This window comes from Lentzea sp. (genome assembly GCF_035525475.1).
In the GTDB taxonomy this organism is placed as follows: domain Bacteria; phylum Actinomycetota; class Actinomycetes; order Mycobacteriales; family Pseudonocardiaceae; genus Lentzea.
Map to the genome: position 1 here is coordinate 1 of NZ_DATLEC010000227.1, position 56,536 is coordinate 56,536.

General features: G+C 70.1%; 48 protein-coding genes, 3 pseudogenes and 1 riboswitch. Of the genes and pseudogenes, 20 read left to right on the forward strand and 31 right to left on the reverse strand.

All coding sequences use genetic code 11. The annotated features are described in order from the left end of the window. The 5 genes from VM306_RS34265 to VM306_RS34285 form a co-directional block, all read right to left on the reverse strand. A partial coding sequence (locus VM306_RS34265) for a glycoside hydrolase family 2 protein (protein ID WP_325522338.1) occupies positions 1-1,885 on the reverse strand: 1,885 nt, incomplete at its 3' end. A 7-nt stretch (positions 1,886-1,892) separates the two neighbouring features. Next, positions 1,893-2,858 (reverse strand): ABC transporter permease, encoded by a 966-nt coding sequence (locus tag VM306_RS34270; RefSeq protein ID WP_325522340.1) that lies wholly within the window; start codon positions 2,856-2,858, stop codon positions 1,893-1,895. Continuing rightward, positions 2,855-3,799 (reverse strand): ABC transporter permease, encoded by a 945-nt coding sequence (locus VM306_RS34275; protein WP_325522342.1) that lies wholly within the window; start codon positions 3,797-3,799, stop codon positions 2,855-2,857. The genes VM306_RS34270 and VM306_RS34275 overlap by 4 nt, the downstream gene beginning before the upstream one ends. Further along, complete coding sequence (locus VM306_RS34280) at positions 3,780-5,270, reverse strand: sugar ABC transporter ATP-binding protein (protein ID WP_325522343.1); 1,491 nt, start codon at positions 5,268-5,270, stop codon at positions 3,780-3,782. Before VM306_RS34280 ends, VM306_RS34275 begins: the two co-directional genes overlap by 20 nt. Beyond that, positions 5,260-6,300 carry an ABC transporter substrate-binding protein gene (locus VM306_RS34285; RefSeq protein ID WP_325522345.1) on the reverse strand — a complete coding sequence of 347 codons (1,041 nt, stop codon included), beginning with the start codon at positions 6,298-6,300 and terminating at the stop codon, positions 5,260-5,262. Before VM306_RS34285 ends, VM306_RS34280 begins: the two co-directional genes overlap by 11 nt. A 122-nt stretch (positions 6,301-6,422) precedes the next feature. Between VM306_RS34285 and VM306_RS34290 the strand changes: the two genes are divergently transcribed. Then, positions 6,423-7,415 carry a LacI family DNA-binding transcriptional regulator gene (locus tag VM306_RS34290; protein WP_325522427.1) on the forward strand — a complete coding sequence of 331 codons (993 nt, stop codon included), beginning with the start codon at positions 6,423-6,425 and terminating at the stop codon, positions 7,413-7,415. Here the strand turns inward: VM306_RS34290 and VM306_RS34295 are convergent, their stop codons facing one another. From VM306_RS34295 to add, 6 genes are all read right to left on the reverse strand, one after another. Beyond that, the gene (locus VM306_RS34295; protein ID WP_414672486.1) at positions 7,416-7,913 is read right to left on the reverse strand and encodes an O-acetyl-ADP-ribose deacetylase; all 498 of its coding nucleotides are present in this window, start codon (positions 7,911-7,913) and stop codon (positions 7,416-7,418) included. A 57-nt stretch (positions 7,914-7,970) separates the two neighbouring features. Beyond that, positions 7,971-9,236 (reverse strand): tannase/feruloyl esterase family alpha/beta hydrolase, encoded by a 1,266-nt coding sequence (locus VM306_RS34300; protein WP_325522347.1) that lies wholly within the window; start codon positions 9,234-9,236, stop codon positions 7,971-7,973. Between the two features lie 11 nt (positions 9,237-9,247). Further along, on the reverse strand, positions 9,248-9,616 hold the full coding sequence (locus VM306_RS34305; protein ID WP_325522349.1) for an STAS domain-containing protein: 369 nt from the start codon (positions 9,614-9,616) through the stop codon (positions 9,248-9,250). A gap of 98 nt (positions 9,617-9,714) precedes the next feature. Then, complete coding sequence (locus tag VM306_RS34310) at positions 9,715-10,434, reverse strand: helix-turn-helix transcriptional regulator (RefSeq protein ID WP_325522351.1); 720 nt, start codon at positions 10,432-10,434, stop codon at positions 9,715-9,717. A gap of 251 nt (positions 10,435-10,685) precedes the next feature. Further along, entirely contained in the window at positions 10,686-11,555 is an 870-nt protein-coding gene (locus VM306_RS34315; RefSeq protein WP_325522353.1) for an SGNH/GDSL hydrolase family protein, read from the reverse strand. Between the two features lie 142 nt (positions 11,556-11,697). After that, positions 11,698-12,699, reverse strand: coding sequence for an adenosine deaminase (gene add, locus VM306_RS34320; protein ID WP_325522355.1), 1,002 nt, complete (start codon positions 12,697-12,699; stop codon positions 11,698-11,700). 174 nt (positions 12,700-12,873) lie between these two features. Here add and VM306_RS34325 point away from each other — a divergent pair, with 174 nt between their 5' ends. Both VM306_RS34325 and VM306_RS34330 read left to right on the forward strand, forming a co-directional pair. Continuing rightward, a complete protein-coding gene (locus tag VM306_RS34325; protein WP_325522357.1) occupies positions 12,874-13,368 on the forward strand; it encodes a nucleotidyltransferase domain-containing protein in 495 nt (164 codons plus the stop codon). 10 nt (positions 13,369-13,378) lie between these two features. Next, positions 13,379-13,699, forward strand: coding sequence for a hypothetical protein (locus tag VM306_RS34330; protein WP_325522358.1), 321 nt, complete (start codon positions 13,379-13,381; stop codon positions 13,697-13,699). A 73-nt stretch (positions 13,700-13,772) separates the two neighbouring features. Here VM306_RS34330 and VM306_RS34335 read toward each other — a convergent pair whose 3' ends face one another. After that, positions 13,773-14,159 carry a nuclear transport factor 2 family protein gene (locus tag VM306_RS34335; RefSeq protein WP_325522360.1) on the reverse strand — a complete coding sequence of 129 codons (387 nt, stop codon included), beginning with the start codon at positions 14,157-14,159 and terminating at the stop codon, positions 13,773-13,775. A gap of 58 nt (positions 14,160-14,217) precedes the next feature. Here VM306_RS34335 and VM306_RS34340 point away from each other — a divergent pair, with 58 nt between their 5' ends. After that, positions 14,218-14,790 carry a PadR family transcriptional regulator gene (locus tag VM306_RS34340; RefSeq protein ID WP_325522362.1) on the forward strand — a complete coding sequence of 191 codons (573 nt, stop codon included), beginning with the start codon at positions 14,218-14,220 and terminating at the stop codon, positions 14,788-14,790. Positions 14,791-14,805: 15 nt separating this feature from the next. Continuing rightward, positions 14,806-15,114 carry a hypothetical protein gene (locus tag VM306_RS34345; protein WP_325522364.1) on the forward strand — a complete coding sequence of 103 codons (309 nt, stop codon included), beginning with the start codon at positions 14,806-14,808 and terminating at the stop codon, positions 15,112-15,114. Here the strand turns inward: VM306_RS34345 and VM306_RS34350 are convergent. Beyond that, positions 15,111-15,509 (reverse strand): GNAT family N-acetyltransferase, encoded by a 399-nt coding sequence (locus tag VM306_RS34350; protein ID WP_325522366.1) that lies wholly within the window; start codon positions 15,507-15,509, stop codon positions 15,111-15,113. The two genes, VM306_RS34345 and VM306_RS34350, sit on opposite strands and share 4 nt — an antisense overlap. Before the next feature lie 176 nt (positions 15,510-15,685). Between VM306_RS34350 and VM306_RS34355 the strand changes: the two genes are divergently transcribed. Both VM306_RS34355 and VM306_RS34360 read left to right on the forward strand, forming a co-directional pair. After that, positions 15,686-16,696 carry a YbaB/EbfC family nucleoid-associated protein gene (locus tag VM306_RS34355; protein ID WP_325522368.1) on the forward strand — a complete coding sequence of 337 codons (1,011 nt, stop codon included), beginning with the start codon at positions 15,686-15,688 and terminating at the stop codon, positions 16,694-16,696. 69 nt (positions 16,697-16,765) lie between these two features. Next, on the forward strand, positions 16,766-18,085 hold the full coding sequence (locus tag VM306_RS34360; protein ID WP_325522370.1) for a M28 family peptidase: 1,320 nt from the start codon (positions 16,766-16,768) through the stop codon (positions 18,083-18,085). Here VM306_RS34360 and VM306_RS34365 read toward each other — a convergent pair. Continuing rightward, on the reverse strand, positions 18,082-20,037 hold the full coding sequence (locus VM306_RS34365) for a bifunctional diguanylate cyclase/phosphodiesterase (RefSeq protein WP_325522372.1): 1,956 nt from the start codon (positions 20,035-20,037) through the stop codon (positions 18,082-18,084). The genes VM306_RS34360 and VM306_RS34365 overlap by 4 nt on opposite strands. 195 nt (positions 20,038-20,232) lie before the next feature. On the opposite strand from VM306_RS34365, the gene VM306_RS34370 reads away from it, so the two are divergent. After that, positions 20,233-21,234, forward strand: a complete 1,002-nt coding sequence (locus VM306_RS34370) for a sugar ABC transporter substrate-binding protein (RefSeq protein WP_325522374.1) — start codon at positions 20,233-20,235, stop codon at positions 21,232-21,234. An 89-nt stretch (positions 21,235-21,323) separates the two neighbouring features. Continuing rightward, the gene (locus tag VM306_RS34375; RefSeq protein ID WP_325522376.1) at positions 21,324-22,763 is read left to right on the forward strand and encodes an amidohydrolase family protein; all 1,440 of its coding nucleotides are present in this window, start codon (positions 21,324-21,326) and stop codon (positions 22,761-22,763) included. Here VM306_RS34375 and VM306_RS34380 read toward each other — a convergent pair. From VM306_RS34380 to VM306_RS34390, 3 genes are read right to left on the reverse strand one after another with little or no spacing between them, the layout of a single operon-like run. Continuing rightward, positions 22,760-23,740 (reverse strand): alpha/beta hydrolase, encoded by a 981-nt coding sequence (locus tag VM306_RS34380; RefSeq protein ID WP_325522378.1) that lies wholly within the window; start codon positions 23,738-23,740, stop codon positions 22,760-22,762. The two genes, VM306_RS34375 and VM306_RS34380, sit on opposite strands and share 4 nt — an antisense overlap. Positions 23,741-23,780: 40 nt before the next feature. After that, positions 23,781-26,300 (reverse strand): LuxR C-terminal-related transcriptional regulator, encoded by a 2,520-nt coding sequence (locus tag VM306_RS34385; protein WP_325522380.1) that lies wholly within the window; start codon positions 26,298-26,300, stop codon positions 23,781-23,783. Between the two features lie 14 nt (positions 26,301-26,314). Then, on the reverse strand, positions 26,315-27,199 hold the full coding sequence (locus tag VM306_RS34390) for a DUF5829 family protein (RefSeq protein ID WP_325522382.1): 885 nt from the start codon (positions 27,197-27,199) through the stop codon (positions 26,315-26,317). Positions 27,200-27,257: 58 nt separating this feature from the next. Here VM306_RS34390 and VM306_RS34395 point away from each other — a divergent pair, with 58 nt between their 5' ends. After that, complete coding sequence (locus tag VM306_RS34395; protein WP_325522384.1) at positions 27,258-28,316, forward strand: class I SAM-dependent methyltransferase; 1,059 nt, start codon at positions 27,258-27,260, stop codon at positions 28,314-28,316. Here VM306_RS34395 and VM306_RS34400 read toward each other — a convergent pair. From VM306_RS34400 to VM306_RS34410, 3 genes are all read right to left on the reverse strand, one after another. Further along, on the reverse strand, positions 28,310-29,002 hold the full coding sequence (locus tag VM306_RS34400) for a MerR family transcriptional regulator (RefSeq protein ID WP_325522386.1): 693 nt from the start codon (positions 29,000-29,002) through the stop codon (positions 28,310-28,312). The genes VM306_RS34395 and VM306_RS34400 overlap by 7 nt on opposite strands. 7 nt (positions 29,003-29,009) lie before the next feature. Next, positions 29,010-30,305 carry a serine hydrolase domain-containing protein gene (locus VM306_RS34405; protein WP_325522388.1) on the reverse strand — a complete coding sequence of 432 codons (1,296 nt, stop codon included), beginning with the start codon at positions 30,303-30,305 and terminating at the stop codon, positions 29,010-29,012. A gap of 108 nt (positions 30,306-30,413) precedes the next feature. After that, positions 30,414-31,247: a patatin-like phospholipase family protein gene (locus VM306_RS34410; protein WP_325522390.1), complete on the reverse strand. Its 834-nt coding sequence runs from the start codon at positions 31,245-31,247 to the stop codon at positions 30,414-30,416. A 63-nt stretch (positions 31,248-31,310) separates the two neighbouring features. Next, positions 31,311-31,390, forward strand: a riboswitch (S-adenosyl-L-homocysteine riboswitch). A gap of 13 nt (positions 31,391-31,403) precedes the next feature. Between VM306_RS34410 and metH the strand changes: the two genes are divergently transcribed. From metH to VM306_RS34425, 3 genes are all read left to right on the forward strand, one after another. Continuing rightward, positions 31,404-34,976, forward strand: a complete 3,573-nt coding sequence (metH, locus tag VM306_RS34415) for a methionine synthase (protein WP_325522392.1) — start codon at positions 31,404-31,406, stop codon at positions 34,974-34,976. Positions 34,977-35,097: 121 nt separating this feature from the next. Beyond that, the gene (locus tag VM306_RS34420) at positions 35,098-36,132 is read left to right on the forward strand and encodes a sugar ABC transporter substrate-binding protein (protein ID WP_325522394.1); all 1,035 of its coding nucleotides are present in this window, start codon (positions 35,098-35,100) and stop codon (positions 36,130-36,132) included. Then, entirely contained in the window at positions 36,129-38,051 is a 1,923-nt protein-coding gene (locus tag VM306_RS34425; protein WP_325522396.1) for a bifunctional diguanylate cyclase/phosphodiesterase, read from the forward strand. Before VM306_RS34420 ends, VM306_RS34425 begins: the two co-directional genes overlap by 4 nt. Here VM306_RS34425 and VM306_RS34430 read toward each other — a convergent pair. After that, positions 38,042-38,977: an aminoglycoside phosphotransferase family protein gene (locus VM306_RS34430; protein ID WP_325522398.1), complete on the reverse strand. Its 936-nt coding sequence runs from the start codon at positions 38,975-38,977 to the stop codon at positions 38,042-38,044. The genes VM306_RS34425 and VM306_RS34430 overlap by 10 nt on opposite strands. Positions 38,978-39,031: 54 nt before the next feature. Between VM306_RS34430 and VM306_RS34435 the strand changes: the two genes are divergently transcribed. Beyond that, on the forward strand, positions 39,032-39,475 hold the full coding sequence (locus VM306_RS34435) for an NUDIX domain-containing protein (protein ID WP_325522400.1): 444 nt from the start codon (positions 39,032-39,034) through the stop codon (positions 39,473-39,475). A gap of 24 nt (positions 39,476-39,499) precedes the next feature. Here VM306_RS34435 and VM306_RS34440 read toward each other — a convergent pair whose 3' ends face one another. From VM306_RS34440 to VM306_RS34450, 3 genes are all read right to left on the reverse strand, one after another. After that, positions 39,500-42,493, reverse strand: a complete 2,994-nt coding sequence (locus tag VM306_RS34440; protein ID WP_325522402.1) for an amidohydrolase family protein — start codon at positions 42,491-42,493, stop codon at positions 39,500-39,502. A 139-nt stretch (positions 42,494-42,632) separates the two neighbouring features. Further along, entirely contained in the window at positions 42,633-43,562 is a 930-nt protein-coding gene (locus VM306_RS34445; RefSeq protein ID WP_325522404.1) for an MBL fold metallo-hydrolase, read from the reverse strand. Then, on the reverse strand, positions 43,559-43,726 hold the full coding sequence (locus VM306_RS34450; protein ID WP_325522406.1) for a hypothetical protein: 168 nt from the start codon (positions 43,724-43,726) through the stop codon (positions 43,559-43,561). Before VM306_RS34450 ends, VM306_RS34445 begins: the two co-directional genes overlap by 4 nt. A 79-nt stretch (positions 43,727-43,805) precedes the next feature. Between VM306_RS34450 and VM306_RS34455 the strand changes: the two genes are divergently transcribed. After that, the gene (locus VM306_RS34455) at positions 43,806-44,663 is read left to right on the forward strand and encodes a LysR family transcriptional regulator (RefSeq protein WP_325522408.1); all 858 of its coding nucleotides are present in this window, start codon (positions 43,806-43,808) and stop codon (positions 44,661-44,663) included. A 44-nt stretch (positions 44,664-44,707) separates the two neighbouring features. On the opposite strand, the gene VM306_RS34460 is transcribed toward VM306_RS34455, so the two are convergent. Further along, entirely contained in the window at positions 44,708-45,097 is a 390-nt protein-coding gene (locus VM306_RS34460) for a hypothetical protein (protein WP_325522409.1), read from the reverse strand. A 159-nt stretch (positions 45,098-45,256) separates the two neighbouring features. On the opposite strand from VM306_RS34460, the gene VM306_RS34465 reads away from it, so the two are divergent. Beyond that, positions 45,257-46,408: a metallophosphoesterase gene (locus VM306_RS34465; RefSeq protein WP_325522411.1), complete on the forward strand. Its 1,152-nt coding sequence runs from the start codon at positions 45,257-45,259 to the stop codon at positions 46,406-46,408. On the opposite strand, the gene VM306_RS34470 is transcribed toward VM306_RS34465, so the two are convergent. Continuing rightward, complete coding sequence (locus VM306_RS34470; RefSeq protein WP_325522413.1) at positions 46,395-46,925, reverse strand: histidine phosphatase family protein; 531 nt, start codon at positions 46,923-46,925, stop codon at positions 46,395-46,397. The genes VM306_RS34465 and VM306_RS34470 overlap by 14 nt on opposite strands. Continuing rightward, positions 46,922-47,806, reverse strand: coding sequence for a hypothetical protein (locus VM306_RS34475; RefSeq protein ID WP_325522415.1), 885 nt, complete (start codon positions 47,804-47,806; stop codon positions 46,922-46,924). The genes VM306_RS34470 and VM306_RS34475 overlap by 4 nt, the downstream gene beginning before the upstream one ends. Positions 47,807-48,127: 321 nt before the next feature. Here VM306_RS34475 and VM306_RS34480 point away from each other — a divergent pair, with 321 nt between their 5' ends. Then, positions 48,128-49,297 carry a hypothetical protein gene (locus tag VM306_RS34480; RefSeq protein ID WP_325522417.1) on the forward strand — a complete coding sequence of 390 codons (1,170 nt, stop codon included), beginning with the start codon at positions 48,128-48,130 and terminating at the stop codon, positions 49,295-49,297. On the opposite strand, the gene VM306_RS34485 is transcribed toward VM306_RS34480, so the two are convergent. Both VM306_RS34485 and VM306_RS34490 read right to left on the reverse strand, forming a co-directional pair. Next, positions 49,275-50,459: a sugar efflux transporter gene (locus VM306_RS34485; protein ID WP_325522419.1), complete on the reverse strand. Its 1,185-nt coding sequence runs from the start codon at positions 50,457-50,459 to the stop codon at positions 49,275-49,277. The genes VM306_RS34480 and VM306_RS34485 overlap by 23 nt on opposite strands. 64 nt (positions 50,460-50,523) lie before the next feature. Further along, on the reverse strand, positions 50,524-51,876 hold the full coding sequence (locus VM306_RS34490; RefSeq protein WP_325522421.1) for a gamma-glutamyltransferase: 1,353 nt from the start codon (positions 51,874-51,876) through the stop codon (positions 50,524-50,526). A gap of 674 nt (positions 51,877-52,550) precedes the next feature. Here VM306_RS34490 and VM306_RS34495 point away from each other — a divergent pair. Further along, a pseudogene (locus VM306_RS34495) lies at positions 52,551-53,077 on the forward strand (IS30 family transposase); the annotation flags it as partial. A 64-nt stretch (positions 53,078-53,141) separates the two neighbouring features. Continuing rightward, positions 53,142-53,354, forward strand: a pseudogene (locus tag VM306_RS34500) (IS3 family transposase); the annotation flags it as partial. Between the two features lie 101 nt (positions 53,355-53,455). Here the strand turns inward: VM306_RS34500 and VM306_RS34505 are convergent. Then, on the reverse strand, positions 53,456-53,617 hold the full coding sequence (locus tag VM306_RS34505) for a hypothetical protein (protein ID WP_325522423.1): 162 nt from the start codon (positions 53,615-53,617) through the stop codon (positions 53,456-53,458). An 899-nt stretch (positions 53,618-54,516) separates the two neighbouring features. On the opposite strand from VM306_RS34505, the pseudogene VM306_RS34510 reads away from it, so the two are divergent. Then, a pseudogene (locus VM306_RS34510) lies at positions 54,517-54,801 on the forward strand (transposase); the annotation flags it as partial. Between the two features lie 21 nt (positions 54,802-54,822). On the opposite strand, the gene VM306_RS34515 reads toward VM306_RS34510, so the two are convergent. Further along, entirely contained in the window at positions 54,823-56,445 is a 1,623-nt protein-coding gene (locus tag VM306_RS34515) for an ISAzo13 family transposase (RefSeq protein WP_325522425.1), read from the reverse strand. Between the last annotated feature and the right edge of the window lie 91 nt (positions 56,446-56,536).

A 56,536-nucleotide genomic window follows, 5' to 3' on the forward strand; every position in this document is an offset into this window, starting at 1 on the left:
CGGTGCGCGCCAGGCCGTCCTGGTGGCGCAGGTAGCGGTCGGTGTACCCGGCCGTGGTGACCCGGAGCGACACCGGTTCGCCGCGCCCGACCTCGGTGCCCCGCGCGATGGCCAGCACCCGCAGGTTGACGTCGCGTACCCGCTGCTCGTTGACCTTGAGCACCTGCCGGTCGTAGGTGTAGAAGCCGTTGATCTCGTTCTCGACGTCGTACGGCTCGGTGTAGACCGACCCGGACAGCCCGCGCGAGTGCACGAACCGACCGACCTCCTTGGTGATCTCCACGTACCGGGTGGTCAGCGAGGTCTCGTCGGGGAACAGGTCCCCGTAGGCGAACCCGGCGCCCACCTGGTACTCGTGGCCGGTGATCCGGCGGCCCAGACCGCCGAACTCGCCCAGCACCGCGACCCGCGTGCTCGACGGCGTCCGGGTGCCGGTGGACATCTGGTAGGCGTGGTCGTCGATGACGTCGCCGTTGCCGGGGTCCGGGTCGGAGGCGCAGCAGTTCGAGCCGGAGTTGTGGTTGACCAGCCGGGAGCCGTCGAAGGACTTGACGAGGTCGGCGATCCGGCCCGCCTCGTACTCGCCCCAGCCCTCGTTGAACGGCACCCACTGCACGATCGACGTGATGCCCTTGAGCTGGTCGATCATCCGGCGCAGCTCGGACTCGTAGTTGGCGTGCGAGTTCGGCACCTCGTCGACCGCGTCGACCGCGGGCATGTCCTGCCACACCAGCAGACCGAGCCGGTCGGCGTGGTAGAACCAGCGCGCCGGTTCGACCTTGATGTGCTTGCGGACCATGTTGAAGCCCAGCGCCTTCTGGCGTTCGAGGTCGAACCGCAGGGCCTCGTCGGTCGGCGCCGTGTAGATGCCGTCCGGCCAGTAGCCCTGGTCGAGGGTGCCCTGCTGGAAGACGAACTTCCCGTTCAGCAACGGCCGCATGACGCCGCCGACCATCGCCTTGCCGAGCGAGCGCATGCCGAAGTAGCCGGTCACCGAGTCACCGCTGCCCAGCGTCACGCGCAGGTCGTAGAGGAACGGGTCGTCCGGCGACCACAACCTGGCGTTGGGCACGGGAACCCGCAGCGAGGTGCCGGTCGCGCCGGTCTGCCTGCCGACGACCTGCCCGCCGCTGAGCACCTCGGCCGTGACGCTCTGGCCCGCGGTGCCCTGCACGACCAGGTCGAGCGCGCCCGCGCCGACGTTCGGGGTGGTGTCGAGGCGCGTGATGTTCGCGGCGCGCACCGGTTCCAGCCACACCGTCTGCCAGATGCCGGACGAGGCGGTGTACCAGATGCCGCTCGGGTCGCGGCGCTGCTTGCCGATCGGGTAACGGCTGCCGTCGATCGGCGAGCTGACGCCGACGACGATCTCGTTCGTGCCCGCGACGAGCGCGGAGGTGATGTCGAACGAGAACGCGTCGAAGCCGCCGGTGTGCGTGCCGACCTGCCTGCCGTTGACCCAGACCCTCGTCTCCCAGGTCACCGCGCCGAAGTTGAGCTTGACGTTCCGCCCGCTCCAGCCCGATGGGACGGAGAACGTGCGGCGGTAGAACATGTTGTCCTCGTGCCGCTTGATGCCCGACAGAGCGGACTCGATCGGGTACGGCACGAGGACGCCTTCGGCCAACGGCCTGCCGATCGGCGGACTGTTCAGGTTGGGTGCGCCCGCGAACTCCCAGACACCGTTGAGGTTCTGCCATTCGGGACGCTGCAGCTGCGGACGGGGGTACTCGGGCAGGGCGTTCGTCGGCGACACCTGAGAGGTCCAGGGAGTCGTCAGCGGAGGGGTCTTGGGGACCCACTCCACCGCCTGCGCCGCTGTGGGGGTGAGAAACGTCAGTGTGATCAGGGTGGAGACCAATACGCCCAGGACGCGTCTGGTCATGATGCTCCTATCTGCGCAGTATTCGTTGCAGGACAACGACGATGAGCAGGAACACCCCGCTCACCACTGACTGGTAGTTGCTGTCGAGGGTGCCGATCTGGTTGATGACGTTCTGGATGACCTTGATCAGCCCGACGCCGATCACGGTGCCGAGCACCGTGCCCATGCCGCCGGTCAGCAGGGTGCCGCCGATGACGACGACGGCGATGGCGTCGAGCTCGAGGCCGACGCCGATGACCGTGACGCCCGACTGCAGGTAAGCGGCGGTCAGGGCGCCGGCGAGACCCGCCAGCGTGCCGCTCATCGTGTAGACGAGAACCTTGGTCCTGGCGATGGGAACGCCCATCAGGACGGCCGACTGCTCGGCGCCACCGGTCGCGAACACGTTCTGGCCGAAGCTGGTGCGGTTCAGGACCGCACCACCGACGACGCAGAGAACGGCCACGATGAAAATCGGGTAGCCGAAGCCGAACACCGTGCCGCGGCCCAGTTCCACGAACGCGCTGTCCGCCGGGATCTGGTACGTGGTGGCGCCCTCGTCGGTGATGACGAGCAGCAGACCTCGCGCGAACAGCAGGGACGCCAGGGTGACGATGAACGGCGCCATGTTCGTGCGGGCGATCAGCAGGCCGTTGACCAGGCCGATGAGACCGCAGACCACCAGTGGCAGCAGCAACGCCACCAGGAAGCCGTACTGCGAACCCCAGGCCGCCAGCACACCTCCGAGCGCGTAGACCGAGCCCACGGACAGGTCGATGCCGCCCGTGATGATCACGAACGTCATGCCGAGCGCGATCACCGCGAGGAACGCGCCCTGCAGCGCGAGGTCGCGGACGTTGTCGAGGCTGCCGAAGCGCGGGAAGACCAGCCACGACACCGCGACCATGAGCACCAGCGCGACGGCGGCGCCCTGGCGTTGCAGGACCTTGGTCCTCGTCGCCGTCGACCTCGTGACGGTCGGTTGGGTGATCATCGGCGCTCCCGGGCCACGTACACGGCGGCGATGATGATCGCGGCCTGGATCATCTGCGCGATCGAGTCCGGCAGGTTGTGCTTGATCAGCGTCGCCCTGACGAGCTGCATCAGGACCACGCCGAACACCGTGCCGAGCACCCGGACCCTGCCGCCGGTCAGCGGGGTGCCGCCGACGACCACCGCGGTGATCGCGGACAGCTCCATGAGCAGGCCCATGTCGGCGGGGTCGCTGGCGGCGAGCCGGGAGGTGGCGAGGACGCCGGCGACCGCCGCGAGCACACCGCTGATGGCGTAGACGCCGACCAGCACCCGGTTGACAGGGAGACCGGCGAGGGTGGCGGCCTTGCGGTTGCCGCCGACGGCGACGACCTGGCGGCCGAACGTCGTGCGGTTGGTCAGCCCGGCGACCACCAGCGCCAGCAGGCCCGCGATGAGCACGCTGATCGGAACACCGAACAGGTTCCCGGTGCCGAGTTCGAGGAACGCCTGGTCGTGCAGCTGCACGAGCTGGCCGTCCGCGATCACCAGCGCCAGTCCCCTGCCGCCCACCAGCAGGGCCAGTGTGGCGACGATCGGCTGGATGCCGACCTTGGCGACGAGGAAGCCGTTGAACGCTCCGGCCAGCACGCCGACCACGAGCGCCATCACGATCGCGACGAGCGGACCGGCGCCGAGGTAGAGCGGGATGACCGCCGCGGCCAGCGCCATGACGGCGCCGACGCTCAGGTCGACGCCCTCGGTGCCGATCACGAGCGCCATGCCGAGCGCGACGATCAGGACGGGCGCGGCCTGCACGAGCTGGGTGGTGAAGTTGCCCACCGTCAGGAAGTTGGCCGTGAACACGGCGTTGAACAGCAGCAGGACGCCGACGGCGACGTAGACGCCGTTCTCCTGCAGCCAGCGCGTCCTGGCGGCCGTCCTAGTGGCTGCCGACGTCATCCTTCACCTCCGCCGCGATCGCCGCGAGCACGTGCTCACGGGTCAGCCGGTCGCCTTCCAGCTCGCCCGCCACCGCTCCGTCGCGCAGGACGACGAGCCGGTCCGCGCCGTCGAGCAGCTCGTCCAGTTCGGAGCTGATCAGCAGCACCGCCAGGCCTTCCCGCGCGAGCTCGTCGATCAGCGCCTGCACCTCGGCCTTGGCGCCGACGTCGATGCCGCGCGTCGGTTCGTCGAGGAGCAAAATCTTCGGCTCGGTGCACAGCCACCTGGCCAGCAGCACCTTCTGCTGGTTGCCGCCGGACAGCTCCGAGACCTTCTGCTCGGGGCTGGACACCTTGATGCGCAGTCGTTTCACGAACGTGTCGACGATCCGGTCCTGTGTGGACCGGCTGGTGATACCGAACTTGCTCAACCTCGGCAACGCCGCCAGCACGATGTTCTCGCGCACGGAGAGGTTCGGGATGATCCCCTCCGTCTTGCGGTCCTCGGAGAGCATGCTGATGCCCGCCCTGGTGGACCCCTTCACGTTGTGCGGCACCGGTTCGCCCGCGACGAGCACGGTGCCGCTGTCGAGCGGCAGGGCGCCGATGATCGCCTTCGCGGTCTCCGTGCGGCCGGAGCCGAGCAGCCCGGCGAGGCCCACCACCTCACCGGGCCGGATCGAGACGCTGACGCCGTTGATGCGCGGCTTGCTGGTCAGTCCGGTCGCCTCGAGCACGGGCTGGGTGTCGGCCTGGTGACCCTCGCCGAACGCCGTGGTGCCGTGCTTCTGGATCTCGTTGACCGACCTGCCCAGCATCAGCGACACCAGCTCGATGCGCGGCAGGTCCCGCAACGGCCCGCTGTGGACGTTCCTGCCGTCCCTCAGCACCGTGACCCTGTCGCAGATCCGGTACAGCTCGTCCATGCGGTGGCTCACGTAGATGATCGCGATCCCCGCCTCGTGGAGCCGGTCGACGACGCCGAGCAGCGTCTCCACCTCGCGCGGTTCGAGCGACGACGTGGGCTCGTCCATGATCACGACGTCCGCGTCCACGGCGACGGCCCTGGCGAGGGCCACCATCTGCTGCTCTCCGACCGCGAGCGTCCCGAGTGGACTGCGCACGTCGGCCGTGATGCCGTAGCTCTTGAGCAGCTCGGCGGCCTCGGCGTCCCGGCGGGCGCGGTCGATCAACCCGAACCTCGTGCGCGGTTCGCGGCCCAGGAACAGGTTCGCGGACACGCTCATCAGGGGGACGAGGTTGACCTCCTGGTAGATCGTGGAGATCCGGCCGTCGCGCCGGATCTGACCGGCATCCGGGGTGTGGATGCCGGTCAGAACCTTGATCAGCGTCGACTTGCCGGCGCCGTTCTCCCCGACCAGCGCGTGGATCTCGCCCCGTTCCAGGGTGAAGTCCACGTCGCTGAGCGCGTGGACGCCGGCGAAGGTCTTCGTGACGCCGGCGACCTCGATCACCGGATCAGTAGGCATTGGCGAGCTTCTGGGTGGCGTTCGTGGAGTCGTACTCGTCGTCGGAGATCACGATGTTCGCCGGGATCTCGTCGCCCTTGCCGAACTTCTCCAGCGTGTCGAACGCGAGCGGGCCGAAGCGCGGGTTGGACTCGACGACCGCGGTGTAGCTGCCGTCCGCGATGAGCTGCACGGCGTTGCGCGTGCCGTCGACCGACACGATCTTGATGTCCTTGCCCGGCTGCTTGTTCGCCGCCTTGAGAGCGGTGACGGCACCGATGCCCATCTCGTCGTTCTCGGCGTAGACGGCGGTGATGTCGGGGTTGCTCTGGATGAGCTGCTCCATCACGGCCTGGCCCTTGGACCGGTCGAACTCACCGGTCTGCTCGGCCACGACGGTGAGGCCGGGGGTGCCGGCGATCCCGTCCTTGAAGCCCTTGGTGCGGTCGGTGGTGACGTTGTTGCCGGAGGCGCCGAGCAGGATGGCGACCTTGCCGGTCCCGCCCGTGGCCTTGATCATCTGCTGGGCGGCGCGCTTGCCCTGCTCGACGAAGTCCGACCCGATGAACGTCAGGTAGTCGGTGCACGGCTGCGACGACACCTTGCGGTCGATCGTCACGACGGGCACCTGCTTGGCCTTGGCGGCGTCGAACGCGGGCTGCAGGCCGTCGGAGTTCAGCGGCGCCACGATCAGCAGCTTCGCCCCGCGGTCGATCAGCGACTTGATGTCGCTGATCTGCTTGTTCAGGTCGCTCTGCGCGTTCGTGTACAGCAGCTCGGCCCCCCGCTTCGCGGCCTCGTCCCTGATCGACTGGGTCTCCGCGGTGCGGAACGGGTTGGCCTCCTTCTCCGACTGGGAGAAGCCCACGACCGCCCCCTTGAGGTCGATCTGCGGGTATCCGGTCTTGCTCCGCGCGCAGCCGGGACCGGCGCTCTGGTTCTGCGCGGCACTCGCGGCAGGGCCACCGCTGGTCGTGGTCTGTTGGCTCTCTCTCGCAGTGCAACCGGTCACGAGCAGGGCGGCGACTGCGATGAGCAGGATGCGAGACATCTTTGGCTCCTACACGGGGCTGTGCGTGGTGGCGCTCTCAGGCGCTAGATTTGCATCGTTGTTCCAACGATGTAAAGACCCGAGACCGTCCCGGTACAATTCCCGGTACTCATCTGGAGGCTCTGTTGGCCACGCTCAAGGACGTCGCCCGCCTGGCGGGTGTCTCGGTCAAAACCGTGTCGAACGTGGTCAACGGCTACTCGTTCGTGAAACCGGACAACCGCCGCCGCGTCGAGGAGGCCCTCGAGGCGACCGGCTACCGCCCCAACCTGGGCGCCCGAAACCTGCGCCGGGGCCGCACGGGCTTCATCGCCCTGGTCCTGCCCGAGCTCTCCATCCCCTACTTCGCCGAGCTCGCGGGCCTCGTCATCGCCGCCGCCCAGGAGCACGAGTGGAACGTGCTCATCGAACAGACGTTCGGCACCCTGGCCGGTGAGCGGGCGGCCCTCGCGTCGCTGGGCCCGCACCTCGTCGACGCCGCCATCCTCAGCCCGGAGGCGCTGCAGGTCGACGACTTCCAGCTGTCCGTCCCCACCGTCCTGCTCGGCGAGCACGCGGTGGACGTGCCGATCTCCCGTGTCGGCATCGACAACGTCGCCGCCGCCCAGGCCGCCGTCCGCCACCTGATCTCGCTGGGCCGCACGCGGATCGCCGCGATCGGCGCGCACCCGCACCGAGGCACGGCGGCTCTTCGCCTCGAGGGCTACCGGGCCGCGCTGGCCGAGGCCTCGCTGCCGTTCTCGCAGGACCTGGTCGTGCCGGCGTTGAACTACCACCGCGCCGAGGGCGCCGCCGCGATGAGGTCGTTGCTGGACATGCGAACCCCGCCGGACGCGGTGTTCTGCTTCAACGACCTGCTGGCGATCGGCGCCATGCGGACCGCGGCGGAGCGGTTCGTGCGGGTGCCCGGCGACCTGGCCGTGGTGGGCTTCGACAACAACGAGGAGAGCGCTTACAGCTCTCCGTCGCTGACGTCGGTGGCTCCGGACAAGGGCGCCATCGCGCGGGCCGCCGTGGACCTGCTGCACCGCCGGGTGGACGCGCCCGAGGACGCGCTGGAGGACGTGGAGACGCCGTTCTCGTTGCTGGTCAGGGAGAGCACGGTGGCCCGGTGATCACACTCGGGTGAAGGCGTCGTAGGCCGCCTGGTCGAACAGGACGAACCTGACCAGGTCGAGCTCGGCGTCCTCCACCGCTTCGCGGGCGATCCGCGCGGCGCTGCGGACCGGCCAGCGGTAGATGCCTGTGGAGATGGCCGGGAAGGCGATGCTCCGTGCTCCGAGATCGCCGGCGACCTTGAGCGAGTTGCGGTGGCAGGCGGCGAGAAGCTCGGAGCGGTCCTCCGTGTCCGACCAGACCGGGCCCACGGTGTGCACGACCCATCGCGCGTTGAGCCTGCCCGCGGTCGTGGCGACGGCCTGGCCCGTCTTGAGGCCGCCGCCGTAGTGGCCCGCACGCAGTTCGCGGCACGCGGCGAGGATCTCCGGACCGCCCTTGCGGTGGATCGCGCCATCCACTCCCCCGCCTCCGAGCAAGGAGGAGTTGGCGGCGTTGACGATCACGTCGACTTCCTGCTCCGTGATGTCGCCCAGGACGTACTCGATGGTGGCCACGTCCTTGATTGGATCATGCCGGACGGCTGCACGCAGCGGGACAAGTCCGCGCCGAGGTCACCCCAACGGGCAAGTCTGCACGTCATCCGGCCGAGTCAGCGTCGCCGAAGCCGGTGGCGTCACTCCGTCCAGCCACCGCTCCAGCGCCACGAACGCCGACCGGTGGCACGGCGCGAGCGGCCGCAACCGGTCGGGATAGGTGTCGACCAGCCCGTCCACGTGCGTGCCCTGCTCGACCCGGTAGTAGCGGTGCAGCCGGTCGGGCGTCATCGCCGCGTACGCGTCCGAGTCCTGGCTGATCGGCAGCAGCACGTCGTACGTCCCGTGCACCGTGATCAGCGGCCGTTTCACCTTGCCCGTCAGGTCGATCCGTGAGACCGACGGCCCGGCGATGCGGCGTCGCGCGGCGTACGAGTAGTCCGCGTCGCAGTCGGCGGTTCCCGGAGCGCAGAACGGGACACCGGCCTCCAGCGCTCCGTCGAAGCCGGGATCGAACTCCTCGCGGTAGATGCGCTGGGTCAGGTCCCAGTAGTAGCGGTAGTGGTAGTCCCACAGGAACTCCGTGCCGGCCGGGAAGCCCGCCGCGACCATCCGGGCGTGTGCCTCGGCACTGCCCGCCAGGTAGGCCGGGTACGCGCGGAGCACGGGTGGCAGGAACGTCAACGGGTTCGGGCCGCCGACCGTCCACAGCGTCCCTTCCCAGTCGACGCCGCCGTCGTAGAGGTGCGGGCGGTTCTCCAACTGCCAGCGGACGAGGTAGCCACCGTTGGAGATGCCGGTGGCGATCGTGCGGCTCGGGGATCGGCCGTAGCGTTGCCGGACAACGGACTTGGCGGCGATCGTGAGCTGGGTGAAGCGCTGGTTCCACTCCTCCATCGCGCGGCCGTCGCGGTAGAACTGCGCGCCGGTGTTGCCCTTGTCGGTGGAGGCGAAGGCGTAGCCGCGGGACAGCACCCAGTCGGAGATGGCGCGGTCGTTGGCGTACTGCTCGCGCACGCCCGGCGCGCCGGTGACGACCAGGCCGCCGTTCCAGCGGTCCGGGAGCCTCAGCACGAACTGCGAGTCGTGCCAGCCGTGGTTCGTGTTGGTGCGCGACGTGTCCGGGAAGTAGCCGTCGACCTGGATGCCGGAGACCGGGTCCGGAACGGGCAGCCGGGCACTCGTGAGGCCCGCCCAGTCGGCCGGGTCGGTGTGGCCGGTCACCGTGGTGCCGGTCGTCGTGAGGTCGGCGAGGTGGACCAGTTGCTGATGTTCCGCGCCGGGGACCGTCATCGCCGGAACGGGCGGGGCCAGCGCGAGCACGAGTACCAGCGGGAGCAACATAGCTGGTCAAGCTAGTGGCGGTGGGCTCGCGGCGACATGGTTGCCTCCCACACAAGGCTCGCTTTGAAGGTGGCGAAGCCGAACAGGTCCAGCACGCGGCGCACCTGCGGCTGCGTGTGGCGGAGCTCGAACGTCTTGCCGTTGTGGTGCGCGGTGCACAGCAGGAGCAGCAGGCTGCGCAGGCCGCCGGCGGACAGGAACGTCACGTCGGCCATGTCCACCGAGACGTCGCTGGTGGCGGTGTCGGCGATGCCGGGCAGCACCGCGGCGAAGAACAGCTCACAGGTCGTCACGTCCATCTCGCCCCGGCAGACGGCCACGAACCGGGTGCCGGAGCGCTCCGTCCGCACAGCGAACGGGCTGGTCTCACAGGCGGTCATCGGGGACCTCACATCGGAGAGCGGACCACCATTCCACCTCAGCCGGCAACCGAGCGATAGCAGCGCGAACGAACCCACCGCCGCGAAAACGAAGCGCCTCAGCCTGACCACAGGGTCTGCGACGGTGAGACACCGTAGGCGGCGCGGTAATGCGCGGCGAAGACACCCGGACGGGCGTAACCCCAACGCGCGGCGATCACGGTGACCGACCCGTTCGCAGCACACAGGTCAGCGTGCGCACACGACAGACGAACGCGTCTGACGTAGGCCATCGGAGTCGTGTCGAGGTGACGACGAAACGCCAGCTGGATCGCACGGATGGACACGCGTGCGGCCCGTGCGACGTCCGCAGCCGTGAGGTCTTTCGCCGCGTTGGCCTCGATGAACGCGATGGCACGTCGCAAGGTCCGAGGGTGAGCATCGCGCCGATCAATCACTATCTCGTTGAGGGTGCTGTTCGGGAACGTGGCAAGCGTCGTGGCGACAAGCAGACGCGTCGCGTTCGACACCACGAGCGGACTCTCCTCGAACACCGGGAGTATCTCGTCGCGCAGATGCACACACGTGGACCGCCACGCATCAGCGGCACGCCGCGAGAGAGGCCGATACCCCTCAAAGCGAACGTCGTCTGCAACCTGGTCCACGACCTCCTGGCCCAGCACGACCATCGACACGTCGGGGTCGTCGATCGCGGCGCGGAACGGCCGGTCGGGCAGAGCCGTGAGGAACGCGTCGCCGGGAAGGAGGAACCGGTCCTCGCCGTCCGAGCTGTGCTGGATCCGGCCGCTGTCCAGGTGCCCGAACACGTAGTTGCGCAACGGGTCCCCGGTGGCCTCCAGCCCGATGCGGCCGCCGACCCGGTCGAACCGGACCCGGCCGACCGTCCGCGAGGCCATCCAGCTCGACGGGCGGTCCTTGCTGCCGTCGATGCGCAACCTGCTGTAAGCCGCGCTCAAGATCTCGTGCGCGGCGTCCAAGTCCGCCATCTCGACGACCTGTTCCACGTGCAGCAGGATCCTCGCCCGTCCTGGCGGTGTCCATCGCCGGGACGGGCGATTCCGGCGACCTGTCAGGCCCGCACGAGCGAGGCCAGTGCCGTCTGCCCCAGCACGTTCGGGTGGAACACGGCCTCCAGGCCCTCCTGCCCCTCAGCCAGCGCGTCGAACCCGCGCAGGAACGGCGTCCCGGCCTCGCAGAGCGCGTGGCCGTCGAACGTCTCCGGGCGGGAGAACGGGCTGGCGTACGTGGCGAACGCGCCCTGGCGGCGTGCGGTCGTCACGGCCGAGCGGAGGGTGGCGTCGATGCCGTCGGTGACCCTGTTGCCCTCGACGCGTTCCGCCGTGGTCAGAAAGCCGTCGCCGCAGATCGGGTCGAGGGTGGCTCCGGGAGGGTTCTCCGAAGTGGACACCTGGCGGCCGTAGCCCACCACGACGATGCGCGCGTTCGGGCTGCGCCTGTCGATCTCGGTGAGCAGGGCGGTGACGTTGCCGCCCATCTGCGGCAGCTTGGCCAGGATCGCCTCGGTCGGTGCGCCCGTGCAGTCGCTCAGGACGCACGTGCTGCCGAAGGAGGCGTAGTCGATGTCGTTGGTGCCGATGGTGAGCAGCACCAGGGTGGTGTCCGGCTTCAGCGCGTCCAGCTGGGCCGGGCGGTCCTTGAACGGGACCGACATGTCCGCGGTGGCGGCGCCGCTGCAGCTCGCGTTCGTGAACGAGCCGAGCCTGCCTTCGGAGCGCAGGCGGGCTGCCACCTGTTCGCCGTAGGAGTTGTTGCTGCGCCAGCAGTTCCCCGCGGTGCCGTCCTGGTAGTCACCGGCGCCCGTGCCCGACGCGAACGAGTCGCCGAGCACCACGAGCGAGGCCGAGTACGAGGCCTGGGCCGGTGTGGTGATCCCCAGTGCAGCCACGACGGCTGCCAGTAGGACGATGGTTCTCTTCACGGAAGTCCCCTTGTCGATGTCGCGCCCGGACACCCACTGTGCCCGAAACGGCGCATCGCTTGCCACCAAACGAGATGCATGCGGAGTGACAACTCGCTCACCAGGTGTTATGACGAGTGAGCTTCAGTCGTGAATGGACTTCTCACACCGTGGCGAGCACGGCCGCGATCTCCTCCAGCAGCGATGTCCTGCGCGCGTTCGGCAGGAACGACGCCAGCACGGCGTTCTCCGCCAGGCGTGCGACGTCCGCGTGTCCCAGGTCCAGCGCCGTGGCCACCGCCAGGTACTCGCCCTCCAGCGTGGCGCCGAAGAACGGCGGGTCGTCGGTGTTCAGCGTGACCACGACCCCGGCGTCGAGCATCTGCCGCACGGGATGCGCCTCGATCGACGTCACCTGCCGCGTGCGGACGTTGGACGTCGGGCACACCTCCAGCGGGATTCCCTTCAACGCCAGGTGTTCCAGCAGTGCCCGGTCCTGCGCGCAGCTGGTTCCGTGGCCGATCCGCTCGGCTCGCAGGTCGCGCAACGCAGACCAGATGGTCTCGGGCCCGCTCGTCTCCCCCGCGTGCGGAACGCTGTGCAGGCCCGCTTCCCTCGCGGCGTCGAAGAAGGGGGCGAACTGCGCGCGGCCGACGCCGGCTTCCGGGCCTCCGAGACCGAACGAGACCAGGCCGTCCGGCAGGTCCAGCGCGAACGCGAGCGTCTCCCTGCCCGCCTCCAGGCCCTTCTCGCCGGGGATGTCGAAGCACCAGACCAGGTCCACGCCCAGCGCGGCGGCCTCCGCCCGGCCGGACTCCAGGCCCGCGAGGACCTCGTCGACGGCCATGCCGTCCGTCACGTGGTTGTACGGCGTCACGGTGACCTCGGCGTACCGGACGTTCTGCCGCGCCAGGTCCCGCGCCAGGCCGACGACGAGGGTGTGGATGTCGCGGCGGTCCTCCAGCATCGACTGGACGGCCCAGTAGACCTTCAGGAAGTGGTCGAAGTCCCGGAACGCGTAGAAGCGCTCCAGCTCGGCGCGGTCGGCCGGCACCCCCGCCCCGGGGTGGCGGCGGGCGAGCTCCAGAACGGTGTCGACGCCGGCCGAGCCGACGAGGTGGACGTGCAGTTCGACCTTGGGCAGAGCATGGACGAACGAACGCATGGCGAAGCTCCCTGCGAAGTGGTGGAAGGTGTCGGCGGAACGGGACGACTCAGGGAGCGAGGTCGCCGCGTTCGGTGTCAGCGCCGTAGAGCGGCAGCTTGAAGTCCGGCACGATCAGCAACGTAGCAGGGAAATGCGGTGGCCCGGCAGCGGTTTCGCTGGTTCTCTGAGCGCATGACCGCGGAGGACGTGCTGGAGATCCTGGCAGCGCTGGACGGTGCCGACGTCTGGATCGGCGGTGGCTGGGGCGTCGACGCGTTGGTGGGCAGGCGGACCAGGCCGCACGACGACCTCGACCTCATGCACCGCGAGGAGCAGGAACCGCGGGTCCTCGCGGCTCTGGCCGGGCCGGGGTTCGCGGAAACCCTGTCGTGGCGCCCAGTGCGGTTCGTGCTCACCGATCCCGCCGGTCGCGAGATCGACCTGCACCCGCTGCGGTTCGCCGCCGACGGCAGCGCCGAGCAGTCCTCGCTGACGCCCGGCGCACCGTTCCGGTACCCGGCCTCGTGCTTCGTCACCGGCACGATCCTCGGCACGAAGGTGCCGTGCCTGTCCACGGAGCAGCAGCTCTACTTCCACCAGGGGTACGAGCCGCGCGAACGGGACCTGCACGACCTCGCGCTGCTCCGCGAACTCCAGGCCCGCGAAAGGAGTTGGCCGCACCACTAGCGTGGGGCGGGTGAAGGGATTCAACCCGAGCTTCGGTCAGGAGGCGGCGAAGAACTACGGCAACTCACCCCGCGGCGACGAGGACGGGGCGGTGCGGTTCCTCGCACAGTTCATCGACGTCGAGTGGATGGAGCTCGACCGCGTCGGCTTCGACGTCAACCGCTACGACCCCGTCACCCAGGTGCTCGACGAGAACCACGTGGAGATCAGCGCGGACGGCATCCGGTTCGGCCCGATCCGGCAGCGCCTGACCTACCCGTCGGAGTTCGACCTCATGGCGCGAGATCGCGGGACTGCGGCTGCGCGAGCGGTGGGGCGGCTGGAACGGTGAGCCGTTCGCGGCCTCCAGCACGCGGCACGTGAGCGTGTACGAAAGCGCCGCGTGACGTTCGCCGGGGTCGAGGTCAGGACGCCAGCGCTTCGGCCTTGATCTGCTCGAACTGGGCGGCCATGGCCTCCGACAGCGCCTGGGCGCCGGACAGCGGGCGCACCATCACGGTGAACTCGTCGATCAGCCCGTCGGCGTTCAGGTGCAGGAAGTCGCAGCCCTGGATCTCCTTGCCGCCCACCTCGGCGCGGAACACGAGCGCGTGGTCGTCGCCGTCGATGATCTCCCGCTCGTAGCGGAAGTTCTCGAACACCCGCATGACGCCGCGCAGGATCGCCGCGGTGATCGGCTTGCCGGGGTACGGCGAGAACGCGACAGGGCTGGTGAACACCACGTCGTCGGCCAGGCAGGCCTCGACGGCGTCGGTGTCGCGTGCCTCGACTGCCTTGCGGAATGCGTTCACGTGACAACCCCACAGTACTCAACTTGTTGACTAGGTCAGGGCACCGTAACCTGCGACTATGTCCCTGCGCAACGCCGTGATGGCCGCCCTGCTCGACGGGGAGGCGTCCGGCTACGACCTGGCCAAGGCGTTCGACGCGTCCGTGGCGAACTTCTGGACGTGCACCCCGCAGCAGCTCTACCGCGAGCTGGACCGGATGGAGGCCGAGGGGCTGGTCGAGGCGCGCGCGGTCGAGCAGGAGCGCAGGCCGACCAAGCGCCTGTTCTCCCTCACCGGACAGGGCCTGGAGGCGTTGACCTCGTTCACGTCCGAGCAGCACCGGCCGACCGCGATCCGCGACGAGCTGCTGGTCGCGGTGATGGCGGCGGACGCGGGGGACGTCGAGGCGGTGAAGGCCTCGATCAGGGAACGCCGGCGGTGGGCGGAGGCGAAGGTCGCGCGCTACGAACGACTCAGGGCCAGGCTGCTCGACGGCCGGACCGAGGAGGAGTTCCTCGAGCGGGCCGACCGGGTCGGGCCCTACCTGACGCTGTTGCGCGGCTTGTCGTTCGAACGGGACAACGTGCGGTGGTGCGCGCGCAGCCTCACAGTCCTGGAGCGGCGTGGTGCGCGGCTCGACGCGTCCGGGTGAGGTTGAATCGGTGTCATGAACGGCATCTCGTTGTTGCAGGAGGCACTCAGCGCGCCCGCGGCAGAGGCGCGCAACCGGTTCGCGGGGCGGCTCAACGGCTACCTCGAGGGGTCCGACGTCGTGCACGCCGTGCGGATGCAGGGCTGGCTCGGGCTGGAGGTGCCCGGCCCCGGCTGCCACGTCGGCACGGGCAGCTGGGACTTCACCCGGTTCAAGGCGACGACCTCACCGGTGACGTGCGGGCGGTGCCGATCGTCCGGCCTGCTCAGCAGCTCGTTCACCGGCGGGCCGCACCAGCAGACCCTCGACCTCGAAGGAATCTAGCCCTCCAGCACGGCGCGGTTGCGCACACCCATCCCGGTGAGCGCGGCCATGCCGAGGCGTTCGTAGTACGGCCGCAGCTCGTCGTCACAGGTCAGGTCGACCGAGTAGAGGTGCGCGCCCTCGGCGAGGATCCGGCGCACCAACTCGGAGCCGATGCCCCGGCCCTGGAACTCCGGCCGCACCTCCAGCCACGGGACGAACGCCGTCAGCACGCCGTCGCTGATCATGGTGACGAACCCCGCGACGGTGTCCCCTGAGCGCGCGACCACCACCCGGTAGCTCCCCCGCAGCACGGCGAGGTGCTGGGCGGGGGACGGCGGCACGGGCCAGCCCACGAAGAAGCCGGCGAGGTCGTCTTCGGTCAGATTTCCGGCATCAGTGTCATAAGTGATCACCTTGGTATTGAACAGCTTCGCGCGACTTCCCGCGCCGGGTTTGCACCGTCTACTGTGGACAAGCCTTGCCTGATCTGGACGTTTGCGGCATATTGACGGGTAGGTGAGCCGGGAAGCCTGGTCGGCCCGCACGTCACACGCGGTGACATCGCGGAGAGCTGACGAGGGGTGCGCTGATGACACTCATTCCCCGGTCCCTCCCCCTGACCAACGATCCCCAGGTCGTGCAGGCGCTGGCCGCGCGATGGCACCGCACCAGGACGTTGCTGCTGCTTTCCGCCGGAGTGCTGCCCATCGCGATCGGTGTCGTCTGCATCGTGCTCGCCGGGATGACGTCGGCGGGCCAGCGGATCATGCCGTGGTGGTCGGCGATTCCGGCCGCCGCGGCGGCGGCGTGCGCGTGGGCGTTGCTGTCCTGGTTGCGCCGCAACGGGTTGAGCGACCCGCGCTCCTGGCTGCCCGCGACCACCCTGATGACCGGCGCGCAGCTCGTGCTCGGGGTGCTGCCGGGCTCGGGCATCGCGCTGCGGCTCAGCCCCGGTGCGGCCATCGCGGTGAAGGCCCTGTGCGCGGCTGGAGTCCTCGGAGCGGGCTCCGCGAGCGCCCTCGCCCGGATGGCCCACCGCTCGCTGCTCGCGACGCCGGTCCTGGAGCTCGGGTCGACGGCGTTCCCGCTCGTGCTGACGGGCGGCGGGACCCGCGTGGTGATCGGCACCGACCGCGTCGACTGGACCACGCGCGGCGGTTCCCGGGTCGACACCGGTGTCTCGTTCGCCCGCGTCCACCGCGTGACGGCGCAGGCGAACGCGATCCTGCTGCACACCGCGTCCGGCTCGTGGACGGTCCCGGTGCCGGACCCCGCGACCGCGTCCGCGTTGCTGCGCCGCCGGATCGAGTGGTGGGAGGAGCGCCGCAACGCCGCCGCCGAACGCGAGGAACGCCGCTACCTCGACCTCGTCGGTCTGCTCGCGGCGGTGAGCGGCGAGGCCACGCGCGGCGGCGTCGGCGTGACCGTCGACTCGAACGGCGTCACGACGGGCATCACGCTGAGCCCGGCCGTGCGTGACCTCGACCCGGAGGTCCTCGCGGCGCAACTGATGGCGTGCGCGCACAAGGCCCGTTCGGACGCACGCCGCCAGGTCCAGGACCTCGTCCTCGACCACGCGTCCGCGAAAGCCAGCCACTAGTCGGTTGTCCCGCCTCTCCCCGGCTGCCTACGTTCGGTGCGCCGGTACATCTTCAGATGGGGGACCGACATGCGCAGACGTGACTTCCTCGCGGCGGCGGCCGGAGCCGCCGCCGTCGTGGCCAACCCCGTGAGCGCGCTCGCGGCGACGGAACAGCGGCCGGGCGCCGCGACCCTCCCCGACCTCGACCTCGGCGATTTTCCCGTCGTGGCACGGGTCCGGGCGCGCCACGCACTCGAGCACCTCACAGTCCTGAGCGACGAGATCGGTCCGCGCATCGGCGGCACCGCCTCCGAGCACCGCGCCCGCGACTACCTCGTCCGTGAGCTGAAGTCGTTGCGGTACCAGGTGACGACGCAGCCGTTCACCGTGCCGGACAAGTACCTGGCCGATGTCAACTCCCGCTGGCAGGCCGGCGCCTCGCGGTTCGGGAAGCTCGGGGTCACGGTCAAGGCGCCGTTCGTCGAGGTGGTCGACGGCCAGCTGCCGGACCTGACCGGCAAGATCGCGTTCTACGTCAACGCCCCCGCCGGGTCGGCGCCGACCCACGCCGCCATCGAACGCGGTGCGGTCGCCGTGGTCCTCGGCCGGATCTCCGCGACCGCCGGCAAGTCGAGCGCCTTCTCCCCCACGCTCGACCGGGACGTCGCCGTGCCGGTGATCGGCCTCGCGCAGGTGCACACGGAGAAGCTGCGTGCCCAGGGGTCCGGCGAGCTGACGATCACCACCACCCACCACCCGAACCTGACGTCCTACAACGTGATCGCGGAACGCCCGGCGACGTTCCCGTGGCGCGACAACGGGGTCGTGATGGTGACCGCGCACTACGACAGCGTGCCGGGATCGCCGGGCGCCAACGACGACGGCAGCGGAACCGTGCTGTGCCTGGAACTGGCGCGGGTGCTGCGCTACCTGCCGACCCACAAGGCACTGCGGTTCGCGCTCTGGGGTTCGGAGGAGCAGGGGCTGCTCGGATCACGGCACTACGTCTCGCAGCTCGCGCCGGAGGAGATCGCGCGGATCAAGGGCGTGTTCCAGAACGACATGGTCGCCACGAGCCACGACCCGGCGACGGCGTACTGGCTGCTGTCGGTCGACGGCGCGGACAACGCGACCACCGCCCAGGTGCGTGCCGCGGCGCAACGGCTCGGGTACGACCCGCGGGTGCACGGACCGGTCGCCCGCGGATCGAGCGACCACGTGCCGTTCCACGAGAAGGGCATCGCGTCGGCGAACTTCAGCTGGCGCGGCGAGGGCGGACCGGCCCAGCTGGAGCCGATCTACCACACGCCGGAGGACACGATCCGCGGCAACATCAGCCTGGAGCGGTTGCAGGTGTCGCTGGAGCTGATCGGCGCGGCCGCCTACCGGCTCGCCACCGAACGCTAGCGCGCGGTCAGCTCCTTCGCGGCCCGCTCGCGCAGCCACGTGGCGAACTCGTCCGCTGGCAGCGGTTTGCTCAGGCAGTACCCCTGCACGATGTCGCAGCCCAGGGCGGCGAGGACGTTCCACGTCTCCTCGTCCTCGACGCCCTCGGCCACGACCTCCAGCTCCAGGTTGTGCGCGAGCCCGAGCAACGAGCGGGTGATCGCGCCGCTGGACGCGTCCGTGCGCATGTTCGTGGTGAACGAACGGTCGATCTTCATCTCGTGCACGGGCATGGTGCGCAGGTAGGCGATCGACGAGTAGCCGGTGCCGAAGTCGTCGATCGACAGCCGCACCCCCAGCTCCCGCAGGCGGGTCAGCACGTCGCTCGCGCGGATCGGGTCGGCGATGATCGCGCTCTCGGTGATCTCCAGGGTCAGCACGTCCGGCGGGCGGCCGTGGAGCTTCAGCGCGTCGGCGACCTGGTCGGGGAACGTCGGGTCGTGCAGGCACTGGGCGCCGACGTTGACCGAGACCGGCACGTCCCAGCCGGCGGCGTGCCAGGTGTGGCACTGGGCGAGGGCGCGGTCGAGCACGTACCGGGTGAGCGGCTCGATCAGGCCCGTCTCCTCGGCGGCCGGGATGAAGCGGTCGGGGCCGAGCAGGCCCAGGCGCGGGTGCTGCCAGCGGCACAGGACCTCGGCGCCGCAGACGGCTCCGGTGCGCACGTCGGCCTTGGGCTGGTAGTGCAGCACCAGCTCCTCGTGGTCGAGCGCGCGGCGCAGGTCGCTGATCACGGTGAGCTGGGCGGCGCTGTGGTCGTCGCCGGGCTCGAAGACGGACGTGCCGAGGCGGGCTCGCTTGGCCGCGTACATGGCGATGTCGGCGTGCTTGAGCAGGTCGTGGACGTCCGCCGAGTCGGCCGGGTACATCGCGACGCCGATGCTGCAGCCCACGTCGACGGACAGGCCGTCCAGGTCGACGGACTCCTCCAGGGCGCGGTGCACGCGGTCGGCGACGACGAGCGCGTTGGCGGGCGAGAGCACCGACGGCAGCAGGACGGCGAACTCGTCGCCGCCCAGGCGCGCCACCGAGTCGATGTCGCGGACGGCGGTGGTCAGGCGGTTCGCGACGTGCTGGAGCAGCCGGTCGCCGAACGCGTGGCCGAGGGTGTCGTTGATCGGCTTGAAGCGGTTGAGGTCGATCAGGAACAGGCCGAGCGGGTCACCGGTGCGGTCGGAGCGCTCGATGGCCTCCTGGGCGTGGTGGACGAGCAGGGTGCGGTTGGCGAGGCCGGTCAGCGCGTCGTGCATCGCCTCGTGCTCGCTCTTGGCCGCCTGGCGCAGGATCTTGCGGCGGTGGCCGATCAGCACCACGCCGCACAGCCCGACCAGGCCGAGGTCGACGACGAACGCGATGACGGCGGCGAGCCGGAGCCGGCCGTTCTCCGCTTCGGCGGCACGCAGGTAGTCGGTGGTCTCCAGGCGTTTGATCTGCACGACCGTGGAGAGCTGTTTGCGCAACGAGACCAGCGTGAGCTCGGCCTGGTCCGCCTTCTGGAACGCGGCGGTGGTGTCGCCGCGGTCGCCGGCCGCGACCGTGTCGCGCAGCAACGACGAGTAGTCGCCGTACAGGTCGCTGACGATCGTGGCGGCGCGGACGTCGGCGGGACCGCCGTGGTCCTTGAGCCAGCGCAGGCTGTCGCCGGCGGCACCGGCGGCGTTCGAGACGGGCCTGCGCATGACGGGCGTGCCGGAGCGGAGGTAGTCGACGAGCGAGTGGTCGGCGACGTCGACGTTCTGCACGACGAGACCCCAGCGGTCGCTGATCTCGTTCAGCTCGTGCAGGTGCGTCGTGGCGCGCTGCATGCTCAGACTCGTCCACAGCGCGAGACCCGCCAGCGCGGCCAGACCGATCGTCAGGCTTATGACGGTCGTGTGCGCGGTGGTGCGGGCCTCGACCCAGTTGGAGAGCATCTATCGGCGCCTCACGTGGACATCGCTTTCCGGCGAAGTGGCTATTGGTACGCAGCCAAAGGATTGCACGCAAGCCGACACAGCGATTCCCGGTGCACTAGCCTTGACCGCTTTCCGGCGGTCAACTGATTGGGCTTTCCCGTGGTTCGCGCTGTCCGTGTCGTCCTGCCTGCGGTTTTGCTCGCGGTGACGGGGGTGAGCGGATGCGGAGCGGAGAAGACGTCCGATGACCCGCCCACAATCGGGTTCCTCGCGCAGAACAACAGCCGCGACTTCTCCCGGGAGATGAGCGACGGCTTCCGTGCCGGCGCGGAGATGGCGGGCGGCGTCAGGACGGAGCTGACGGGACCGGACACGCACGACGGGCTGAAGCAGGTCGAGCTGCTGCACGACCTCGCCACGCGGGCCAAGGGCGGCATCGGGGTGTCGGCGGTCGCGCCGGAGCTCGTGGCGGAGCCGATGGCGCAGGTGGTCGGGCAGGGCATCCCGGTGATGGCGGTGGCCGGCGGCCAGGTCGCGCCGGGCAGCGAGGTCAAGTTCATGATCGAGAACGACGGCTTCGACCTCGGCAGGACGCTCGCGGACGCGACGGCGGACCGGTTGCCGCCCGACGCCGGCGGCAAGATCGTGATCGGCAGCAACTCCCCCGCGATGCCGGCGCTGGACCAGCGGGTGCTGGGCATGCGGTCGCGCCTGCTCGAACGGCTGCCGAAGCTGCAGGTGATCGGCCCGCTCGACACCGGGCGCGACGCCACGACGAACCTCGCGACCTGGCGGCGGGTGGCCGACGCGAACCCGGACGCGCTCGCGTTGCTGGGCGCCGGTGACGTCGACGCGGTCAACCTCGCCGCCGTGCACGCGGAGAAGAACGGGAAGTGGCTGGCCGCGTCGTTCAGCATCGACCCGAAGGCGTTGCAGGGCGTCAAGGAGGGGCACCTGTTCGCGACGATCTCCGCCGAGCACTTCCTCAAGGGCGCGGTGGCCGGGTGGATGCTGGCCCAGCACGCGAAGAGCGGCCGCAAGCTGCCGGAGGGCTGGTTCGTCGCTCCGGGGCTGCTGGTGCAGCAGTCCAACGTCGACGAGATCATCCGCCGCCAGTCCGGTGAGGCCACCCGGCTGGCGGCCGCGCGGCCGCGGATCGACGCCCTCACGGCGGATCCGCTGAAGTACCTGCGTCCACTCGACCAGGCGCGCTGAGCCGAGCGGCGCAGCCGGTCCTCCACTGCGGTGACAGGCCTCTGGCCGTGAGCGAGCATGCAGGCTCTCCCCGCTCTTGGAGGACTCGCATGATCAACCGAAGGACACTGGCGAAATCCGTCGGTGCCGCCCTCGCGGTCTCGGCCACCGGCCCGATTCCCGGCGCAGTTCACGCCACCGCCGACGCGGACGCCACGCGCCGCGGCCGGTACCTGATCCGCGGCGGCGCTGTCGTCACCGTCGACGAGGCGCTCGGGGTTCTGCCGCGCGCGGACGTCCTGGTCGACGACGGCGAGATCGTCGGCGTCGGCACCGGCCTGAACGCACGCGGCGCCAAGGTGGTCGACGCGACCGACATGATCGTCATGCCCGGTTTCGTCAACACCCACTTCCACATGTGGAGCGCGCTGGGCCGCAACTTCGTGGCCGACGGGTTCCCCTACTTCGCGGCGAAGCGCGCCACGTCCACGTTGTACGGCCCCCAGGACGTCTACCGCAGCGTCCTGCTCGGGCTCGCCGACCTGGCGAACGCGGGCGTGACGACCGTCCACAACTGGTCCAACAACACCCGTTCTCCCGCACACGCCGACGCGGAGCTGCGCGCGCACCGCGACGGACTGCTGCGCGCCCGGTACTCGTACGGCCACGTGGACCAGATGCCGCGTGAGGCGCCGATGGACTTCACGGGCGTCGACCAGGTGCGGCGGCAGTACTTCTCGCACGGCAGCGCGTTCGACGGGCTCGTGCACCTGGGTGTCTGCGTGCGCGGGTTGTCGCAGAGCGACGAACCGGCGTTCTTCGCGGACATGGACGCGGCTCTGCGGCGTGACCTGCCGGTCGCGATCCACGCGGGACAGTCACCGCCGCGGATCGTCGACGCGGCGGACTACGAGCGGCGGGGCTGGCTGGGACCCAGGACGTTGCTGACGCACTACGTCACCGCGCTCGACAGCGACATGGAGGTCATGGCCCGCACCCGCACGCCGCTGAGCTGGTCACCGCACTCGGAGTTCCGGCTCGGCGCGGCGGGCGACCCGCGCGACACCCTGCTGCGCTTCCGCAGGGCCGGCGTGCCCGTGTCGCTGTCGTCGGACGCCACGTCCATCGCGCCGTCGGACATGTTCGAGGCGATGCGGGTGGCCTGGACCACCGGGATCCCCTGGCAGGGCACGCCTTCCGCCGGTCTGCCGGAGATCGGGTTCCGCGACGTGCTGACGATGGCGACGCTCAACGGCGCCCGCGCGCTGGGACTCGGCGACGTCACCGGGTCGATCACGGTCGGCAAGCGGGCGGACATCGTCCTGGTGCGGGCCAACGACGTCAACCTCGCACCGGGCGGTCTGGTCGAGACCACGCTGGTGCAGGCGGCGACCCCTGCCAACGTCGACACCGTGTTCTCGGACGGCCGGATCGTGAAGCGCGGCGGCCGTCTGGTCGCCTACGACGTCGACCGCATCGTGCGTGATGCGTTGGCTTCCTCCCTCCGCATCCGCACGACCGCCGGTGGGATCCTGACCCCGCCCGATTAGCGGCTCGCGTCGAGCACCGCGCGGGTGAACGCCTCCGGCGCCTCCTGCGGGACGTTGTGCCCGATGCCGTCGAGGACGCGGTGCTCGTAGCGTCCGGTGAACTGGGCACGGTAGGCCGCGCCGTCGGAGTTCGCCCCGTCGAAGTCGCTGGCGATGGTGATCGTCGGAACGCTGATCACGGGCTTCGCCTGCAGCTCGCGCTCGAGCCCGTCGTAGCGGTGCTCGCCCTCCGCGAGCTGCAGGCGCCAGCGGTAGTTGTGGATGACGATCGCGACGTGGTCGGGGTTCTTCCACGCCGTGGCGCTCTGGGCGTAGGTGGACTCGTCGAATTCCCACCGCGGTGAGGCGAGCTTCCAGATGAGCTTGTTGAACTCGTAGGAGTTCTGCGTGTAGCCCTTCACGCCGCGCTCGGTCGCGAAGTAGTACTGGTACCACCAGCCCAGTTCGGCCTGCGGGTTCAGCGGTTCCTGGTTCTGCCGCAGGTTGACGACCAGGTAGCCGCTGACCGACACGAGCGCCCTGACCCGCTGCGGCCACAGCGCCGCGGTGATGCAGGCCGTCCTGGCGCCCCAGTCGAAACCCGCGACCGTCGCCTGGCGGATGCCGAGGGCGTCCATGAACGCGATGACGTCCGCGGCGAGTGCGGACTGCTGGCCGTTGCGCATGGTGTGCGCGTGCAGGAACCGTGTCGGGCCGTAGCCCCTGAGGTACGGGATGAGCACGCGGTGACCCTGTGCCGCGAGTGCCGGTGCGACGTCGACGTAGCTGTGGATGTCGTACGGCCAGCCGTGCAGCAGGACCGTCACCGGGCCGGTCTTCGGGCCCATCTCGGCGTACCCGATGTTCAGCAACCCGGCCCTGACCTGCTTGATCTCGCCCCAGGCCGGCGTCGAGGCGTGCGCGGTCGCGGTGGCCGTGAGGGGTGCCGCCACGCCCGCCACCGCCAGCGCCTGGGAGAACTGTCGCCTGCTGATCATGGCTTCGACCGTAGGGACGGCGGTGTGGTTCTCGCGAGCGTCAGGTGACGGCGGTGTCGTAAGTCATCAGCGCCTGCCCCAGTTCCGTGCGGGCGGTGACGCCGAGTTTGGGGAAGATCCGGTGCAGGTGCGTGCTGACCGTGCGGTGCGACAGGTGCAGCCGTTCGCCGATCTCCTTGTTCGTCAGCCCGTCCGCGGCCATGCGCGCGATGGTCAGCTCGTGCTCGGTCAGCTCGCCGCTGCCGTTGCGCGACTCCCCCGACGCCCGCAGCTCCTCGGCCGCGCGCTGCGCCCAGTCCTTCGTGCCGAACGCCTCGAACGCCTCTTTCGCGGCCTTGAGGTGCGGCCTCGCCGCGGCAGCCCTGCGTTGCCTGCGCAGCCACGCGCCGAACGCCAGCCGCGTCCTCGCGCGGTCCCAGGGCGAGCTCTTCGCGTCGAGCGCCGCCTCGAAGAGCGCCTCGGCCTCGTCGTCCTCCGCGAGAAGGGCCCGCGCGTACCTCAGTCCCGTCGCGAGCGCCGGTGAGCCGGTGGCGGTGTCCAGCTCGTCCACGATCTTGCGCGCGACGTCGGTGTTGCCGCTGCGGGTGGCGGCCTCGACGAGCTCCGGCAGCACGTACCGGCGCAACGCCAGCTGGTGGGCGGGGTCGGCCGGGTCGTGGACGCGGCGGATGGCGGCGAACGCGTCGGCGTACCTGCCCTCGCCCAGCGCGGCGAGGCTCCTGGCCAGCTGGACCGTCGCCAGCACCGGGCGGGCGCCTGCCGCGAGCCCGATGCGTTCGGCTTCGGCGGCCTTGCCGGCGGCCTCGTCGTAGTCGCCGCGCAGGGCGGCGATCTCGGCCTGGACGGCGACGGCCAGACCGCGCATGTACGGCTGGGAGGTCTCCTCGGCGAGGAGGGCGGCTTCCCGGACGGCGGGTTCGGCGGCGGTGATGTCGCCGAGGCGGGTGCGGCTCCAGGCCTCCACGGCCAGGGCGCGGGCCAGGAGCGCGAACCGGCCCTGGGCCCGGAAGCAGGGCTGGGCGGCGGTGGAGAGGCGGACGGACTCCTCGAAGGCACCGACCTGGAGGGCGGCGCTGCCGAGCAGGCGGAGGGTGGCGGGGTCGTCGGCGGACGTGGCGCGCAGCCCCGCGACCACCGCGTCGCCCTGTTCCACCGGGCACACGTACGCGAGCATCGCCAGCATCCGCGGGTCACGGGGGTCGATCGGCAGCCGCCGCGCCACGGCCGCGATCCGTTCCCGGACCGCCGGTCCCGGCTCCACCCAGAAGCACCGCATCGCGACGCTCCAGAAGATCCGCATCGCCAGTTCGACGTCGCCGTCGGCCATCACGGCCTCGGCCGGTCCGACCAGTTCGCCCGGTCCGGCGGCACCCTCCCGGACACCGTCGTCGAACGCGCTGGGCAGCCACCTCACGAGCGCCCGTTCGCGTGCGGTCAGGTCGAGGGCGCGCACGTCCAGCAGGATCCGCTCGACGTCGTCGCGCCGTCCCGCCTCCGCCGCCAGCTCGGCCGCGCGCAACAGCCGTCGCGGCTGCCGGTCACCGGTCCCCAGCGCAGCCGCCCGTTCCAACGCGCGCACGGCAACGGCAGCGCCACCACGGCGCAACGCACGGTCTGCCGTCTCCTCCAGCAGGCGTGCGACCGTCTCGTCAGCACCGTCCGCCGCCCCGGCGAGATGCCACGCGCGCCGGTCCGGCTCTTCGGTGAACGAAGCGAGCCGGCGGTGGGCATCGCGGCGTTCGGAAGCACTCGCCGCCCGCACGACCGCGGACCTGACCAGCGGGTGCGGGAACGCGCCGTCCCGGCCGACCAGCCTGGCCTCCACCGCCGGCGGCTCGGCACAGGGCGCACCGCCGAGTGCCGCCTCCAGCAACGCCGTGCGCACCTCGCCCGGCAGCCCGGCGACCCGCGAAGCGAACGCCTCCTCCAGCGAGGTGCCGCCGAACGGCAGCTCCACCAGGGCCAGCGGGTTGCCGGCGGCGTCGGCGAGAACGCGTGACCGGCGGTCGGCGGGCAGGCCGGGCGCGACCTCGGAGAGCAACGCGGAAGCCTCATCCGGCCCCAGCGGTTCCAGCACGAGCGTCGGGACCCCGGCGAACACGGGCGTCCTGGCGGCCACGACGAGCGCGGCGCCGGTCAGCCGCCGCGCCACGAAGCCGAGTGCGTCCCGGCTCGCGGAGTCGAGCCAGTGCGCGTCGTCCACCAGCACGACGGGCCCGGCCGCGCTCAGCACGTCCAGCGCGGCGAGGCCCACGAGGTGCACGGGTGGCGGAGGGCCGTCGGCGAGGCCGAAGACGACCTCCAGGGCGGACCGCCGCACCCCGGCCAGAGCCGGCAGGTCCAGGAACGGGTGCAGGACCTGGTGCAGTCCGGCGTAGGGCATGTCCTGTTCGGACTCGGCGCCGACGACCCGGTGGCCCTTCAGGGACGAGAGCAGGGCCGACTTGCCCACGCCCGGCTCGCCGACGACCAGCAGCGCACCGCCGGTGTCCGCCAGCGCGGTCAGGCGCCGCCGTTCCCGGTCACGTCCGACCAGCGGCGTCCCGTTTCGGTGATCCATCGGGACCCAGGGTGTCAGAAGGTCCAGACGGCCCGCTTGCCCGGACCCACGACCAGCGTCGACGTGCCCAGCTGCTCGACGTGCCGCGCGACGCCGCGGTTGAGCTCGAACTCGATGCGCTCGAGGCCGGTCTGTCCCATCGGGACCACGTCGAACCGCATCGTCGTGCCGCCACGCGTCACCACGGCGCCGTGCTCGTCGGTGCGCACGCCGAGCCCGCCCGCCTCCAGCAACGGGATCGTGGCCGCCAGGTCCGAGGCGGTGACGGCGAGGCGGATCGACGTGATGTCGCGCATCAGCTTGTCCTGGTACGCGTCGGGCAGGTAGCGCTCGCGGGTGACGTCACCGCGGAAGCGCGCCGGTCCGACCCCGCTGCGCGGGTCGTCGAGGTACTCGTCGCGGTACTCCATGGCCCACGCGCCGAACCTGTCGTACCTCTCGATCAGGTAGGTCGAGTCGAACCACGGCACCGGCTTGCCGTCGCCGAAGTCGCGGGTCTGCAGGAAGTCGACGGGCGACAGGCCGGCGGCGCGGAGCCTGGCCTGCAGCCTTTCGATGTCGCCGTCGCGTTCTGTCGACAGGCCGAGGCCCGCGGCACCGAGCTCGCCGTCCTGGCCGCCGACGTCGCCGATGCCGAAGATCTCCAGGTACGTCTCCCTGCCGCGCAGGTAGCGCCCTGTCCAGACCTGGCCGTCGGCTCCTGTCGTGGTGCGGACCTCGAAGTTCGAGAACTCCTCCAGGTAGGCGGAGTGCTCGACCGCGTCGGCGGTGGCGCGGTCGAAGGTTCCCCACACGTGGTTGTAGAACAGCAACTGCCGCTCTCCGGCCTGTGCCGGTCCTGCCGCGACCAGCACCAGTAACGCCACCAAGATCGTGTATGAAACTCGTCGGATCCCCATGGCGGGGATGGTAAGTCGACCACGCTCAAGCCGGACTCAAGTCACCGAGGGGGACTCTGTGCTCGACACCGCCCGATGGACGGTTCTCGCACCACTGCTGCAGGCCGCCACCGCAGGCCCGGACCTGCTCGACGCCACGATCCGCGGTCTCACGCCGGCCGCCGTCGCCGAGGAGGTCCTGAACGAGATCGGCGAGCACGACGTCCGGCTCGACCTGACCTTCGACGGCGTGACGACCAGCCACCTCCGGCCGGAGGCCGACGTCGTGGTGTCGCTCGGCCTCGCCGACGCCGTGCGGGCCCTCTACGGCGGACGGCCGTGGTCGAGCCTCGCCGTGAGCACCCCGAACCCCGAGGTCGACGAACGCGGCATCAGCGGGTGGTTCGCCGGGCGCAAGGGCATCCCGCAGTCCGTGCAGGGGCTGCTGTCCGCGCTCAGGCCCGCCCGGCCGGACCTCGGCGAGCTCGCCGTCGAGCTCGGTTCGGACAAGTGGGGCGACATGCACTGGTACACCCAGCACTACGAGCGCCACTTCGCCCGGCTGCGCACCGAACCCGTGCGGGTGCTGGAGATCGGCATCGGCGGCTACGACGACCCGGACAGCGGCGGCGGGTCGCTGCGGATGTGGGAGCGCTTCTTCCCGCGCGGCCTGGTGCTCGGCCTGGACATCGCCGAGAAGAACATCACCGGCCCGCGGATCATGACCGTGCGGGGGGACCAGTCCGACGCGGGGTTCCTCGACCGGCTGGGCCGCGAGCTCGGTCCGTTCGACGTGGTCATCGACGACGGCAGCCACCTCAACGACCACGTGCGGACGTCGTTCCACGCCTTGTTCCCGCACGTCCGCGCGGGCGGGCTGTACGTGGTCGAGGACCTGCAGACCGCGTACTGGCCGAGCTGGGGCGGCCACCCGGAGGGTGCGGACGGCACGTCGACCGGCATGCTGAAGTCCTTTGTGGACGGCCTGAACCACGCGGAGGTGGGCGACCCGCGCGCGGCGGGTTCGTTCCTGCAGCGCAACATCAGCGGGATCTCCTTCCACCACAACATCGCGTTCGTGGAGAAGGGGACCAACGCCGAGGAGGGCGGCCCGGAGTTCCTGCGCACCCTCTACTGACTCAGCGCGTCCCACGCGGGCGACGACGCCCCGGCCGCGGCCATCGCCAGCGCGGTGATCTCCGGATCGGCCATCGGCATCACCGGACGGTTCCTCGTCCACGCGGCTGCCCGCTCCGCCAGCGCGGGCAGCCGCGGGTCGTCAGGCCCGAGCGCGAAGGCCTCGTCGTAGGCCAGGTAGATCCGCTGGAACTCGGGATCGGCGAGCGCGGCGGCCTTGTCGGCGAGCCACACCGCCGCCTCGTCCGGCGCGACGGCCTGCATGAGCACCCAGACGTCGCGCTCCATCCGCAGGCCGCGTTCGCTGACGCCCAGCGCTCGCAACCGTTCCAGCACCGCCGCCGCGTCCTCGGTCAGGAACAGGGCGTTGCCGGCGCGCAGCCGCACGACCCGTTCGCGCGCCAGCCGGATCTCCTGCTCGCGCCGCCGCAACGCCTCGTCGATCTCGGCGACCGCCGACGCGAACTCCTCCTCCCCGGCGTCGAGGAGCTCCTTCACGCGAGCCAGCGGCACCCCGGCCTCGGCGAGCGTGCGGATCTTGACCAGGTCGATCGCGTGCTGCGCGCCGTAACGGCGGTAGCCGGAGTGGTCGCGTTCGGGCTCGGGCAGCAGCCCTACCTTGTGGTAGTGCCGCACCGCTTTGATCGTCACGCCCGCGTACCGGGCGAGCCGGCCGATCGTGATCATCGCGGCATCATCCCACCCGGCCGAACACGCGACCGGCGAGATCGACTCCGGCGATCGCGCCGTCGCCGTCCCGCGTGAAGAACCCGCGCTGCCCGGCGAACGCGCCTTCCGTGAGCACGTACTCGTCGCGCGGCAGCAGTCCCATCGGGAACGGCGCGTGGTCGGCCGGCAGCTCCACCTCCGCGGACTCGCGGATCTCCGGCCGGATCAGCACCTCCAGCACCAGTCCGTCACCGGTGTCGTCGATGGTCATCACCATCGTGTCGTTGTCGTAGTTCCCCGCGACCTCCCGTGCTTTCGACGCGTTGTGCGGCAACGGTTCCGGGTCGCGGTCCACGACGCCGAGGAAGTCCTCCAACGCCCTGCGGACCACCGCCTGGTTGAACGGGATCCCGTCCGGACCCTGGTTCGCGACCGACACCACCGCGAAGTTCCGCTCGGGAACGACCAGCAGCTCCGCGAACTGCCCGTTGGACGACCCGCCGTGCCCGATCGTCCGCACGCCGTCGATCTCGCGCAGGAACCAGCCGACACCGATGGCGTCACCGAGGTTGCTGCCGCGCAACACCGCCGTGGGCCTCCGCATCTCGTCCAGGTCATCGCTCTCCAGGTGGACCCCCGCCCACTTCAGCAGGTCCGCGACCGACGCCGCGACGCCACCGCCGGGGTTGTTCGCCCGCCAGTGCCGCCACGGTCGCGCGACCTCGCCCTTCTCGTGCCCGACGGCGAACCGCCGGGTCATCACCGCGTCCCGGTCGAAGTGCGTGTTCGCGAGCCCGAGCGGCTCCAGCAGCAGCGTCGCGACCGCCTGCTCGTAGGTCTGCCCGGTGACGTTCTCGATGATCCGCCCCGCGAGGTTGAAGCCGGACTGGCTGTACGACGGACGTTCGCCGACCGGCGCGACCAGCTTCAGCGTCGCCAGCCCGGCGACGTGGCGGGCCAGCGCGTCGTCGCCCTCACCGGTGTCGGTGAAGGTGCCCCAGTCGAGGCCGGACGTGTGGTTGAGCAGCTGCCGCACGGTGAACTCGCGGTCGTCGGCCAGTTCCAGTTCGGGCACGTAGGTGCGCACCGGCGCGTCCAGCGAGATCTTGCCCTGCGCCACCAGGCGCATGATCGCGGTGGCGGTGTAGGTCTTGGTGATCGAGCCCAGCAGGAAGAGCGTGTCCTCGTCGACCGGCAACGGGTTCTCGACGCTGGTGACGCCGTGGCGGAAGAAGTGCCGCTGCCCGTTGTGGAGGACGCCCACCGCGGCGCCGGGGATGTCGAAGCGGGCGGCGGTCCGGGCGATGAAGTCGTTGTCCATGCCCCAGATGCTCGAACCCCGCCCCAGGGTCAAGGTCAACCCCGGGGCGGGGAGCGTGGCACAGGTCACGGCACCCGTCGTCTTCCGGAACGCCCGGAAGTGGCCGGGCTACGGGTTCCAGACCTCCCGGACGGCGTCGGCGATCGACGCCGCCTGCTCGAACCCCGCCTCGGCGGCCGGTTTGCGACGCGCCGGGTCCAGCAGGTTCGAGCCGATCGCGGCCAGCGCCTTCTCGTCGGGACTGACCACGATGGACGGCACGCCGAGCTTCGCCGCCTGGGCCTGCGGAGTCGCGGCAGGGCTCGCCGAGCGCGTCAGCGGCGCCACGACCACCACCCGCGAGTACCCGGCCGCCAGGTCGACGTTGGCCACCGAGCGCATGCCGCCGTCCATGTACCGGTGGCCGTCGATGGTGACGGGCGGCCAGACCAGCGGCACCGCGCAGCTCGACGCCACGGCCTTCACCAGAGGCACGCCGCTGTCCCGGTCGAACGCGACGAACTTCCCGTCGGCGGTGTCGACGGCGGTCACCTTCAGCGCGCGCGAGGGCCAGTCCCTGATGGAAAGGCGGCCCTCGAACACCTCCAGCCGCGACTCCTCCGACGGCGTGCGCGCCTTCACCGCGGCACGTCCCAGCCGGGCGCGCTTCACCGCCGGCTTCCCCGGCATCACGTAGGAAAGCGCGTACCTGACCAGCATCCACGGCGTCAGCCGCGCCGGGATCTCGCCGTCGGGCGGCAGCAGCTGGCTCCCGTACAGCTCGGCGAGCGGCACGCCACCCGCGAGCTGCGTGGCCACCACGGACCCGGCGGACGTCCCCACGAACAGGTCGGCGCCCGTCAGGTCGACGCCCTGCTCAGCCAGCCCGTGCAGAATCCCGGTCTCCCAGGCGATCCCGGTGACACCACCGCCGCCCAGGACCAATGCGCGTTCTCCAGTCACGCGACCATCCTATGGAGTGAGACGGGCTCCTGCTCCTTGGTCGACATTGGTAATCTGGGCGGCGAAGCCGAGAAGCGCTGCAACAGGCCCGAGGCCTGCCACGCTCGGCTTCGCACGACCACGAACAAGGGCGCTTCCGACTTTTCGGGAGCGCGCGTGGCCGGTCTGAAGTCCCTGCTGAACCAGCGGATCGTCGTGCTCGACGGCGCCTGGGGCACGATGTTCCAGCAGGCGAAGCTCTCCCCCGCCGACTACCACGGCACCGAGTTCGGCGACCACCACACCGACGTCGCCGGCGATCCGGACCTGCTCAACCTCACGCGTCCCGACCTGGTGCTCGACGTGCACCGGCAGTACCTCGCGGCGGGCGCGGACATCACGACGACGAACACGTTCACCGCGACGTCGATCGGTCAGGCCGACTACGGGCTCGAGGACCGCGTGCGCGACATGAACATCGCGGGCGCCCGGATCGCCCGCCAGGCCGCGGACGAGTTCGGCGGCCGGTTCGTCGCGGGCTCGGTCGGCCCCCTCAACGTCACGCTCAGCCTGTCGCCCAAGGTCGAGGACCCCGCGTACCGGGCCGTCACGTTCGAGCAGGTCAAGGCCTCCTACGCCGAGCAGATCGCCGCGCTGCACGAGGGCGGCGTCGACCTCCTGCTGATCGAGACGATCTTCGACACCCTCAACGCGAAGGCCGCCATCGCCGCGGCCCGCGAGGTGGCGCCCGACCTGCCGCTGTGGATCTCGGTGACGATCGTCGACCTGTCGGGCCGCACGCTCTCGGGCCAGACCGTCGAGGCGTTCTGGGACTCGATCGAGCACGCGAAGCCGCTGGTCGTGGGCGTGAACTGCTCGCTGGGCGCCGAGGAGATGCGCCCGCACGTCACCGACCTCGCCCGGCTCGCGGACACCTACGTCGCCTGCCACCCGAACGCCGGTCTGCCCAACGCGTTCGGCGGCTACGACCAGACCCCGGACGAGACCGCGGCCCTGCTGCGGGACTTCGCCGGCAAGGGCATCGTCAACGTCGTCGGCGGCTGCTGCGGCACCTCCCCCGCGCACATCAGGGCCATCGCGGACGCGGTGCGCGACACCGCGCCGCGCGAGGTCGTGAAGCCCCGCGACACCACCAGGTTCAGCGGCCTGGAGACGTTCGAGATCGGCGCGGACACCGGGTTCGTCATGATCGGCGAGCGCACCAACGTCACGGGCTCGGCGAAGTTCCGCAGGCTGATCGAGGCCGACGACCACCAGGCGGCGCTCGCGGTGGCTCTCGACCAGGTCAGGGGCGGCGCGAACCTGCTGGACGTCAACATGGACGCCGACCTGCTCGACGGCGAGCAGGCGATGACGACGTTCCTCAACCTGATCGCGACCGAGCCGGAGATCGCCCGCATCCCCGTGATGATCGACAGTTCGCGGTGGGGCGTGCTGAAGGCCGGTCTGCGCTGCGTGCAGGGCAAGGGCGTGGTCAACTCGATCAGCCTCAAGGAGGGCGAGGAGCCGTTCCTGGAGCAGGCCCGCACGATCCGCGACCACGGCGCCGGTGTCGTGGTGATGGCGTTCGACGAGCAGGGTCAGGCGGACACCACCGAGCGCAAGGTCGAGATCTGCGGCCGCGCGTACGACCTGCTCACGCAGAGGATCGGGTTCCCGGCCGAGGACATCATCTTCGACCCGAACGTGCTCGCGGTCGCGACCGGCATCGAGGAGCACAACGGCTACGCCAAGGCGTTCATCGACGCGTTGCCGCTGATCAAGCAGCGCTGTCCGGGCGCGCGCACCAGCGGTGGCATCTCGAACCTGTCGTTCTCGTTCCGCGGCAACGACGTCGTCCGCGAGGCGATGCACTCCGCGTTCCTGTTCCACGCTGTCAAGGCCGGCCTGGACATGGGCATCGTCAACGCGGGCCAGCTCGTGGTCTACGAGAACATCGCCCCCGAGCTGCTGGAACTGGTCGAGGACGTCATCTTCGACCGCCGCGAGGACGCGACGGACCGCCTCGTCGCGCACGCCGAGACCGTGAAGGGGCCCGGCCAGAAGCGCGTCGTCGACCTGGCGTGGCGCGAGGCGCCGGTCGGCAAGCGGCTGGAGCACGCGATCCTGCACGGCGTCGTCGACTTCATCGAGGAGGACACCGAGGAGGCCCGCCAGGCCCTCCCCCGTCCGCTCGACGTCATCGAGGGCCCGCTGATGGACGGCATGAAGATCGTCGGCGACCTGTTCGGCGCGGGCAAGATGTTCCTGCCGCAGGTGGTGAAGAGCGCCCGCGTCATGAAGCGCGCGGTCGCCTACCTGGAGCCGTTCATGGACGCCGAGCCCAGGGCGACGGCCGGCGGCAACGGCAAGGTCGTGCTCGCCACGGTCAAGGGCGACGTGCACGACATCGGCAAGAACATCGTCGGCGTCGTCCTGGGCTGCAACAACTACGAGGTGATCGACCTCGGCGTGATGGTCCCGGCAGCGAAGATCCTCGACACCGCGATCCGCGAGCACGCCGACGTCATCGGCCTGTCCGGGCTGATCACGCCGTCGCTCGACGAGATGGTCTCGGTCGCCGAGGAGATGCAGCGGCGCGGCATGAAGCTGCCGCTGCTGATCGGCGGCGCCACCACGTCCCGCCAGCACACCGCCGTGAAGATCGCCCCCGTCTACGACGAGCCGGTCATCCACGTGCTCGACGCCTCACGGGTCGTCGGCGTCGTGTCGGACCTGCTCGACGACCGGCGCGGCCACGAGCTGAACCGCGCGAACCGGGCGGAGCAGGCGCGGCTGCGCGAGCAGCACGAGAACCGCAGGCAGCTGCCGTTGCTGGGCCTGGAAGCCGCGCGCGCGAACGCGGAGAAGGTCGAGTTCACCGACTTGCCGACGCCGGCGTTCACCGGAACCCGCACGATCACGCCACCACTCGCGGAACTGCGCGAGTTCATCGACTGGACGTTCCTGTTCCTCGCGTGGGAGATGAAGGGCAAGTTCCCCGCGATCCTCGACGAACCCGTGGCGCGCGAGCTCTTCGACGACGCGAACGCGTTGCTCGACGAAATCGTCGCGGGAGACCTGTTCACGGCGAAGGGCGTGTACGGGTTCTGGCCCGCGCGCTCCGAGGGCGACGACATCCGGCTCGGCAACGGCGTGCTGATCCCGATGCTGCGGCAGCAGACGCAGAAGCAGGTGTCGCGCCCGAACCGGTCGCTGTCGGACTACGTCGCCCCGGACGGCGACCACCTCGGCGGCTTCGCGGTGACGATCCTCGGCGCCGACGAGCTGGCCGCGAAGTACGAGGCCAAGCACGACGACTACCGCGCCATCATGGTGAAGGCGCTGGCGGACAGGCTCGCCGAGGCGTTCGCCGAGTGGATCCACCTGCGGGCCCGCCGCGACTGGTTCGAGCCGGACGCCGACCCCGCGATCACCGACCTGCACGCCGAGCGGTTCCGCGGAATCCGCCCCGCGCTCGGCTACCCGGCATGCCCCGACCACACCGTGAAGCGCCAGCTGTTCGACCTGCTCGGCGCGGAGGAGATCGGCGTCGAGCTGACCGAGTCGTTCGCGATGAACCCGGCCGCGAGCGTGAGCGGGCTGATCTTCCAGCACCCGGACGCGAAGTACTTCACCGTCGGGCGGCTGGGCCGCGACCAGGTCGAGGACTACGCGCGGCGCGCGGGAAAGCCGCTCGCGGAGGTCGAGCAGTGGCTGCGCCCGAACCTGGGGTACGACCCCGCCTGACACCTCCGGAACGTGAAAGCGCTTCCCGCACAGGGGTGCGTCATGCCGATTTGGCATCGAGCGATGTAGGCTCGGCCGCTCTGGAGATCACTCATTCCAACGGTCGAGCCCGAGGTCATCCATGCGAGCTGCGGCGCTGGTGCTGGGACTGGTGCTGGTGGCAGGCTGCGGCACCGCCGCGAAGTCGGAGGCGTTGCCGCACGTCGGGTTCGTGGTGAAGCGCACGGGCGCGTCCTTCGCGCAGGAGATGACCAGCGGGTTCCACGAGGGCGTCGGCCGCGTCGGCGGTGTCAGCGCGACGGTGACGGGACCTCCCGGGCAGGACGGGCACAGGGAAGTGGAGTTGTTCCGGAACCTGACGGTGGCCGCGAGGGACGGGATCGCCGTGGCCACGTCCGAGCCCGCGCTGATGGCGCCCTCCGTCGGTGACGCCCTGGCCCGGCACGTGCCCGTGATAGGCGTCGACATGCGGCTCACCTCGAGCTCGCGGGCGAGGTTGCACATCGGTAACGACAACCACGAGCTCGGCGAAAAGCTGGCTGACGAGCTGATGCGCCGACTGCCCCCGGACGCGACCGGGACGGTGGTGCTGGGGAACACCGCGCCGGGCCTCGGCGGGTTCGACGACCGGGCCGACGGGGTTCGGGGACGGTTCGCGGAGAAACTATCGGGAGTGCTGGTGCTGGGGCCGTTCGACACGCAGCGCGACGACGCCGCCAACCGGGACGCGTGGCGTCGGCTGGTCGCGGCGAATCCCGACGCCCTCGCGTTCGTGGGGACGGGCGACTGCGACGGGGCCAGCCTCGCCGCTCTGAAGACGGAGAAGTCGGCGAGATGGCTGGTGGGCGGCTTCGGGGTCGACCCGAGAACGTTGCAGGCGGTGAAGGACGGCGCGATGGTGGCGACGATCTCCCCCGAGCACTACCTCGAGGGCGCCGTGGCGGGCTGGCTGCTCGCCCGGCACGCGACGGGCAGGGCTGCGCTGCCGCAGGGCTGGATCGAGACGCCGGGCCTCACGGTGACCACCGCGAACCTGGACCGGGTCCTGCACCGGCAGGAGTCGGAGGAAGCGCGCAGGGAGTTCTTCCAGCACCAGATCGACAGCTTCGTCGAGGACCCGGCGAGCTGGGTGCGACCGTTGGAGCAGGCACGGTGAACTTCGGGGAGAACCGCGCCACCGCACGCGTGGCGACGGTGGGGCTGACGCTCGGGCTGCTGACCCTGGCGGGACTGGCGCTGTGGAGCAGCGTGAGCGCGCAGAACACGACCGCCCACGTCCGGCAGCTCAACGAGGCCGGCGAGCGGTGGAGCCGCGTGCTGGAGCACATCAACGTCGCCGACAACGCCCTGCACGACATCCAGGTGGCGCGCACGGAGCAGACCGTCAAGCCGCTCGAGAACTCCGTCGGCTCCGCGCGCGACGAGCTGGAGTGGCTGAACACCAGCGCCCGGCCGTCCGACGCCGCCGTGGCGGGCCGGTTGCTGCCGCTCTACGACCAGACCACCGACACCCTGCGCAGGGTGATCGCCACCGGCGACCCGCTGCAGGCCGACCAGGCCTCGCTCGCGCACTCGTCGTTGCGCCGCCAGATCTCCACGACGATAGGGGCCAACTGGCTCGACACCACCGAGTACCTGCGCGCGGCCGACGAGAAGAACGCGCAGCTGCGGATCGCCCAGATCGTGGCGTTCGTCGTGGACGGGTTCCTGGTGGCGCTGTTCGGCATGGTGCTGCTCGGGTACCGGCGCAAGATACTGCGCCAGGCGGCCAAGAACGAGCACGAGGCGCACCACGACGCCCTGACGGGCCTGGCGAACCGGTCGCTGCTCGCGCGGCGGATGGAACAGGCCGTCGCGAAGGCGCGCAAGAAGGACGAGCCGCTGGCGTTGCTGATCGTGGACCTGGACCGGTTCAAGGAGGTCAACGACTCGCTCGGCCACCACAGCGGCGACCTGCTGCTGCGCCAGGTGGCCAACCGCCTGACGTGGGCGGTGCGGGACACGGACCTGGTGGCGCGGCTGGGCGGCGACGAGTTCGCGGTGCTGCTGCCCGGCGTCGGCTCGGCCGAGAACGCGAGCATGGTGGCGGAGAAGATCCTCCAGGCCCTGGCCATGCCCGTGACGCTGGAGGGCCTGGAGCTGGAGATCGCGGCCAGCGTCGGCGTGGCGCTGTGCCCGGCGGACTCCGGCGACGGCCACGAACTGCTGCGACACGCGGACATCGCGATGTACGCGGCGAAGCGCGAGAAGGCCGGTGTGGCCGTGTACGACGCACGCCTGCACGAACGCGGCGCGGCCCACCTCACCGCCGTGACGGAACTGCGGCATGCGATCGACCGCGGCGAGCTGTTCCTGCACTACCAGCCCAAGGCCCTGGCCGACACGGGCGCGGTGTGCGGCGTCGAGGCGCTGGCTCGCTGGCAGCACCCGACGCGCGGCCTGGTGCGTCCCGACGAGTTCATCCCGGTGGCCGAGGAGAACGGCCTGATCGAGCCGCTGACCCGCTACGTGATCGACGCGGCGCTGCGCCAGTGCCGCGCCTGGTCCGACGCGGGCTGGGAGGTGCCGGTGTCGGTGAACGTGGGCGCTGCCTGCCTGCACCACACCGAGTTCCCCGGCGACGTGGCCGACCTGATCAAGCGCCACGGCCTGCCCGCGCGCCTGCTGACGCTGGAGATCACCGAGTCCGCGATCATCTCGGACCCGGACCGCGCGGTGGAGGTGCTGCGCGGCCTGACCGAGCTCGGCGTGCGGCTCTCGATCGACGACTTCGGCACCGGCTACTCGTCGATCTCCTACCTGCGCAGCATGCGGGTGCACGAGATGAAGCTCGACCGGTCGTTCGTCACGCACATGTGCACCGACGCCGGCGACTCCGCCATCGTGCACGCGCTGGTGGCCCTGGCCCGCAACTTCGGCCTGCAGGCCGTGGCGGAGGGCGTGGAGGACCAGGACACCTGGACGGCGCTGGCCGCGGCCGGGTGCGACGTGGTGCAGGGGTACTTCCTCAGCGAGCCGCTGCCCGCCGAGGAGATCGTCGCGTGGCTCGGGGACCGGGCCGCCGCTCACGCGTAGGCGTCGGTGTCCCTCCACTGGAGGATGAACGGCTGCATGAACTCGATCATGGCGGGCAGCTGGTCCGCGCACGACAGGTAGGCGAGCACCCGGATCGCGCCGACCGCGTTGACGAACCGGAGCACCTCCTTGTCGAGCGCGCGCAGGCCGTTCTTCGCGGCACCGCGGTCGTAGGCGGCTTCGAGCTCCGGCCCGAGGCCGCCGAGGTCCCACTCGACCGGTCCGCGGGTGATCAGCTCGAAGTCGGAGAACAACGGGCCGGTGGTGCTCGCGAAGATGTTCGCCGGCGGCGAGTCGCCGTGGATGGGCTGTAGATCGATGCCGGGGAACCGCTGCCGGAACGCTTCCTCGGAGCTGACCAGCGGTTCCAGGACCTCCCACTCCCGCTGGGCCCTGGCGAGGTCCTCCGGGGTGACGACGTCCTGGCCTGCCAGCCTCTCCAGGCCTTCCCGGACGAACCGCGGCTCCGCCGACGACAGGAAGTCGAGCTCGCCGGGGTAGTCACGGAGGGCCCTGTGCAGGTCGGCGGTCAGCTCGGAGTTCCGGACGTAGTCCGGCACGCTGTCCTTGTCCTCGTCGGTGAGCGGCCAGAAGGTCATCGAGAAGCCGTCGCGCTGGACCGGTTCGCGCGGCACCAGGCTGCTCGGCGGGATCACCGGCGTGCCCTGGTCGTGGAGCCACTGCGCGACGTCCAGTTCCTGCTGCTGGCGTTTGCCGAGGCTTTCGAGCGTCGTGGTGTGCGGCAGGACGGTCGGGACGCGGGCCACCACCGGTGACGGCGCGAGGTGCACCACGACGGAGAACAGCTCGTAGAGCACCCTGCCCCCGGTGATCTCCAGGCCGAGCTCGCGACCTGCCTCCACCGCCGCGTCCCGGGCGGCCCTGGTCCTGCCGGCGATGTCTTCAGGGGTCGCGAAAGCCGTCATGGCGCGATCGTGTCACGACGTCTCGCCCGCTCGCAGATCATTTACGGTGGACTGATGGCCGACCGCCACCTCATCGACGTCCACGTGCTGCTCGTCCGCGACGACGAGGTGCTGCTCTCCCGCCGCCGCGACCCGGACCCGCGCTTCGACGGCCTCTGGCACCTGCCCTCCGGCAAGCTCGACGCGGGCGAGTCGGTTGTCGCCGCCGCCGCGCGCGAGGCCCTCGAGGAGATCGGCGTGGTGATCGGGCCCGGCGACCTGCGGCACGTGCACACGTTGCACGCCAACGGAACCGGCGTGGAGCCGCGGCTCGGCCTGTTCTTCGAGGTGCGGCGCTGGACGGGGGATCCGGTCAACCGCGAGCCGGCGAAGTGCTCGGAGCTGGGGTGGTTCCGGCTCGGCGCCCTGCCGGAGGACCTGATCCCCTACCCCGCCGCCGGGCTCGCGGCCTACCTGGCCGGCACCCCGTTCGCCGCGCTCGGGTGGACGTCGCCCTAGCGCGGTGAACGGGCCGGTTCCGGCCTAGTGGTCGCAGCAGACGTGTTCGGCCCACTCGGGTTCGTGCCACCAGTGCTCGTTCTTCGCCGACGGCAACGGTTCGAGCGCGGCCGACGTGGCCAGCGCCCGCGGCTGGCCCTGGTACGGCTTGAGCAGGTCGGCTGTCGTGTGCAGCCGGCCGCCGACCATGACCTGCTGGACGTTCGCCGCGGCTGTGATGTCCTGCAACGGGTTGCCCGTCACGAACGAGATGTCCGCCGGTGCGCCCTGCTTGATCGCGCCGAGCGGCAGGCCGAGCCAGCGCGCCGGGTTGCGGGTCGCGGTGATGAGCGCTTCCCGTGGGGTGAAGCCGTACTTCACCATCGCGCGCAGGTTCATGTGCGTGGCGGTGGCCGGGGCGTCGAGCGGTGCGTCCGTGCCGCAGATGACGAGGCCGCCGCCGCGGTGGACGGCCAGGGCGAACTCCACCCAGTTCTTCAGGATGGCGAGGGAGAACGAGGCGCCGCCGGTGTTGGCCTCGGTGAGGTAGCGCTCGTACTCCCACGGTGGGAAGAGGACGCGGGTGCGTTCGTCGGTGACGAGCGACTTGTCCTCGGAGAACAGGGCGCGGTTGTGGAACAGGGTCGGCGTCATCGACATGCCGGAGGCGGTGAAGAGCGCGACCACGTCCTGGTAGGCCTTGCCCTGCCGCGTCACGGTGTGGGAGTAGCCGAGTCGGTTGGTGGCGCCGACGTGTTCCATGCCGTCCATGCCGAGGTTGGCGGCCGGGTAGAGGTAGTGGCTGGACAGCGGCACCTTCGACCGTTGCACGGCGGCGCGTTGCAGTTCGACGGGCAGGCGCACGTAGGTCTTGATCATGTCGTAGCCGAGCTCGTGCGCGCGGCGCAGCTCGAGGTCGAGCTGGGCCTTGCTGAGCGTCGGGCGCATGAAGTTGTAGTAGACGCGCGAGCCGTCGATGGCCTCACCGGTGGCGTAGAACCGCGGCCCCGTCAGGGTTCCGGCGGCGAGGGCCTCGCGGGTCTCGACCATCTGGTAGACCGGGTCGCCGGGCGAACGGACCGTCGTGATGCCGTAGGCGAGCCAGACGTTGCCCTGCCGCGCACCCCACTGGCGGCCACGCAGGTGCCAGTGGTTGTGGGCGTCGATCAGGCCGGGGATGGCGGTGGAGCCCGACAGGTCGACGTCGGGGCGTCCGCGATGAGGCCGGACCTCCTCGACACGACCGTCTTCCACGACGATGTCGACGTTGCGGCGCAGGCTTTCCGCCTCACCGTCCCAGTAGGCGCCGACGCGCACGACCTTGCGCTCGGGAGCCTGGGGCTTGCGCCAGCCGAGGTTCACGCGGATCGTAGAAGTCCTGCCGTCCAGAGTGGACTTCCGCAGCCGGCCGTTGTTCAGGTACACGAGGTCGTTGCCGTGCCAGGCCAACGAGTCGGTGACCTCCCGCGTCACCTGGCGCGGCTCGCCCTGGAAGTCGCCCTTGGCGTCGACGGCGACCACCCACGCGACGCTCTCGACGACGAACGCGACGTACCTGCCGTCCGGTGACCACACGGGACCGTCGTCACCGCGCGTCGCGATCGACCGGAACGGCATCGGCTCGGTGTACCTGAGCTCGCCGCTGATCAGGTCGACCGACAGGATCTGGCTCGTCCCCTCGCGGAACCGCCGCGAGAACGGCTTGACCGCGGCGAGCGCGACCGTGTTCCCGTCCTTCGACCAGGTCGGCCGTCCCGGCTGGAACAACGTGGGCGTGATCTGCCGGCGCCCGGCGGCGTCCGCGACCCAGACCTGCCCGTCGTGGTCCACGTAGGCGACCTTGGTGCCGTCCGGCGAGAACCGGGGCGTCGTCTGCGCACCGGGAGCCGGGGAGTACAGCGCCTCCTCGCCGGTCGCCAGGTCGCGGAGCCACAGCTGTGCGACGCCGGTGCGGTCGCTGGCGTAGATCAGCTTCGTGCCGTCGGGCGAGAAGTCGGGGTCGGTGTCGAAGTACCTGCCGTCGGTCAGCTTGGTGGTCTTGCCGTTCTTGAGCAGGTAGAGGGCATTGAGCGCGCGGAACGCGATCGTGCCGTCGCTCGAGACGACAGGGCTCGCGATGCCCTTGACAGGCCCGCCGCTGAGGTTCTTGGTGCGGTGCCGCTCGACCTTCTTGACCGGGACGGTCGCCTCGAACGGGATGTCCTTCGTGGACCCGCCGGCGCGGCTGCGGATCTTGCCGTCGGCGGTGTACAGGACGCTGTCGCCGTCCCAGACCGGCGCGAACCCGAAGACGTCCTGCCCGGTCACCACCGCCGTCGTCCCGAGCATCAGGTCGGCCTGCCCCGGCCGCATGAGCGTGTAGCTGGGCTGGTCGCCCGGTCCGAACGCGGCCCCGAAGAGCTGCGCCCCCGCGGGCGCCGTGACCAGCCGCTCGCGCCGGCCGTCCAGCGACACGACGTCCACCGTCGCCGTGCCCGTAACGTAGATGATCCGCTTGCCGTCACGCGACCACTGCGGCGCGGCGGCGTCGTCCGGCACGCCCGTGAGCTGCGTGATCTGGTTCGTGCCCAGGTCGAGCACGTGCACGCCGTAGCTCCCTGCCCGGTCGCCGACGAACGCGATCTTCGTGCCGTCCGGCGAGAACGCGGGCTCGCGGTGGTCGAACCTGCCGCTGGTGAGCTGCCGCAGCCCGCGTCCGTCGAGCCCGATCACGTACAGGTGGTAGTTGCCGTCCCGGTAGGACTGGAACGCGATCCGGCCGTCAGGCCCGAACGACGGCAGCGTGGCGTCCTGCAGCTCGTCGGTCAGCTTGCGCGCCGTGCCACCCGCGGCAGGCAGGACCCAGATCGCGGTGACGAGGTCGATGGCGAGCCACTTGCCGTCCCGCGACCGCGACACCGAGATGTTGGTGCCCTGCGTCAGCTTCACGCCCTCGCCCGGCCCCGCCTGCGCGGCGCCGGTCGTGAGCGCGGACGCGGCGGTGGCGACGGCAGCGGCCTGGCCGGTGCGGGTCAGCAGTTCGCGACGAGACAGTTCCACGGCGACACTCCCCCAGCGTTGATCCCCTAGGGACCCCACCCTGCCACCGCGCTGGAGCCGCGCATCCGCTGTTCAGGCTAATGCCCACTCGATGAGATGATCCGGTCACAGGACGTGATCCGCGTCCTCGCGTTCCGGCTCAACCGACGCGACGGTCGCTGACCACCCAGTGCGGAATCGGGTCGTAGGCGTGCACGTCGTGCGCGGGAACCACGTGCACGCGGTCTCGCAGGGCGATGATGCGCAGCAGGCCGTCCCGCACCTTCGCGGGCTGGACGTCGGCCAGCATCCGCAGCGGTCCCGGTCGTTCCGCCCTGAGCGTCACACCCTCCACCTGCCAGGTCAGATCGCCGATGAACGCGAACCGGCGGCCATCGGGCAAGGTCACGAAGACCACCACGGAGCCGTCCGTGTGGCCGCCTGCCTCGACGAGGACGACCGAACCGTCGCCGTGGACGTCGTGGCTGGCAGGGAAGCCCAGGTACGGCGGTCCGTCGAACGTGTAGCGGTGGATCTCGCGGCCGCGCGCGACGTCGCGGAACACCGCGGCGCCCTTGTCGCGCTCGACGTACCGGGCCTCCGCCTCGTTCATCCAGATCGGCACGTCGAGGTCGGCCAGGCCGCTCACGTGGTCCCAGTGGGCATGGGTGATGACCACTCCGCGCAGTCCCGCCAGGTCGTAGTCCCCGGCCCGCAACTGGTCCCTGACCGTGACGCCGAGGTGGTGCGGCGTCCGCTGGAAGGACGGCAGGGTCGCGAGGTGCGCGTCGACGTCCGAGCCGAACCCGGCGTCGATCAGCAGGTCCCCCGCCGGGTGCCGGACGAGCACGGCGGTGGCCGCGAACTTCCGCACGTCGCTGAACGATCCACCGCGGTAGGCCAGTGCCGCCCTGCTGTCGTAGGTACCGGTCGGGAGCTGGTGGATCGTCATGTCCCCAGGGGGTGACGCGCCGGGCAGCGGCCCCGTCCAGGGTTCCGGCGCCGGCAGGGGTGCGGGGCGGAACGACCGGATCGCCACGACCGAGGCGGTGACGCCCACGAGCGCGATGCCGATCCACAAGTAAGTCATGGAGTGTCGTGCCTTTCTGGGAAGCGGTGGATTTCCTCGGCGGCCACGGACGTGCGCGCCTGGCCCACCCGGTCCACGAACGCGGCGCGCAGTTCCCCCGTGCCGACGCCGAAGGTCTCGGCTTGGACAGCGGTACCGCGCTCGGTGTACTGGTCGTGGATCACGCTTCGATTCGACCCGCACCACGCGCCGCGGTCCAATACTCGATCGGAACCGGCGATACCTCCACGGTATGGTCGCGAAGTGGACCTGCGTTCTCTCGGCTACTTCGTCGTGGTGGCGGAAGAGCTGAACGTCGGCAGGGCGGCGGTGCGGCTGCACATGTCCCAGCCTCCGTTGAGCAGGGCGATCCACCAGCTGGAGAGAGAACTGGGCGTCGAGCTGTTCACGCGTTCCACCCGCGGGATGGCGCTCACCGGTGCCGGCCGCACGCTGCTGCCGGAGGCACGCGAGCTGATCGCGCGAGTCGATTCCCTGCCGTCGCTCGTCTCGGAGGCGGCCGAGGCGCGCACGATCGTCATCGGAACGCTGGCCGACAGCGTCGACCGTGCGGGCAGCGGGCTGATCGACGCGTTCCGCGCCCGGTACCCCGGCGTCGGGATCCGCATCGCCGAGAGCGATCTGACCGACCCCACGGCAGGTGTCGGCCGCGGCGTCGTCGACGTCGCCCTCACGCGCGGCCCGTTCGCCGCGGCGGGAGTCGTGACCGCCGAGATCCGCCGCGACCCGGTCGGTGTCGTCATGCGGGAGACCGATCCGCTCGCGTCCAGGGAACGGATCGGTCTGGAGGAGCTGCGGGATCGCCGCTGGTTCCGCCTGCCCGACACCGCGGACCCGCTCTGGGCGGACTACTGGTCAGCGGGCAGGGGCCCCGAGCACGGGACGGACACGGTCGTGCGGACCGTGCGCGAGTGCATCCAGGCCGTGCTGTGGTCCGACTCCGTCGGCCTCGCTCCCCTGACGATCAGCGACGCACCGGGCATCGTCGTGGTCCCGGTGGACGGCGTCGCGCCCAGCGCGCTGGTCGTCGCGTGGCGGCAGCGCGACCGAAGGCCGCTGGTGCGCGGTTTCGTCGATGTCGTGATGACCAGCGCGCGGTAGTGGGCAGGCCGGCGCCGGTGCGGTCGTCATGCCCGCGCGCTTGGTCAAAGAGCGAGAGCACCCTCGATGCGGGCCACCATCGCGTCTTCGGCGTCCACCACGACACCGTCCGCCTCCGCCACCTCCCGGCAGATCGCCAGCACGCCACGCGGGAAGTCCGCCGCGTCCTCCGGCGACTTGGCGGAGAGGATCTTCATCGACGACCGCAGCGCCTCCAGGATGACCGGCTCGATCTCCTCGTCGGTACCGGCGGGCACCGACGGGCGGGCCGCCCCGAGGACGATGCGCAGGTCCGGCGACAGGTTCGCGAGGGCGCGCAGGCCCGCGAACCGCTCCTCCAGCACGGGACCGGGGTCGGCGTGGGATACCAGCAGCATGGCGCCGTACACGGCAGTGCGCAGCGTGCGGCTCTCCTCGTCGGTGTAGAAGATCATGTCGCTCACTCTGGGTCGTCGGATTCTCGAAAGTACTGATAGGAGGACTCCCGGCCGCCACCGCGGTTGCGTCCCCGCCTTGTGATGGACGTCTAGCGAACAAACCGCGGCCCTCGTGCGTTGAGGTTGTTTGAGCCGACCGCGCAGGAGGATGCACAGATGACGACCACCGCTACCCGGCCCCGCATCACGGTACGGCGGGTGGTGTTCACGCTCGTCCTCCTCACCGTGACGACGCTGTTGTTCTGGGTGCCGTTCGAGGGCCTGTTCGCCGCGAGCGCGGAGTGGCCGGACCCGGTGCGGCCGATCGCCGCGGTCGTGTTCGCCGGTGCCGCCATCGCGATGATCGTGCTGTTCACGCAGCGCGGCAGCGACAGGGCCGCGCGGATCTCCCAGTTCCTGCTCGGCTTCGTGTGGATCGCGTTCGTCTGGACGCTGATCGCGGACCTCGTCCGGCTCGGGCTCGCGCTCGGAGGGGTGGAGAACCCGTTCCGCTCGCGGTTCGTCGCGGTCCTGCTGGCCGTGCTGATCGTGGCGATCACCGCCTACGGCGTGTTCGAGGCCATGCGGGTTCCGCGGATCAAGCGCCAGGACGTCACCATCCCGCGTCTCGACCCCGCGTTCGACGGGCTGACGGTCGCCGTCATCACCGACACCCACTACGGCGCCATCAACCGCGCCAAGTGGTCGCGCGGCATGGTCGACGCGGTCAACGAGCTGAACGCCGACGTCGCCGTGCACGTCGGTGACATCGCGGACGGCACCGCGCAGCAGCGCCTGGAGCAGGCCACGCCGCTCGGTGACGTCACCACGGAGCACCGCTTCTACATCACCGGCAACCACGAGTACTACTCCAACGCGCAGGGCTGGATCGACCTCATGACCCGGCTGGGCTGGAAGGCGCTGCACAACGAGCACGTGACGCTCGAACGCGGCGACGCCCGCCTGGTGTTCGCGGGCATCGACGACATCACGGCCGACCACTCCGGCGAGCCCGGCCACTCCGCCGACCTGGCGCGCGCCCTCACCGGAGCGCCCGACGCACCGGTCGTCCTGCTCGCCCACCAGCCCTCGGAGATCAAGAAGGCCGTCGAGGCGGGCGTGGACCTGCAGCTCTCCGGGCACACGCACGGCGGGCAGATCTGGCCGTTCCACTACCTCGTGCGGCTGCAGCAGCCGGTCGTGGCCGGGCTGAGCAGGCACAGCGACCGCACGCAGCTCTACACGAGCCGTGGTTCCGGCTTCTGGGGCCCGCCGATGCGCGTCTTCGCGCCCAGCGAGATCACGCTGCTGACGCTCAGGTCCCGCTGAGGTGCCCGCTGTCGTTGAACCTGACCAGGCGGGGTGACTCGCCGGTCGTGTAGCGGATGACCGTGAGGGCCGCGGTGTCGTGGTTCAGCGTCAGCCACCGCTCCGGCGGGGCGTCCAGCGCGTCGCGCACGAGCCAGCCGATCAGGAACGAGTGGGTCACCACCAGCACCGGGCCGTCGCCGGGGCGCGCGAACCGCGTCTCGGCCTCGTGCGCCAGTGCGGGCCCGCGGGTGCGTTCCGACTCCGGGAACCGGTCGAAGAACTCGTCGTGGCCGGGGACGAAGTGCGGCACGTAGTCGCCGGCGGCGGGCTCGACCCGGCAGGGCACCCGCAGCACCGCCGCGATGATCGACGCCGTTTCCGCGGCCCTGGGCAGCGGACCGTGGTGCACGGCCGCGAAACCCGTGCCCCGCAACCGTTCCGCCACGGCCTCGGCCTGCTTGTGGCCACGCGCGGTCAGCCGGGACCCGTCCTTGGTCGCCTCGCCGTGCCGGACCAGATGAAGATCTCTCGTCACGCCGTGCAGTCTGCCTTGACGGCACTCGCGGCGTGATGGGCGTGGGTGGGTCCGGAGCCGTTCCAGTCCTGACCTCGGGTGAGCAGCTGCACGGTCAGGTTTCCGCTGGCCTTGAACTTCCCCGCGCGGACCCACTGGCCGCGCTTGTCGACCTGCTTGATCGCGAACGACGCCATCGGGGTGCCGCCGACGCCGTTGCGGTCGAACACGGAGTACACGGTCGGGTTACCCCCGACCTCCTCGACGCCGCCGTTCGGGATGAACACCGACAGCTCGCACGAGCCGGACACGGCGAACGTCCACTGGGCGTAGGCGGAGGAGTCGTCGCGGCGGGCGTCGCCGGACATCGGGATCGACACGAACGTCGAGCCGCACTTGCCGTCGCCGTGGTCGACCCAGCCCTTCTTGCCGTCGCGGTAGGAGCCGACGTGGGTGTAGCCGCCGCAGCCGGGACCGGTCGTGAACGACTTGGCGCCGCCGGGTGCCCTGCCGGTGTCACCGCCGGGTGGTGGCATGACGGCCTGCGTCGACGTCAGGCCGGGCGCGGCGGACGGGTCCGTGTCGACCGGCAGGTCCTCCTGCGGGGTGATGAGACCGGGAACGTAGCTGTGCGAGGGCTGCGCGAGGTCCGTGTCGCCGGCGCCGGAGCCGCCGTTGAACGTCGCGATCGCGATCCCGCCGAGGACCAGCAGCGCGACGATGGCGGCGATCGAGGCGGCACGCGGCTTGAGCGGGGTGCCCGGCGGCGTCTCCTCCCGCGCCTTGGCCTCACCGGCAGCCGCCCAGCGCGCACGACCCCGGGCCCTGGCGGCCTCCATCAGGGCCGGGTCGGGCTTGAAGAGGCGCTCGGTGGGGCGGTCGTCGGAGAACTCGGTCGGCACGGAGCGCAGTGTGCCAGGGGCATGAGGTCACCCGAACGCGTGGTTCTTTCACGAACGGGTCATGTAGTGGCACCCCACCACGCCGCGCGCACCCTGCTACGCCGTTTCGTCCACGTTCCGTGACGACGACCGGACCAGCAGAACATCGGCAACTGAGGCAGGCGACCCCCGCACCTGCGCACTCAGGCCGTGAGAGCGCGCACACCGGATCTTGCCGCGACCCTGCCGGTCACAGTCGCGACACACCTGCGAAACACCTCGATCTCATGGCATTCCACCAGGCCCTTTGCCCGCCGGGACATCCGGTTTAGGGTGCCCGCCATGTCAGGTAGACAGGTAGTCGTGCTGCTCGCCGCCCTCGTGGCCGGCTGCGGCACGACGATCCAGGGTTCCCCCGTCGCCGCCCCGTCGTTACCCACGTCGTCGCCATCGCAGACCGTCACCGTGGTGACACCGTCGTCGAGCACCGGCAGCGCGGCGCCCCCGGTCTCCGCCGCTCCTCCCCCGCCGCCTCCCGCCGCGAAGTTCGGCAACCCGAACGGCACCGCCCCCGTGCCACCGGAGGCCGCCGCGGAGGACACCTCCCAGCCCACCCGCGTGATCGGCACCGGCACGCCCGCGTCCTGCACGTCGCAGGCCGTGGTCGACGCGGTCGCCGCCGGCGGGGTCATCACGTTCGACTGCGGACCCACCCCGCTCACCATCCCGATGGCCGCGACCGCGAAGGTCCGCACCAGCTCGGGCGCCAAGGTCGTCCTCGACGGCGGCGGCCGGATCACGTTGAGCGGCCAGGGGCAGCGCCGCGTGCTCTACCAGAACACCTGCGACAAGGCGCTGGGCATCACGACCTCGCACTGCCAGGACCAGGACGCGCCGAAGCTCGTCGTCCAGAACATCACCCTCGCCGACGGCAACTCGACGGGCGACGCGACCGAGGGCGGTGGCGGCGGAGCGCTGTTCGTGCGCGGCGGCCGGCTCAAGGTCGTGAACTCCCGCTTCGCCGGCAACAGGTGCGACGCCGTGGGCCCAGACCTCGGCGGTGCGGCGATCCGCGTGCTCGACCAGTTCCGCGACGGCCCGGTCCACGTCACCGGCAGCACGTTCGAGGGCGGTGTGTGCGCCAACGGCGGTGCGCTGAGCAGCATCGGCACGTCGTGGGTGGTGCTCAACAGCCTGATGAGGGGCAACAGGGCCATCGGCCGCGGCGCCAACCCGGCGCGCGCGGGCACGCCGGGCGGCGGCAGCGGTGGCGCGATCTACAACGACGGCAACACGTTCACGCTGCGGGTCGCGGGGTCGTTGATCGAGGACAACCAGGCCGCGGAGGGCGGCGGCGCGGTGTTCTTCGTCAGCAACGACAACTCGGGCTCGATGTCGGTGGAGGGCTCCACGCTGCGCCGCAACCCCAGCCTCGGCTTCGAGACCATCAAGGGGATCTTCTACCTCGGCGCGGGCGCCAAGCCGAAGGTCACCGCCTCGACGATCCAGTGATCCTGCCCGCCACCAGCAGCAAGGCGAGACCGCACACGCACATCGCGAAGCTGAAGCCGTAGATCCAGCGGAAACCCAGCCCCTGGGAGACGCCGAGCAACGCGCCCGCGACCATGCTGCCGACGATCTGGGTGTTGCTGAACATCGTCGTGGCGTGGCCGGGGCGTCCGGGGTCGAGGCTCTGGAAGTACGTGATGCCCACACCCATGACCAACGAGATGACGGTGGCGTGCAGCAGCTGCGCGGCCATCACCTGCCAGACGGCGTCGGTGAACAGCATCAGGCCGTGGTAGCTCAACGAGATCACCGCGCCGATGAGCACGAGCCTGTGCTGGGACATCCGGTTCGCCAGCGACCCGAACCACAGCATCATCGGGATCTCCAGCGCCGCGCACAGGCCCATCGTGAGCCCGGCGTCCCCCGCGGTGCCCCCGAGGTTGGTCGTGATGAACAGCGGCAGGCCGCTCACCGCGAGCGCGACCGACCCCTGCATGAAGGTGAAGGCGGCGGAGACGGCGACCATGGTGCCGCGCACCGGCCCGGCCGCTTCCTCCTCGTCGGTTTCCTCCTCCACCGGTTCCGCGACGGGCACGGGCAGCAGGAGGGCGAGCACCGCGACGCCGGCGCTGAGGACCGCGGTCGCGCCGAAGAGACCCACCCAGCCCGTCTTGGCGACGAGCAGCGCGGCCACGGGCGGTCCGGCGACCCAGGCGACGGACAGCAGCGTGCGCAGGACGCTGACGACCATCGACGGACCGCGCGAGACCTGACGGCCGTATGCGAAGAGCTGCGGCAGCAACGACGACGTGACCGCGATGAACACCACGGACGCGCCGAGCAGGAACCAGTAGTCGCGCAGCACGGCGAACAGGCCGTAGCCGATCGCGCCGGCGACACCTCCCGCCGCGAGCATGTACCGGCGCTGCACCCGCCCGTCCGAGAGCTTGCCCATGACCGTGCTGGCGACGACCGACGCCAGCGGGCTCGCGATCAGGAAGAAGCCGAGCTGGAACGGCGTCACGCCGATCTCGCTCGTCAGGAACAGCGAGTTGAACGGCAACGCGAACGCCATCGACATGCCGGACACGACGCTGATGACGGAGAGTTGGAGGAAAGTACGGGACAGGAGCGGCGAGGATGTTTTCTCGCTGAGTGCCGTCACCCGTTCATCGTCCGTGGTGATCCACGAATCAGGAAACCGGATATCCCATTATGCGGGCACCATCTCACACAATGACGACCGCACCGTCGCGACGGTGATCTGCACCACCCCTGATCAGGCCGGATCCGGTCATTTCGACCAGTTGACAACCACCGAAGAACATGTTCGGCGCGCGAAAGCGCGTGACCGGCAATTCAGTTTCCGGTCGAATTCCCGGTTCGACGTGGAGGCGGTCCGCACCGGGGTGCAGCCGGGGCGCGTCGACGGCCTGCTGGGCGGGCATCCCGCGGTCGAGGACGTTCACGAGCACCTGCAGGATCGCGCCGCAGATCCGGCTGGAGCCCGCGCTGCCGAGCACCAGTTCCGCGCCGCCGTCGCGGGTGACCACGGTCGGGGCCATCATCGACGGCAGCCGGTCGCCGGGCAGGTGGCGGAAGAACCCGTCGGGCGACAGGTCCTCCTCCCCCATCATGTTGTTCAGGTGCACGCCGGCGATCGAGATCCCCGAGCCCGCGCCGTTCGTGGTGGTGACGGAACACGCGGTGCCGTCGGCGTCGAGCACCGAGATGTGCGTGGTGGAGCCGAGCCGGTTCAGGTGCCTCTTCGGGGTCGCCATCGCGCGGACGAGGTCCTGCTGCGACGGGTTGTCCGGTAAGGCTTCCAGCATCTGTGTGAGCAATGCACCACCCATCGCGGGTGGTGGGTTCGTGCGCACGTCACGGCCGCGATGCCGCGCGTGCAGCGGTTCGCGTTGGGCCACTTCGTACGCCAGGAGGTCGGTGCGGGTGAGGTCACCGCCGTGCAGGCTGATCTCGTCGACGATCGCGGCCGCGATGTCGCCCGTGTAGAACGGGTCCGCGCCCTCGTGGCCCAGCCGGTCGAGCGCCTCGGCGACCTCGTGCTGCACGAGGAGGTCGCCTTCCTCCAGGGCGTTGAGGCCGATGCTGTGCGCGAGCGGTAACAGCAGCGAGGTGACGTAGGCCTGATATCTGTTGACGCGGTGGCCTTCACGGGCGTACGTCGCGGCGGTGGCCACGAGGTCCTCGAGTGGCGCACGGCCGTAGGTGGCGGCTTTCACCGCTCCGGCGGGCAGCCCGAACGCGGCGACGGAGGACGGTCCGACGTGGAACTCCTGGTCCGCGTCACCGAAGTGGACCGTGATGGGGTCGAGCGGAGCCCGTTCCCCTACCTTCTCCCGCCCCGGCGCCTCGGCGGAGAAGTCCAGCAGCACCGGCGTGCCGCCGGCCGGGGCGATCATCATGTACCCGGCGGCGCCGAGCCCGGTCAGCAACGGCTCGGTGACGCACGAGGCCAGCATCGCCGCGACGGCCGCGTCCACGGCGTTCCCTCCCGCGCGCAGCATCGCCGCGCCCGCCTCGGCGGTGAGCGGATGACCCGCCGCGATGGCTCCTCGCACCGTCGACCTCCCCGCGCAGAAGGCTGACAACGGTAACCCCAGCGGCCCTCACCCGTCCTGTCGCCCCGCCGAGGGTTGAGAGGCCGGGCAAAACGGGTATTCCACCACGCAAACCCGGGACTGATCCCGTATTCATCTGAATACAGGAAGTCATGTTCGGCAGGCTAGCAGTAACAGCGAGCTACGCCATCGCACGGGATGTGTCACGCGCCGAGGTCCATCTCACCCATCCATCGCCAGGGACAGCCTCGCTGCATATGCGGAGATGCCCTCGGCTTGGTCTTCTGACTGACGACCTGACTCGCAACCACGCCGAAGGGTGCGGGGTGGGAGTGTCTGCAACCCGGACAACACGTGCGATGCGACGGAGCGTCTCGCGGTCGGGACGGGCGTCTCGCTCCGGCACCGACTCAGCGGCTTGCGGGTCGGGGTCGTGGTCAGCCGGGATGAGTCGCGGCATCAGGAACGCCACGTCGACCCACGCCGCGCCTGAGGAACAAACGTCCGCCCGGCGGGGCCTACGCCTGATCGGCGATCTCGCGCAGCCGCGGGACCCCGCAGGTCGGCGACGTCGTGGTCCTATTCGTCGGCCAGCGCGACAACGGCGCCACGGGTCCGGTTGAGCTCTGGTTGCCACCTGGCGGCAGGCCGCGTGCGGGAAGAGGACACGTAAGGAAGGCGACGTGATCATTGGCACCGGCCGGTCGGCGATCGGCACGATCGTCGAACGCAAGAGCCGCTCGACGCTGCTGGTGCATTTGCCCCGGCTGGAGGGTTGGGGTGAGAACCCGCCCGTCAAGAACGGTCCCGCGTTGGGCGGCTATGGCGCCGTCGCGATGAACGCCGCGCTCATCGCGTCGATGACCACGCTTCCCGACAGCTCCGCAAGACGCTCACATGGGACCGCGGCAAAGAACTCTCCGCACACGCCCAGTTCGCGCTCGAGACGGGCACGAAGGTGTTCTTCGCCGACCCCCACTCGCCCTGGCAGCGGCCGACGAACGAGAAAACCAACGGGCTGCTGCGCCAGTACTTCCCGAAAGGCACGGATCTCTCCTGCTGGTCCCCCGAGGACCTCGAAGCCGTCGCTCTCGCGCTCAACAACCGACCCCGAAAGAGCCTCGGCTGGAAGACTCCAGCCGAGGTTTTCGAGCAACAGCTACGCTCGCTCCAACACCCCGGTGTTGCAACGACCGGTTGAGTTCAAGCAATTTCTTTCCATGAAATTCGTCCGCGCACTCGCACGTGAGGCCTGACCGGCAGGCGACAACGCGGCCATGGAAAACTTCTTCTTCGCGTTGCTGCAGAACAATGTTCTAGACGGGCGTACCTGGTTCACTCGTGAGGAATTGCGGACCACGATCGCGACCTGGATTGAGCGCACGTACCACCGCCGCAGGTGCCAGGTTGCTCTCGGCAGGTTGACCCCTATCGAATACGAAGTGATCATGGCCGCGCCAGCCAGTCAGGCTGCCTGACTATCACTGTCAACCACTCGTGCAGCAGACGCCCCAGCACACTGCGAGCACTGACTGTGAGTGGCTGTGCATAATTCACACAGCCACTCACAGATATTCATCTAGGGCATGAAGTAACTGTACCTCTGCGTGGTGGCGCCTTCGTCCTGGAGCGACGGGGCGGCCTGCGCGGCGGGCGCCAGGACAACAGCGCCCACCAAGATCAGCGCAGATGCAATCATGACCGATCCCGTGAATTTCGATTGCAAACGAGCGGTGAACATGGTGATCTCCCTTGCTCTTCTCGGCCTCAATCGGCGGATACCGCGAGATTGATCACCCTGTCACTAGGTTGAGCCCCCGTCAACGATCCATCCATTGACAGGGACTCCAGGGCCAATTATATCAGCACGTTTGGCCAATTCGGCGGGTTCCTGTTTTCTTCGTCGAAGAAGTGATGTATACGCCTGGTCAGACAGGGAGGTCGAAGTTCTGGTGGCCGGTTCACGAGATTTCGTCGGGAGTTGACCAGCCGCCTCGACCTGCTCAGCCTTGCTCTCAACGTTGCCAAGACCCGCCGATACTTCGCCCAATGCGGACATCACCCCGCCGCCTTCAGAACACTCGCCTGGATCTTGACACAGGGCACCGACAGGCTCGGTTCGCGCGTGGCGCACCTTAGCCAGTGGCGCCACCGGGCCAGACTCGCCGGTGGTGTCGAAGGCGCCCGCTCGAAGACCAGACCATTGAGCGCGCTGTCACCGCGTTCGAGACAGCCGGCACCGTCCGCGCCAAAGCGGCGGCGAGCATCATTGCGGCCTTCGACGCCGAAGTCGTTTTCGAAGGCGCCCCTGTGCACGACTGGCAAGCAGCACGAGCAGGCCTACGGGAATCCGCAGAGCTCACGGAACTGTTCACCAAGGTCGGGCAACTATGCGTGTTCAAGGCCACCGACGCGCTGGCGTGATCGCTACTGGACGTCCGGGACGGAAGCCGCGCGTACACCGGTGCGGCTGCGACGGTACAGCTGGTACTGGCTAACGAAACACTCGAAGCGTCCCGGCAGGACGTCGCACCGGTGAGATTGATGAGCAAGCTCAAGTCGAAGGGCAAGGAGCTCGACGGGGTGATCATCGCCGAGGGCCAATACGGCGCACACCTGCTCTACACCACATACGACAGCAAGCCACGCCGCCGGCCCCGGCGGCTCTATGCCGATCGCGGCTACGACCACGACAAGTACCGGCGCCTGGTCCGTGCCCGTGGGATCACACCCGTCATCGCCCGCCGCGGCGTCGGACACGGCTCCGGCCTGGGTACGGTTCGCTGGCCGGTCGAGCGCACCTTCGCCTGGTTCAAGGGCTTCCGGCGACTCCGCCTCCGCACCGAACGACGAGCCGACGTCCATCAAGCCATGCTCAGCCTCGCCTGCTCGATCATCTGCCTGCGCAAACTCATTCTGAACTGATCACTCAGGGCCTGCAGATAATTAACTCGCCGTTTTGATCGTGCTGAGGAGCTGGGTCAGGGGAACGGGCAGGCTGGCGGGTTGAATCACGGTGCCGTGCTGCTCGAGGAGTTGGCGGGTGTGGCTGATCGCGCGGCGGATTGTGCTGCGGCTGCTGCTGAACAACACGGCCAGTGTGTCTGCGGGCAGGGATAGTCGCAGGTGCAGGATGGTGGCCAGGATCTGGTCGGGAAAGGTCAGCAGCGGGGGCCGGCCTGAACGTGGCGCGTGTTGGTGATGTCGTTGTTTGGCACGGTGTTGTTGTCGTAGCTCGTCGAGTGCCGTGGTCACGGTGTCCAGTTCAGGGCGGAGCATTCCGGTCAACGCGGGGTCGGACAGGGTGGTGATGTCGCAGTCGGTGGGCGCGGGCGGGCCGGACTCGGTGGTGTGGCGGCTGGTGTCGGGGTGCAGGGTGTAGTTCCAGTCGCCGTGCCAGTCGTGGGGGACGATCGGCAGACTCGCCATCTGCTGATCGCTGATGGTGGTGCCGAGGGGATAGGTGCAGGGGTCGAGTTCGGAGTGGACTGTCAGCCCGGTGCGGGTGGTGGTGGCGGCGATGGTCTGCAGGACGACTTCGTGACTGGTCAAGGGCCGGCCGCGCCAGTTGAGGGTGATGTGGGAGAACAGCCGGTGCTCGACCTTGTTCCATTTGGAGGTGCCGGGCGGGAAGTGGCAGACGGTGATGGCCAGGCCGGTCTGCGCGGCCAGGGCAGCGAGCTCGGTTTCCCAGGCGCGGGTGCGGTAACCGTTGGAGCCACCGGCGTCGGCGGTGATCAGCAGCCGGGTCGCGTGCGGGTAGGTCCGGTGCCCGGCCGCGTTCCACCAGCGGCGGATGGATTCCACCGCGAACGCGGCGGTGTCGTGGTCGGTGCCGACGTTGACCCAGCCGGTGTTCGCCGCCAGGTCGTAGATCCCGTAGGGCACGACCTTGCCCAGGGTCTTGTCCGGGAAGTCGTGGGTGCTGACCTCGACCGGCTGTCCGGCGGGGCGCCACTCCCGGCCGGCGTTGCGGAACTCGCCCACGAGTTCCTTCTTCTCGGTGTCCACGCTGACCACCGGCTGCTCGCCGGTCTGATGGTCTTTGACTTGCTCGTTGAGGTAGCGGAACTGGGCGTCCCGGTCCGGGTTCTGCTTGCCTTCCAGGGTCTTGGCGTTGCCCTGCAGGCTGAAACCTTCCTGCCGCAACAGGTTCGCGACTGTGTCAGCGCCGACCTTGTGACCCCCGGCGGTGAGCGTGTCGGCGAGGTTGCGGGTCGACTTCGTCGTCCACCGCAACGGCGACATCGGGTCGCCCCGCTCATTTGGTTCCACCAGAGCCAGCAACGCCGGTAGCAGCCCTGGGTCCGCCTCCGTCACCGGCTTGCGGCCCGCGCCCGGCCGACGCACCCGTCCCGATGGTTTCTCGCCGGAGTCCAGCTCGTCCACCCCGTCGGTCACCGTCTGCCTGCTGACTCCTGCCGCGCGAGCCACCGCCGCGATGCCGCCATGGCCCAGCGACCGTGCTTCCGAGGCGAGATACAGCCGCTGCTGTCGTTCATCCAGATGCGGAAGCAAGACCGCGAACTTCGCGGCCAGCGATTCCACTACGTCCACAGCAACGGCCATACCACCATCATGACCAGCCCCGAGTCATACGTTCAGTTTATTTATCGGCGCACCCTTAGACCGCATCTCATTTGGGGTTGTTATAGGTCGG

Bases quoted from the DNA above. Each gene is read 5' to 3' on its own strand.
- VM306_RS34270 (WP_325522340.1), bottom strand. From the start codon at position 2,858: ATGATCACCCAACCGACCGTCACGAGGTCGACGGCGACGAGGACCAAG.
- VM306_RS34275 (WP_325522342.1), bottom strand. From the start codon at position 3,799: ATGACGTCGGCAGCCACTAGGACGGCCGCCAGGACGCGCTGGCTGCAG.
- VM306_RS34280 (WP_325522343.1), bottom strand. From the start codon at position 5,270: ATGCCTACTGATCCGGTGATCGAGGTCGCCGGCGTCACGAAGACCTTC.
- VM306_RS34285 (WP_325522345.1), bottom strand. From the start codon at position 6,300: ATGTCTCGCATCCTGCTCATCGCAGTCGCCGCCCTGCTCGTGACCGGT.
- VM306_RS34300 (WP_325522347.1), bottom strand. From the start codon at position 9,236: ATGTTGCTCCCGCTGGTACTCGTGCTCGCGCTGGCCCCGCCCGTTCCG.
- VM306_RS34305 (WP_325522349.1), bottom strand. From the start codon at position 9,616: ATGACCGCCTGTGAGACCAGCCCGTTCGCTGTGCGGACGGAGCGCTCC.
- add (WP_325522355.1), bottom strand. From the start codon at position 12,699: ATGCGTTCGTTCGTCCATGCTCTGCCCAAGGTCGAACTGCACGTCCAC.
- VM306_RS34325 (WP_325522357.1), top strand. From the start codon at position 12,874: ATGACCGCGGAGGACGTGCTGGAGATCCTGGCAGCGCTGGACGGTGCC.
- VM306_RS34340 (WP_325522362.1), top strand. From the start codon at position 14,218: ATGTCCCTGCGCAACGCCGTGATGGCCGCCCTGCTCGACGGGGAGGCG.
- VM306_RS34345 (WP_325522364.1), top strand. From the start codon at position 14,806: ATGAACGGCATCTCGTTGTTGCAGGAGGCACTCAGCGCGCCCGCGGCA.
- VM306_RS34355 (WP_325522368.1), top strand. From the start codon at position 15,686: ATGACACTCATTCCCCGGTCCCTCCCCCTGACCAACGATCCCCAGGTC.
- VM306_RS34360 (WP_325522370.1), top strand. From the start codon at position 16,766: ATGCGCAGACGTGACTTCCTCGCGGCGGCGGCCGGAGCCGCCGCCGTC.
- VM306_RS34365 (WP_325522372.1), bottom strand. From the start codon at position 20,037: ATGCTCTCCAACTGGGTCGAGGCCCGCACCACCGCGCACACGACCGTC.
- VM306_RS34375 (WP_325522376.1), top strand. From the start codon at position 21,324: ATGATCAACCGAAGGACACTGGCGAAATCCGTCGGTGCCGCCCTCGCG.
- VM306_RS34380 (WP_325522378.1), bottom strand. From the start codon at position 23,740: ATGATCAGCAGGCGACAGTTCTCCCAGGCGCTGGCGGTGGCGGGCGTG.
- VM306_RS34385 (WP_325522380.1), bottom strand. From the start codon at position 26,300: ATGGATCACCGAAACGGGACGCCGCTGGTCGGACGTGACCGGGAACGG.
- VM306_RS34390 (WP_325522382.1), bottom strand. From the start codon at position 27,199: ATGGGGATCCGACGAGTTTCATACACGATCTTGGTGGCGTTACTGGTG.
- VM306_RS34400 (WP_325522386.1), bottom strand. From the start codon at position 29,002: ATGATCACGATCGGCCGGCTCGCCCGGTACGCGGGCGTGACGATCAAA.
- VM306_RS34405 (WP_325522388.1), bottom strand. From the start codon at position 30,305: ATGGACAACGACTTCATCGCCCGGACCGCCGCCCGCTTCGACATCCCC.
- VM306_RS34420 (WP_325522394.1), top strand. From the start codon at position 35,098: ATGCGAGCTGCGGCGCTGGTGCTGGGACTGGTGCTGGTGGCAGGCTGC.
- VM306_RS34430 (WP_325522398.1), bottom strand. From the start codon at position 38,977: ATGACGGCTTTCGCGACCCCTGAAGACATCGCCGGCAGGACCAGGGCC.
- VM306_RS34435 (WP_325522400.1), top strand. From the start codon at position 39,032: ATGGCCGACCGCCACCTCATCGACGTCCACGTGCTGCTCGTCCGCGAC.
- VM306_RS34445 (WP_325522404.1), bottom strand. From the start codon at position 43,562: ATGACTTACTTGTGGATCGGCATCGCGCTCGTGGGCGTCACCGCCTCG.
- VM306_RS34460 (WP_325522409.1), bottom strand. From the start codon at position 45,097: ATGATCTTCTACACCGACGAGGAGAGCCGCACGCTGCGCACTGCCGTG.
- VM306_RS34465 (WP_325522411.1), top strand. From the start codon at position 45,257: ATGACGACCACCGCTACCCGGCCCCGCATCACGGTACGGCGGGTGGTG.
- VM306_RS34480 (WP_325522417.1), top strand. From the start codon at position 48,128: ATGTCAGGTAGACAGGTAGTCGTGCTGCTCGCCGCCCTCGTGGCCGGC.
- VM306_RS34505 (WP_325522423.1), bottom strand. From the start codon at position 53,617: ATGTTCACCGCTCGTTTGCAATCGAAATTCACGGGATCGGTCATGATT.
- VM306_RS34515 (WP_325522425.1), bottom strand. From the start codon at position 56,445: ATGGCCGTTGCTGTGGACGTAGTGGAATCGCTGGCCGCGAAGTTCGCG.